The sequence below is a fragment of the Hymenobacter sp. M1-2 genome (assembly GCF_057808495.1).
The window spans coordinates 57,672-115,342 of sequence record NZ_JBTYZO010000019.1 but is presented as its reverse complement, the minus strand read 5'-3'; the positions used below and the strand labels follow the sequence as shown (position 1 = coordinate 115,342).

46 protein-coding genes and 3 pseudogenes (2 of these 49 cut by a window edge) are annotated in these 57,671 nt (G+C 58.7%); 25 read left to right on the top strand and 24 right to left on the bottom strand.

The window, feature by feature from the left end; all coding sequences use genetic code 11:
• The 4 genes and pseudogenes from ACYSMN_RS18175 to ACYSMN_RS18160 all read right to left on the bottom strand — a co-directional run.
• Nucleotides 1–703, bottom strand: partial view of a hypothetical protein gene (locus ACYSMN_RS18175; protein WP_488925343.1) — the 5' portion only. The gene continues 116 nt to the left of window position 1, outside the view; only the first 703 of its 819 coding nucleotides appear in the window; the start codon lies at nt 701–703; its stop codon lies off the left edge, out of view.
• A gap of 129 nt (nt 704–832) precedes the next feature.
• A pseudogene (locus tag ACYSMN_RS18170) lies at nt 833–997 on the bottom strand (PAAR domain-containing protein); the annotation flags it as partial.
• Nucleotides 998–1,008: 11 nt separating this feature from the next.
• Nucleotides 1,009–2,862: a type VI secretion system Vgr family protein gene (locus ACYSMN_RS18165; RefSeq protein WP_488925337.1), complete on the bottom strand. Its 1,854-nt coding sequence runs from the start codon at nt 2,860–2,862 to the stop codon at nt 1,009–1,011.
• A 164-nt stretch (nt 2,863–3,026) separates the two neighbouring features.
• Nucleotides 3,027–3,209 (bottom strand): hypothetical protein, encoded by a 183-nt coding sequence (locus ACYSMN_RS18160; RefSeq protein WP_488925336.1) that lies wholly within the window; start codon nt 3,207–3,209, stop codon nt 3,027–3,029.
• Between the two features lie 71 nt (nt 3,210–3,280).
• Between ACYSMN_RS18160 and ACYSMN_RS18155 the strand changes: the two genes are divergently transcribed.
• Nucleotides 3,281–3,922, top strand: a complete 642-nt coding sequence (locus tag ACYSMN_RS18155; RefSeq protein ID WP_488925335.1) for an alpha/beta hydrolase — start codon at nt 3,281–3,283, stop codon at nt 3,920–3,922.
• Nucleotides 3,923–4,308: 386 nt separating this feature from the next.
• Here ACYSMN_RS18155 and ACYSMN_RS18150 read toward each other — a convergent pair whose 3' ends face one another.
• A complete protein-coding gene (locus ACYSMN_RS18150; protein WP_488925334.1) occupies nt 4,309–5,301 on the bottom strand; it encodes an NAD-dependent epimerase/dehydratase family protein in 993 nt (330 codons plus the stop codon).
• Between the two features lie 284 nt (nt 5,302–5,585).
• Here ACYSMN_RS18150 and ACYSMN_RS18145 point away from each other — a divergent pair, with 284 nt between their 5' ends.
• Both ACYSMN_RS18145 and ACYSMN_RS18140 read left to right on the top strand, forming a co-directional pair.
• A complete protein-coding gene (locus ACYSMN_RS18145; RefSeq protein WP_488925333.1) occupies nt 5,586–6,731 on the top strand; it encodes a patatin-like phospholipase family protein in 1,146 nt (381 codons plus the stop codon).
• A 334-nt stretch (nt 6,732–7,065) separates the two neighbouring features.
• Nucleotides 7,066–7,305: a hypothetical protein gene (locus ACYSMN_RS18140; RefSeq protein WP_488925332.1), complete on the top strand. Its 240-nt coding sequence runs from the start codon at nt 7,066–7,068 to the stop codon at nt 7,303–7,305.
• Between the two features lie 56 nt (nt 7,306–7,361).
• Here the strand turns inward: ACYSMN_RS18140 and ACYSMN_RS18135 are convergent, their stop codons facing one another.
• Both ACYSMN_RS18135 and ACYSMN_RS18130 read right to left on the bottom strand, forming a co-directional pair.
• A complete protein-coding gene (locus tag ACYSMN_RS18135) occupies nt 7,362–8,219 on the bottom strand; it encodes a DNA/RNA non-specific endonuclease (protein ID WP_488925331.1) in 858 nt (285 codons plus the stop codon).
• Between the two features lie 632 nt (nt 8,220–8,851).
• Nucleotides 8,852–10,297 (bottom strand): amidohydrolase family protein, encoded by a 1,446-nt coding sequence (locus tag ACYSMN_RS18130; protein ID WP_488925330.1) that lies wholly within the window; start codon nt 10,295–10,297, stop codon nt 8,852–8,854.
• Between the two features lie 261 nt (nt 10,298–10,558).
• Here ACYSMN_RS18130 and kbl point away from each other — a divergent pair, with 261 nt between their 5' ends.
• Entirely contained in the window at nt 10,559–11,806 is a 1,248-nt protein-coding gene (gene kbl / locus ACYSMN_RS18125; RefSeq protein WP_488925329.1) for a glycine C-acetyltransferase, read from the top strand.
• A gap of 302 nt (nt 11,807–12,108) precedes the next feature.
• Nucleotides 12,109–12,807 (top strand): hypothetical protein, encoded by a 699-nt coding sequence (locus ACYSMN_RS18120; protein ID WP_488925328.1) that lies wholly within the window; start codon nt 12,109–12,111, stop codon nt 12,805–12,807.
• 290 nt (nt 12,808–13,097) lie between these two features.
• On the opposite strand, the gene ACYSMN_RS18115 is transcribed toward ACYSMN_RS18120, so the two are convergent.
• Entirely contained in the window at nt 13,098–13,241 is a 144-nt protein-coding gene (locus tag ACYSMN_RS18115) for an element excision factor XisI family protein (RefSeq protein WP_488925342.1), read from the bottom strand.
• 127 nt (nt 13,242–13,368) lie between these two features.
• Between ACYSMN_RS18115 and ACYSMN_RS18110 the strand changes: the two genes are divergently transcribed.
• Both ACYSMN_RS18110 and ACYSMN_RS18105 read left to right on the top strand, forming a co-directional pair.
• Nucleotides 13,369–13,941, top strand: a complete 573-nt coding sequence (locus ACYSMN_RS18110; RefSeq protein ID WP_488925327.1) for a Crp/Fnr family transcriptional regulator — start codon at nt 13,369–13,371, stop codon at nt 13,939–13,941.
• An 86-nt stretch (nt 13,942–14,027) separates the two neighbouring features.
• Nucleotides 14,028–14,939 (top strand): NAD-dependent epimerase/dehydratase family protein, encoded by a 912-nt coding sequence (locus ACYSMN_RS18105; RefSeq protein ID WP_488925326.1) that lies wholly within the window; start codon nt 14,028–14,030, stop codon nt 14,937–14,939.
• 149 nt (nt 14,940–15,088) lie between these two features.
• On the opposite strand, the gene ACYSMN_RS18100 is transcribed toward ACYSMN_RS18105, so the two are convergent.
• On the bottom strand, nt 15,089–15,451 hold the full coding sequence (locus ACYSMN_RS18100) for a hypothetical protein (RefSeq protein ID WP_488925325.1): 363 nt from the start codon (nt 15,449–15,451) through the stop codon (nt 15,089–15,091).
• Between the two features lie 339 nt (nt 15,452–15,790).
• Here ACYSMN_RS18100 and ACYSMN_RS18095 point away from each other — a divergent pair.
• Nucleotides 15,791–16,012: pseudogene (locus ACYSMN_RS18095) on the top strand (ATP-binding protein); the annotation flags it as partial.
• A 100-nt stretch (nt 16,013–16,112) separates the two neighbouring features.
• A complete protein-coding gene (locus ACYSMN_RS18090) occupies nt 16,113–16,844 on the top strand; it encodes a response regulator transcription factor (RefSeq protein ID WP_488925324.1) in 732 nt (243 codons plus the stop codon).
• A 183-nt stretch (nt 16,845–17,027) separates the two neighbouring features.
• Here the strand turns inward: ACYSMN_RS18090 and ACYSMN_RS18085 are convergent, their stop codons facing one another.
• The 5 genes from ACYSMN_RS18085 to folP form a co-directional block, all read right to left on the bottom strand.
• Nucleotides 17,028–21,476 carry a cache domain-containing protein gene (locus tag ACYSMN_RS18085; RefSeq protein WP_488925323.1) on the bottom strand — a complete coding sequence of 1,483 codons (4,449 nt, stop codon included), beginning with the start codon at nt 21,474–21,476 and terminating at the stop codon, nt 17,028–17,030.
• A 28-nt stretch (nt 21,477–21,504) separates the two neighbouring features.
• Complete coding sequence (locus ACYSMN_RS18080) at nt 21,505–22,962, bottom strand: patatin-like phospholipase family protein (RefSeq protein WP_488925322.1); 1,458 nt, start codon at nt 22,960–22,962, stop codon at nt 21,505–21,507.
• A 99-nt stretch (nt 22,963–23,061) separates the two neighbouring features.
• Nucleotides 23,062–23,295, bottom strand: a complete 234-nt coding sequence (locus ACYSMN_RS18075; RefSeq protein WP_488925321.1) for a hypothetical protein — start codon at nt 23,293–23,295, stop codon at nt 23,062–23,064.
• A 375-nt stretch (nt 23,296–23,670) separates the two neighbouring features.
• Nucleotides 23,671–24,510, bottom strand: coding sequence for a diadenylate cyclase CdaA (cdaA, locus tag ACYSMN_RS18070; protein WP_488925320.1), 840 nt, complete (start codon nt 24,508–24,510; stop codon nt 23,671–23,673).
• Nucleotides 24,507–25,379, bottom strand: coding sequence for a dihydropteroate synthase (gene folP / locus ACYSMN_RS18065; RefSeq protein ID WP_488925319.1), 873 nt, complete (start codon nt 25,377–25,379; stop codon nt 24,507–24,509). The genes cdaA and folP overlap by 4 nt, the downstream gene beginning before the upstream one ends.
• A 195-nt stretch (nt 25,380–25,574) precedes the next feature.
• Here folP and ACYSMN_RS18060 point away from each other — a divergent pair, with 195 nt between their 5' ends.
• From ACYSMN_RS18060 to ACYSMN_RS18040, 5 genes are all read left to right on the top strand, one after another.
• On the top strand, nt 25,575–26,129 hold the full coding sequence (locus ACYSMN_RS18060) for a DUF1599 domain-containing protein (protein ID WP_488925318.1): 555 nt from the start codon (nt 25,575–25,577) through the stop codon (nt 26,127–26,129).
• A 138-nt stretch (nt 26,130–26,267) separates the two neighbouring features.
• The gene (locus ACYSMN_RS18055; RefSeq protein WP_488925317.1) at nt 26,268–27,374 is read left to right on the top strand and encodes a BT_3928 family protein; all 1,107 of its coding nucleotides are present in this window, start codon (nt 26,268–26,270) and stop codon (nt 27,372–27,374) included.
• 214 nt (nt 27,375–27,588) lie between these two features.
• Nucleotides 27,589–28,647 carry an ABC transporter permease gene (locus ACYSMN_RS18050; RefSeq protein ID WP_488925316.1) on the top strand — a complete coding sequence of 353 codons (1,059 nt, stop codon included), beginning with the start codon at nt 27,589–27,591 and terminating at the stop codon, nt 28,645–28,647.
• Between the two features lie 375 nt (nt 28,648–29,022).
• Nucleotides 29,023–29,544, top strand: coding sequence for a shikimate kinase (locus ACYSMN_RS18045; protein WP_488925315.1), 522 nt, complete (start codon nt 29,023–29,025; stop codon nt 29,542–29,544).
• A gap of 67 nt (nt 29,545–29,611) precedes the next feature.
• A complete protein-coding gene (locus tag ACYSMN_RS18040; protein WP_488925314.1) occupies nt 29,612–30,289 on the top strand; it encodes a sterol desaturase family protein in 678 nt (225 codons plus the stop codon).
• A 139-nt stretch (nt 30,290–30,428) separates the two neighbouring features.
• Here the strand turns inward: ACYSMN_RS18040 and ACYSMN_RS18035 are convergent, their stop codons facing one another.
• Complete coding sequence (locus ACYSMN_RS18035) at nt 30,429–30,599, bottom strand: hypothetical protein (RefSeq protein ID WP_488925313.1); 171 nt, start codon at nt 30,597–30,599, stop codon at nt 30,429–30,431.
• A 257-nt stretch (nt 30,600–30,856) separates the two neighbouring features.
• On the opposite strand from ACYSMN_RS18035, the gene ACYSMN_RS18030 reads away from it, so the two are divergent.
• From ACYSMN_RS18030 to ACYSMN_RS18010, 5 genes are all read left to right on the top strand, one after another.
• The gene (locus ACYSMN_RS18030) at nt 30,857–32,836 is read left to right on the top strand and encodes a fasciclin domain-containing protein (RefSeq protein WP_488925312.1); all 1,980 of its coding nucleotides are present in this window, start codon (nt 30,857–30,859) and stop codon (nt 32,834–32,836) included.
• Between the two features lie 228 nt (nt 32,837–33,064).
• The gene (locus ACYSMN_RS18025; RefSeq protein ID WP_488925311.1) at nt 33,065–34,096 is read left to right on the top strand and encodes a sensor histidine kinase; all 1,032 of its coding nucleotides are present in this window, start codon (nt 33,065–33,067) and stop codon (nt 34,094–34,096) included.
• Nucleotides 34,096–34,863, top strand: coding sequence for a LytR/AlgR family response regulator transcription factor (locus ACYSMN_RS18020; RefSeq protein WP_488925310.1), 768 nt, complete (start codon nt 34,096–34,098; stop codon nt 34,861–34,863). Before ACYSMN_RS18025 ends, ACYSMN_RS18020 begins: the two co-directional genes overlap by 1 nt.
• A gap of 75 nt (nt 34,864–34,938) precedes the next feature.
• Nucleotides 34,939–35,664 carry a hypothetical protein gene (locus tag ACYSMN_RS18015; RefSeq protein ID WP_488925309.1) on the top strand — a complete coding sequence of 242 codons (726 nt, stop codon included), beginning with the start codon at nt 34,939–34,941 and terminating at the stop codon, nt 35,662–35,664.
• A 297-nt stretch (nt 35,665–35,961) separates the two neighbouring features.
• The gene (locus ACYSMN_RS18010) at nt 35,962–38,277 is read left to right on the top strand and encodes a heavy metal translocating P-type ATPase (protein WP_488925308.1); all 2,316 of its coding nucleotides are present in this window, start codon (nt 35,962–35,964) and stop codon (nt 38,275–38,277) included.
• A 328-nt stretch (nt 38,278–38,605) separates the two neighbouring features.
• Here ACYSMN_RS18010 and ACYSMN_RS18005 read toward each other — a convergent pair whose 3' ends face one another.
• From ACYSMN_RS18005 to ACYSMN_RS17985, 5 genes are all read right to left on the bottom strand, one after another.
• The gene (locus tag ACYSMN_RS18005) at nt 38,606–39,751 is read right to left on the bottom strand and encodes an efflux RND transporter periplasmic adaptor subunit (protein ID WP_488925307.1); all 1,146 of its coding nucleotides are present in this window, start codon (nt 39,749–39,751) and stop codon (nt 38,606–38,608) included.
• A gap of 55 nt (nt 39,752–39,806) precedes the next feature.
• The gene (locus ACYSMN_RS18000) at nt 39,807–44,381 is read right to left on the bottom strand and encodes a CusA/CzcA family heavy metal efflux RND transporter (protein WP_488925306.1); all 4,575 of its coding nucleotides are present in this window, start codon (nt 44,379–44,381) and stop codon (nt 39,807–39,809) included.
• 261 nt (nt 44,382–44,642) lie between these two features.
• Entirely contained in the window at nt 44,643–45,476 is an 834-nt protein-coding gene (locus tag ACYSMN_RS17995) for an oxidoreductase (protein WP_488925305.1), read from the bottom strand.
• Between the two features lie 15 nt (nt 45,477–45,491).
• Nucleotides 45,492–46,118, bottom strand: a complete 627-nt coding sequence (locus ACYSMN_RS17990; protein WP_488925304.1) for an FMN-dependent NADH-azoreductase — start codon at nt 46,116–46,118, stop codon at nt 45,492–45,494.
• A gap of 87 nt (nt 46,119–46,205) precedes the next feature.
• Nucleotides 46,206–47,075: an AraC family transcriptional regulator gene (locus ACYSMN_RS17985; RefSeq protein WP_488925303.1), complete on the bottom strand. Its 870-nt coding sequence runs from the start codon at nt 47,073–47,075 to the stop codon at nt 46,206–46,208.
• Between the two features lie 251 nt (nt 47,076–47,326).
• Here ACYSMN_RS17985 and ACYSMN_RS17980 point away from each other — a divergent pair, with 251 nt between their 5' ends.
• Both ACYSMN_RS17980 and ACYSMN_RS17975 read left to right on the top strand, forming a co-directional pair.
• Nucleotides 47,327–47,914, top strand: coding sequence for a hypothetical protein (locus ACYSMN_RS17980; RefSeq protein ID WP_488925302.1), 588 nt, complete (start codon nt 47,327–47,329; stop codon nt 47,912–47,914).
• Nucleotides 47,915–48,158: 244 nt separating this feature from the next.
• The gene (locus tag ACYSMN_RS17975) at nt 48,159–50,081 is read left to right on the top strand and encodes an FYVE zinc finger domain-containing protein (protein WP_488925301.1); all 1,923 of its coding nucleotides are present in this window, start codon (nt 48,159–48,161) and stop codon (nt 50,079–50,081) included.
• Nucleotides 50,082–50,161: 80 nt separating this feature from the next.
• Here ACYSMN_RS17975 and ACYSMN_RS17970 read toward each other — a convergent pair.
• The 3 genes and pseudogenes from ACYSMN_RS17970 to ACYSMN_RS17960 form a co-directional block, all read right to left on the bottom strand.
• Nucleotides 50,162–50,929, bottom strand: a pseudogene (locus ACYSMN_RS17970) (SDR family NAD(P)-dependent oxidoreductase).
• Between the two features lie 98 nt (nt 50,930–51,027).
• Nucleotides 51,028–51,858: an SDR family oxidoreductase gene (locus tag ACYSMN_RS17965; RefSeq protein WP_488925300.1), complete on the bottom strand. Its 831-nt coding sequence runs from the start codon at nt 51,856–51,858 to the stop codon at nt 51,028–51,030.
• Between the two features lie 119 nt (nt 51,859–51,977).
• Nucleotides 51,978–52,556, bottom strand: coding sequence for a TetR/AcrR family transcriptional regulator (locus tag ACYSMN_RS17960; RefSeq protein ID WP_488925299.1), 579 nt, complete (start codon nt 52,554–52,556; stop codon nt 51,978–51,980).
• 181 nt (nt 52,557–52,737) lie between these two features.
• Here ACYSMN_RS17960 and ACYSMN_RS17955 point away from each other — a divergent pair, with 181 nt between their 5' ends.
• Nucleotides 52,738–53,451: a carbonic anhydrase gene (locus ACYSMN_RS17955; RefSeq protein ID WP_488925298.1), complete on the top strand. Its 714-nt coding sequence runs from the start codon at nt 52,738–52,740 to the stop codon at nt 53,449–53,451.
• Between the two features lie 24 nt (nt 53,452–53,475).
• On the opposite strand, the gene ACYSMN_RS17950 is transcribed toward ACYSMN_RS17955, so the two are convergent.
• The gene (locus ACYSMN_RS17950; protein ID WP_488925297.1) at nt 53,476–53,880 is read right to left on the bottom strand and encodes a DoxX family protein; all 405 of its coding nucleotides are present in this window, start codon (nt 53,878–53,880) and stop codon (nt 53,476–53,478) included.
• Between the two features lie 101 nt (nt 53,881–53,981).
• Between ACYSMN_RS17950 and ACYSMN_RS17945 the strand changes: the two genes are divergently transcribed.
• From ACYSMN_RS17945 to ACYSMN_RS17935, 3 genes are all read left to right on the top strand, one after another.
• Complete coding sequence (locus ACYSMN_RS17945) at nt 53,982–54,323, top strand: winged helix-turn-helix transcriptional regulator (RefSeq protein WP_488925296.1); 342 nt, start codon at nt 53,982–53,984, stop codon at nt 54,321–54,323.
• A gap of 166 nt (nt 54,324–54,489) precedes the next feature.
• Nucleotides 54,490–55,821, top strand: coding sequence for an NAD(P)/FAD-dependent oxidoreductase (locus tag ACYSMN_RS17940; protein ID WP_488925295.1), 1,332 nt, complete (start codon nt 54,490–54,492; stop codon nt 55,819–55,821).
• Between the two features lie 656 nt (nt 55,822–56,477).
• On the top strand, nt 56,478–57,671 hold the beginning of the coding sequence (locus ACYSMN_RS17935; protein ID WP_488925294.1) for a peptidoglycan DD-metalloendopeptidase family protein. 1,308 nt of this gene lie beyond the right edge of the window; 1,194 of the gene's 2,502 nt are visible here — the first part of the coding sequence; its start codon is at nt 56,478–56,480; its stop codon lies beyond the right edge, outside the window.

Below are 57,671 nucleotides of genomic sequence, written 5' to 3'. Positions count from 1 at the left end.
CAGCTTTAAATTCTTCGCCAATAGAAACTTCATATTCAGCTTTAATCCCAAAAAGCAAAGCTATTTCGCCTTTGATACCAGCGTATATCCTACTTGTTTTTCTGTCTAAATAGCACCAAAGACCTGCACCACCGCCTGGTGAAGCTAGGAAGCTTCCTCCACTTTTGCGCGTGCCTTGAATATTGTACCCATTGATAGAAGGAGTTGTTCCTACCGTTGCAAATTCATAAGAGGCAACTTCTGCTCCTGCTTCACCTTTTACAGAGAACCCTTTGCGAACACCATCGTCACCAGCGAGGAGGTCTCCATCGGCTTTTGCGTGGAACCCATTAGCTTCAACGGCGACGCCACTTCCGTTCCGGCCTTCTGCACCTTCTGGTGCTGCCATAATAGAGCCTCCCCATTTAACCATCCCCGCCTCAGCTCCAGCGCTAATGCTTCCGCCTCTGTCGGTCATAGGGGCAGAATATTTTCCGTTTACATAAAGTATATCAGCGCTGTGCGTGCCATACAGTTCTGCCCCGTTTGCCTTTGCTAAAGTGCCACTGTTGCGTACACGAAGGACTTCAGCAGCCCCGTCCATACTATCATAAGAACCATCCTGATTAGCGTCAGTAATGTGTCCTTCTGCGTGCATGGATGTAACACCGTTCTTCTCCTTATCATTTTGCTCGTGGAATTGCCCATTTTTTTGGGGGTCCATGCTTACAGCTCCTTCAACTGGTGGAGCGCCGAGTGTAGGTGGAACACTAAAAGTTGCTAAACTAGGTGCCATGCACCCCGTCACATCGCCCATACGGGCGGCGGGCATCCCGTTGATGAAGACCGTGGCCGAACCTTGCGTGATGACCCCCGTGCCGTGCATAGAGCACATGATGGAGTCGCCCTGGCGGGCGGCGGGCTTGCCGCCGATGAAGACGTTGGTGGAGCCGATAGCGACGGAGCCGCCGTGACCGGCGCCGTCGAACACTCCCGCGGCTGGTTTTCCTTGTCCCATGAGGCGGCAATTTAGGAATTGATGTTAACGATGAGGCCCTTGATGTCGGTTGTACCCTGCGAGACCATATCAACGGCGGTGGGGCTTTCCACGATGGTTTTTTGCGTGCCCGCTAGCTTAGCTGTTTCCGCGGCCTCTACGGTAGCGGTTTTGTTGGCATTCACCTTGAAATCTTCGGTGGTAACATTCACCTGATTCCTGGATGTAAGCTCAATCTTTTCATCGGCGTCCAATCGGATTTCGCGGGCGCTGAGCTGAATGATGTCGTCCGCGCTGAGTTGGATGCTGCCCGAGGTGCGCAACGTGATACCGCCGTTGTCGGCGAAATATATCTCCAGGGCCGTTTCTTTGGATTTGCCGCTTTTGCCGTTGCTGATGACAATTTTCTCGGCGCCGCGCTGGTCGTGGAAGGTGATCTTGTTACCGCCGGCCGTTTGCAAGCCTTTCACACCATTACCGGCGGGCGAGTAGCTGGCTTTCTGCTTGTTGTTGCCATGAAACATATTGCCCAGCACGAAAGGCTGCTCGGCTAGGTTGCCGTGGTAGCCAATGAGCACCTGCGAACCTACCTCGGGCTTGAACAGCTGTCCCTTGCCATTGCCGGAGTAGGGGGTGAGCAGCCGTAGCCAAGTGGATTCGGCGTCCTTTTTATTCTTTACGTGCCAATGGTAGCGCACTTTCAGGCGGCCCAGCTTATCGGGGTCTTTATCGCTAATGACCTCTGCCAGCTCAGGTGTGCCATGAGGGGCAGCATAATACGGGTTCACGGGCGGCACGTCGAGCAGGTGCGGAATGGCCGTGAACGAGTTGCGGTAGTTGCCCAGGGCATCAACGTGATGCGTGATTTCGATGATACGGTACGTGCCGAAGCTTTCCTCGTCGAGGTTGCGGGTGCCAAATCCTTGCCCACGAATGGCCAGTAAAGCGCCGAGCGAGAGGGCCGGATAGTCGCTAAAGCCCTGCACTTTCACCAGGTCGGCGGCACGGTTGGCTTTAAGTACGCGGGCTTCATCGGCGAGCTGCGAAGGCGATGCGCCCGGCACTTCGGCTGCTACGTGCGTTGGCTGCTTAAACAGCTCTTCGGCCTGCGCCAATACCTGCTTGCCATAGCGGTGCTGCTGCAAGCCGGCTACCTGCTGCGTGGTGGTGTCGCCGGTAGTATGGAGGTGGCGCTTGTAGTCGTATTCGTAGAGCGTGGTGCGGGTGGGCTGCAACTCCAGGCCAAAGTGAAATCCGTTACGTTCGCCATCGGCTTCAAAGTCGATAGCCTTAGTCGTATCAGGCGCACCCAAGCGTAAGGTTTGGCCATCGTAGTAGAGCCATTCGCCGTACTCGGCAGCCAGCCGGCTCAGAAAAGCATAGTTGGTTTCCTCGTACTGCACCACATAAGGCAAGGGTGCCTGATGCACGGGCTTAATGACGCGCGGCAGCAGGTTGGTTTCGTAAGGCGCGAGTACCTGGTTGAAAATGGCCGTCAGTGTTTGCTTAACGAAGGTGCGCTTTTGCAGGCCGTCGCTCAGCCGGAAGCAGGGGCTATGCCCTTGCACCCGGATGCTGGTGGTGTAGTCCGAATCCTGGCCCGTGCTGAGTCCGCCTATCAGGCCCTTAAAGCGTAGCTCCTGGGGCGTATTGAAGTGAAAGTCCTGGTCGGCCTGGATGAGCACTTCCAGCGGCTGGCCGAGCAGCTGCCCCGGCGCCTTAGTAAGAAACGGCGTGAGTGGCCCTTCCACGTGGTCGAACGGCACGTCAATGGTTAGCGCGTGCGGGGCAAACAGGCTTTGCGTGAGGACTAAGGAGTGAAAATGGAGGCCAGGAGCCAAGGTTCGGCCAGCGCAGCGCACGTCGAGGGTAATTTGTCGAGCCATATAAAGCAGAAAAAGTTGGTAGCAATGAAGCGAAGCCGTGCAGGGGTTGCGAGCAGAATATAAGGCACGGCTAAAGAATCGAGAAGACCAAAGGTAGAAGGATTTTACTAAGATTATATGGTTTCTGATAAAGACAGTGGTTTTTGTGTAGGTTTGTTTTCTAACTATCCCTCGTTGTATGATGAGCCTATTTGATTCACCTCCCGGCCGCCCAAGCGGCCGAGCCGCTGGCCTGCACCAGAGCCGCCCGCATCAGTCCGCGTCGAAGCCAACAGGCCGCGCCGCAGCCGCACACCAAGGCCGGCCTGCGCCGGTGCCACAGCCACAGGGACGCGTTGCAGCAACACGCAACGCTATAGTAGCCCAAAAAACTCGGATTTATTTCGTCGCCGGTGCTGGACTAGATACTGACGGCTGGATGTATACTCGCCGTTGGGCAACAGCTTTTCAACAGGCTGGCGCCCGAGAATTTATTCCTATCACGAATATTTCGCATGATATTCCTGGTAAGGGGCTCCCATCTTTGAATGACATCTTGTTTACGACTGAGTTTCGACTTTTTACACATGAACCGGTGCCTACCAAATATGACACGCGTGGTATTCCGCAGGCTTGGGGCCAACGCATTAAAACAGATATGATGGTGAACAAGGCTGTTGACCGGATACTGAATGATTGGCGTGAAAGCCCTTTAGGTAAAGAGGGTAAATTAGTCTTGATTGGTTATAGCTATGGAAGTGTAGTTCAATCGCATGTAGCTCTTAAGTTGCACCGTATGGGGTATAAAGTGGTTACTGTAGTCTTGGTGGGCAGCCCCGTGCCAAGCAGCTCCCAGCTATATCAAGCCCTAACGAAAATAACGCACGTAGAACGGATAGATATACCGGGAGATAAGCTCAGTAATCCAACCAGTTTACGGCAATATTTTGAAGGGGCTCAACAAAATTCAAACGATAATGGCCCGCATTTCGACTTGGCTCGTCCAGACGCAACGACCGATCGTAGAATACAAACTACAGCTCGAGAAATCCTGAAAAAAGTAGAACGCCATGCACGCTAGCTTCCCACTACGCACTGTTTTGTGGTCTACGGTTATCTATTGGCCTCTCGTTTTATTCAGCGTGCTATATCAGCACGCCGCTGCATGGAGCAAGCCATCTGGTTTTGCCGCAAAGACGTTGCTTTACATCTTAAAGCTGTTAACTCCACTGCCATATGGATTGGTAGCTAACTGGTTGTTTGCTATGTTGTGCATTCTGGCCGTGACGTGGTTGTACAAGCGAGTTTTTGGGAAATAGACTAATGCAGGATTTGGTTTGTGGCATTAACGGCACCTAGCTCTACCGCTGAGACTGTATTGATTTTAGTCAGGTTTATAGACTACACAGAAAAGCCCCACCGATAGGGCGAGGCTTTCATAACTGGCGGCGCAAGCCGAAGCGTAGGCTATAGCACGGGCTCGGCTATTGGCTGGCGCAGGTGCAGCAGCATGTCGTCGGTCATTTTATCGAGGTTGAATTCTGGCTGCCAGCCCCAGTCCTGGCGGGCGGCGGTGTCGGCTATGCTGGCGGGCCAGGAGTCGGCTATTTGCTGGCGCGAGTCGGGCTGGTAGGTTACCTGGAACTCGGGGTGGTGGCGCTGGATGCTGGCCGTGATTTCCTGCGGCGAAAAGCTCATGGCCCCGAGATTATAGCTGGAACGCACCTTGATCTGCTCAGTTGGCGTGTGCATGAGGTCCAGTGTGGCCTTCAGCGCGTCGGGCATGTACATCATGGGCAGGTACGTGTCGGGCCGCAGGAAACACTCGTAGGGCTGGCCCGCTACGGCTTTATGGTAGATGTCGACGGCGTAGTCGGTGGTGCCGCCGCCGGGCAGGCTCTTGTAGCCAATGAGGCCAGGATAGCGCAGGCTGCGCACGTCGAGGCCATGCTTGCGGAAGTACCACTCGCACCATTGCTCCCCGGCTAGCTTGCTGATGCCGTACACCGTGTTGGGGTTCATAACAGTTAGCTGGGGCGTGTTGTGGCGAGGCGTATCGGGACCGAATACGGCAATGGACGAGGGCCAGTACACCTGCCGCACGCCCAGGTCCACGGCTGCGTCGAGCACGTGAAACAGGCCGTCCATATTCAGTTGCCAGCCAAACTTGGGGTTCTTCTCGGCGGTGGCCGAGAGCAGCGCGGCCAAGTGGTACACCTGCTTGGGCTTGTACTGGCGCATCACTTCTTCCAGCCGGTTTTTGTCCAGCACATCCAGCAACTCAAACGGCCCGGCTCCTTGTACGTCGGCATTTTTAGGGGCGCGCACGTCGGCTGCTACCACGTTGGAAGCCCCGTAACGCTGGCGCAACTCGTGAGTCAGCTCCAGGCCAAGCTGGCCGCCGGCGCCGATAACAAGAATGGTGTCGCCGGGAGTGGTGGCGGAACTGGACGTTTGCATAGGGAGTGAGGAGGTGGAAAAGGTGGGAAACAGGGGCGTAAAGATACCGGGCGGGGCGGTTCCCACACCAAGTGAACCTCCCAGCTCTTCGGTACGAAATGCAGGCCCGACGCGTTTGGCTGCCCCGACAATGCAACGTACCAGCCGTTTTTTCACTCAGAGGGGCAGCAGACAATCCTTCATTTTCCTAAGTCGAGTGCTAAAAGGCTCGCCCGACAACCGCAGTAGTGCCGAAATATATTACTTCACTCACCACTCGTGTAGTTCAAAATTCTACTTCCCTGATGCGTAGTCTATTCCTGCTTCTTGCCTTGCTGGCTGGTTTTTATTCGGTGAAAGCGCAACCAAGCCAGCCAGTTTACCGCAACCTAGTAATGGAAGGCGGCGGCATTCGGGGCATTGCGTACGGTGGCGCTTTGGAAGAACTGGAGAAGCAGGGCGTGCTGGCTGGTATTCGGCGAATGGGCGGCACCTCGGCTGGTGCCATTCAGGCGGCGCTGCTGGCCGTGGGTTATTCGCCACAGGAAATTGTTGCGGTTCTCAACAATACCCCCGTGCAACGGCTCAACGACGGCCGACTCATGTTTTTCGGTGGCACCACCCGGCTTCTCAAACAGTACGGCTGGTATCGCGGTGACCAGTTCACGAAATATCTGAGCGAGTTAGTCGCCCGCAAAACGCAGCAACCCGATCTAACGCTGGGCCAGCTCCACGCACTCCGCCTACGCGACTCCACCACGTACCGAGACCTGTACACCACGGGCACCAACCTCACCACGCAGCGTTTGCAAGTGTTTAGTTACGAAACGCACCCCTCTATGCGCGTCGCCGATGCCGTGCGCATCAGCATGAGTATTCCGCTCTATTTTCGCGCCGTTCTGCTCGACACGCTGGGCCACGTGGTGCAACGGCCAGCTAAGGGACAGCCTGTGGAAGTGTTGGTTGATGGAGGCTTGCTTGCCAACTATCCCATCGATTTGTTTGATGATCCGCGCTATTTGTCGGATGCGGCCAAGAGAGCAGTACTTTCGCCCAAAGCAAATGAAGTTGACTCATCACTTCTTGTAACAATTTCTCTTGTAGCAAATAAAATTGTTACACGAAGAGTTGGAGCCGCTACGCCGCGCGTTTTCAATCCCGAGACCCTAGGCCTGCGCCTCGACCGCGCCGAGCAGATAGCCTACGACCTACAACCCGGCGGCCGGCAGCAGTTGGCGCCCTACAGAGTGCACGATTTTGGCTCCTACGTTGGGGCCCTTTACACGGTGGCCATCGAAAACCTAAACCCTGCGCTTCCAGAAGATTGGACGCGCACTATCAGCATCAGCACGCTAGGCTTCAACCCGAAAATTAAACGAGTTTCCGACGCGCAGAAGCAGCAGCTCATGGATAGCGGCCGGGAAGGTGTGCGGTCCTTCTTCCGGCGTTAACACAACGATAACAGCCTTCAACTAACCATCGGTGGCCTTTACGCGCAAACTATTTGCTACTCTTTCATCGGATTCTTGAAGCTGCCGAAACGTGCTGGATCTGCTGCATTGTGGAAAGCCAGTCGTTTCTACTAGGCAAAATCAGGTCGGTGTACTGCCCCAGTTGGGTCCTTACTAACGCTCCCACACTCGGCCCAAATTCCCTTTTTAACAGCGAAGCTTTTGTATTTGAAAAAGCCTCTATGAAATTCTGACACAACTACTAGCTTTGGGCTATCGGCAGCAGCTGATATCAATAGGTTCTAAGCTCTCAATCCAAGTCAATCTCTCTTACATGAAAGGGTTTATTGAAGTCTCACAAGGGGAAGATAAGCACCTGCTGGCGGTGCATTCCATTGCGCACATCAGCGTCTACAACAGCGAAACGTATATTCTACTACTCACGCAACGGCTGCAAAACGGCCAAGGCAAACCCTACTCGCTGGTAGTTGATGAGGATTATCCGACCGTTAAGCGCCTCATCGAAGAGGCGCAACGGGAAGCCACACCAAGCAGCTTCTCGACCCAGCGCTGAGGCATAGACGCTACGCCGCTACCTAGGCCCTCCTTCCTGCCAGACCTATAGCCCGGCTAATTCGTTGGGCCGTTATCGGTACGGGCTTCAATAACTTGCTGTACGGCAACTGGCACGGCTGAAAGCAGGTCTAGGCCGGTAGCTGCTTCTATAGCGTCGATGCTGGTGCGGTACTGGCCCCAGTTGGCGCTGATGGAATTGTTGTTGGGTGTGTCAATGGCGATGACGCGGGTGCTGCTTGTGACGCGACTGGCATCGTCGGGGCCGGTTGGTAGCACTACCACGACTTTCCAGCACCGGGCCGGTACCGTTACGCGGCCCTGGTCGAGCGTTTGGGTGAGGCTGCCGTTCGACCCAGTGCCACCTTTGCCGTAGGAGCCGCAGATGATGTAGACCTCGTTGCCCGTGCCGAGGAAAGTGCGGCAGTAGTCTTCCAAATCGGCCCAGGTCTGTTGGTTGCTGCGCGGTGCCTGGGGCATCATATTGGTCATCAGAAAGGTGGCCGAATTGTCGGCTACGGTGCTGGTGCGGTCGGCGGAAGGGCAGTTGTGGCCCCGGTCGAAGCCCGAGCCGGAGTAGCTGTTGGCTTGTACCTGGTACCAACCCCCAGGCAGGCTGGCATCGGGGCGAAAGTCGTCTTGGCGTGTGGCGAAGCCGCGCCAGCTCGCATCGAGGTGCCAGCTTACCCAGTTGGGAATTCCCCGGTCACGATGATACGACAGGGCGTATTGGGGCTTGCTAAGCAGGTAGTTAGTAGGTTGCCCTACGTCGGCAGTAGCGCCGCTAGGATTGCCGAGGGTAAGATGCTCGGGAAGGGTCGGGACGTTGGGTGTCGCCTCCTTATCATCGGAGCAAGCAAAAAAAGGCACGCCAGCGGCCAGCAAGAGGACGTAACGAAAAGAAGAAAAACGCATGCAACAACGGGAAATTCGTGGGCAGCCAGTCTGCCGTTGCCACGAATTTACGGCTGTTTGCGCTGCTCTAGGTAGGCATCTTGCACATTCGCCAGTTGGTAGCTCTGGCTGACCTCAGTCGTGGTGCCGCAGTTGATAGATGCGCGCAGGTAGAGCGACCACGCAACTGCCTATAGTGTGGGAACAGCAGGCAATTGCGTGGTTAATAGCTTTTTATCTAAGAAGACCGTATTAGCAGTTGGCTATCCGCGTTGCAGCGCGACACTAGCAATACTCAAAATCATGAGGACGAACATAATTGTCCACAGCAGTAGTACCCACCGCTCACGGCGGCGGTGCTTGTTTCGTTTGCGTTTCATAAGTGAGAAGTAGAGAGGGGGAAGGAAGTATACGCATAAACCGACAGAAAACGATATTAAATCCTTAATGTCGAGTAGATTGAGCTGATCTGTGAGGCGGCATACTCTACCAGCAAGAGAGCCAATTATGCTTCAAGTAGTGGGCATAAGGAAGTTGATTCAGCCTTCAAAACGTAGGGGCAGCACCGCAGTGCCACCCCCTAGTTAGGTACTCGTACTATCTGGACCAGCCAAGGCCCCAGGTGTCGCACCAAGTGAGGTCTGCGCGACAGATTAGTGCAAGCCAACCTTCCCCTTCACCGACTCGAAAATTTTTCCTGAATCGAAGCCCACGCCACGCTTGAACACGATTTCCATGCGTCGCATCTGCTGAATATCTTTTTCGGGGTCACCGTCGATGAGCACTAAGTCGGCTTGCTTACCGGGCTCAATGGTGCCTATTTCCTTCTCGCGGCCAAGGTAGATGGCGCCGTTCAGGGAACTGATTTTGATGGCCTGTACGGGCGTGAAGCCAGCTTCCACTAGCAACTCTACTTGCCGACGGTTGGAGTAGCCCGCAATGGTGCGGCCCGCGCCCGTTGGGTCGGTGCCCGACACGAGCAGGCCGCCCGCGTCGTGGAATTGTTTTTCCCAGCCCATTTCCTTCTTGAATAACGCCGTGCTGGCCGAATCTTTCTGCTGGTTCTGCTGCCAGGTGTTGGTTTCGCGCTCTTGCAGCTGCGGAATCAGTGCGTCCATACCGCCGCCTAGCACCACTTCGCGGCCGGTATAGGGCTCGAACACTGGCAGGGTAGAGGTGAGGGCCACCTTCTTGCTCACCAAAAAGCGGATGAGGTTCTGCATCTCGGGGCTGTTGGCGGGTAGGTTCAGCAGGCCTTTGCGGGCGGCTGGGTAGTCGCAGTTGTCGGCGCCTTTGCCGGGGGCGAAATCGGAGCTAGCCATGAAGCCATGCTCCAGGTTGTCGATACCTAGCTCCGCGGCTTCGCGGTAGGTGATAGCGCATAGGTGGCCCGTGACTTTGAGTCTGCGCTGGTGTGCCTCGCGCACCACGGCGGACAAATCGGCGCGGGTGGCGTGCATGTACATTTTGAAGGACGTGCAACCCTTATCGGCCCAGAAACGGGCGGAGTTGGTGGCGTCCTCGGGGCCATTGATGGTGTTGAGGGCCGGAATGTCCATGCCCGGTTCTTCCATGTAGGGCGCCGTCACGTCGATGTCGGGCCCGATGAGCTTGCCTTCCCCGATCAGGCGCTTGATGGCCAAATCTGTCTGCGGCTCGATGCTACCAGCGGTGCGGATGGTCGTAGCCCCGCCCGCCAGATACAGGCGCGGGAAGGAGTAGGGCATCTGGGCAATATTGAAGAAGCTGCCCGCTGGCATGGTGTAGTACAGGTGCTCGTGCAGCATCACGAGGCCCGGAATCAGGGTCTTGCCCGCGCAATTAATTACCTGCGCCTCCTTAGGCACCTTCACCTTTTTCACCGGCCCTACCTGTTCGATGCGGCTGCCCCGCAGCAGCACCGTTTGGTGCAGCTGCGCCGGCCGCCCCGTGCCGTCAATGACTTTAGCATCCGTGAGGGCAATTAGCGGCGCGTCCGTCCGAATGAATTCACGCACTTGCGGGGTGAAAGGCTGCGTTGGCGCCTGGGCCGCGGCGACACCGGGCAAGAGCAGAGAAAAGGCGAAACCGAGCAGGCGGCTGGCTGAGGGGAAGCGCATGGGCGAAGACGTAGGGTAGGATGCAAGTATACGAGGTGTCTCGCTCCAACTCTTTTCAAGAGGAAAGGTGCTCAGGCAGTTTTGTTGCTGACCTTGTCTTCTTTCGCATTGTTATTGATAACAGCCTTGCTTCCGCCAGCAGTAAACAGTAGTTCTGCAACAGTACCAAGCGACGCCGCAGGCTTATCTTTGCTTAAGCCACATGCGCGGCGTGTCACCTGTCGCGTATAACCTGTCACCTCATTTTCAGTCACCCACCCGATGTATACCACCCTCCAGCCCGACCTCGAAAAGCAGCTTCAGGAAATCAAGGACAACGGCCTCTACAAGAAGGAGCGCATCATTACCTCGCCGCAAGGCGCCGAAATCGAAACGCAGGAAGCGGGGGAAGTACTGAACTTCTGCGCCAATAATTACCTCGGCCTATCGTCGCACCCGGAGGTGGTGAAGGCGGCCAAAGAGGCTATCGACACGCACGGTTACGGTATGTCGTCGGTGCGCTTTATCTGCGGCACGCAGGACATTCATAAGGAGCTAGAGCGCCGGCTGGCCGAGTTTCTGGGCACTGAAGACACCATTCTCTATGCCGCCGCCTTCGACGCCAACGGCGGTGTGTTCGAGCCCTTGTTCAACGAGCAGGACGCCATCATCAGCGACGCGCTCAACCATGCTTCCATCATCGATGGCGTGCGGCTGTGCAAGGCCCAGCGCTACCGCTACACCCACAACGACATGGCCGACCTGGAAAAGCAGCTCCAGGACGCGCAGGCCAAAGGCACCCGCCACCGCATCATCGTCACGGATGGCTCGTTTTCGATGGACGGCACCATCGCCCAACTCGATAAGATTTGCGACCTGGCCGACAAATACGAGGCGCTGGTGATGATAGACGAGTGCCACTCAATGGGCTTCCTAGGCAAAACCGGCCGCGGCACCCACGAATACCGCAACGTGCTGGGCCGCGTCGACATCATCACGGGTACGCTGGGCAAGGCGCTTGGCGGGGCAATGGGGGGCTTTACGTCGGGCCGCAAGGAAATCATCGACATGCTGCGCCAGCGCAGCCGGCCCTATCTGTTTTCCAACACGCTGGCGCCGGCCATCGTGGGTGCCAGCCTGCGCGTGCTCGACCTGCTCACGGAAAGCACCGAGCTGCGCGACCGGCTGGAAGAAAACACCACGTACTTCCGCGAGAAAATGACGGGGGCCGGCTTCGACATCAAGCCCGGTGAGCACCCCATCGTGCCGGTCATGCTCTACGACGCCAAACTGGCCCAGGAATTTGCCGCCCGCATGCTCGACAAAGGCATCTACGTGGTAGGTTTCTACTACCCCGTGGTGCCGCAGGGCCAGGCCCGCATCCGGGTGCAGCTCTCCGCCGCCCACACCCGCGAGCATCTCGACAAAGCCATCAACGCTTTCATCGAAGTAGGCCGCGAGCTAGGCACGCTCAAGGACCGTTCTGCCGCCCAGCCCGAAGCCGGCCAAGTGGTGACGAACACGCCCTAGGGAAGGTAGCGTAAACACTGGCCGTCGGCTAGCCTTATTACTCCCACTTCCGGGCCTTGCCTGGCAGTGGGAGTTTTTGTTTGTGGATATGGATAAGACACTACCTGCGGCGCGGGAATTCTGTTCCCAACTCACTACGCCTCTTGGTGGCCGGCCGCAACGCGCACCATCCTACCCAGGCGATATGCCTCACAAAAAGAAGCCTGAGCTGCCGAGCTTATCGCCGTTTCCTTTATATTCAGCCCGTGCAGTATTGCCCGGTAGGGGCCGGTGTTCTCTCATCTTTTTTCTCTGTTGTAAGCATGGCATCACCTTTCAAAAATCGGTTCAAGAATTTCTTCCTGAGCAAAAGCATCAGCCGGGAAAACATGAAGCAAATAGCTGGCGAACATCTTGCCGCGCTAGAGGCTCCCAACCAACCGGCCAAAGCTCCCAATACCGCTGCTATGGCCGCCGCGCTCCGCCCACTCTATGCGCAGTTTGGCGTGGGGCTCGGCTCAGGAGCGGCTGCCGTGGCGCAGCGCCAAGGCGAAACGGGCACCGTGGTAGACGCCTTCACGGCCCTGAAAGCCTATCCAGCGGAAGCGGCACGCAAGTTCATTTTGCCTGTTTTCGACGAAGACTCAAGCGTCTACAAGGAGTTTTTTCCGCAGGGCCGGTCTGCCTTCTCCGGTGCTTCCCAGACCAGCATTGGCACCGACATACGCGCCTTTATCCTGACGGCGCAGAAGTACGCCGAAAAGATAGGCCCCACCGTGGCTGCCCGCGCACAGGAGCTGCTCACCGCCTTCGAGCAAGCCGATACGGCCCAGGCCCAAGCCGCCAAAAAAACCAAAGACGGCAGCCAGACCATCAAGGCCGACCAGCGCGCGTTGGCCGTACTATTGTTCGCGCATTATGGCTCCCTGTTGGCGGCCTTCGCGGAAGATCCAACGCAGGCCGAAAGCTATTTCGACTTTACTATGCTGCCCGGCACCAGCAAGAAAGAACAACCCCAATAAGTTGCGGCCTCCTAATTTGTAACACAAGGCCCCGCCGGTAAACCGGCGGGGCCTTGTTGTGCGGGAGCAGAAGTAGCTACCAGAGCTTGTTCCAACATTTGGAAGGCAGGAAAACACAGGCTGTAGTGCATTCCACATATCGGAACGCAGGAAAACAGCTGTTGTAGGCCGTTCCAAAATACGGAACGTGCGGAAGCGAGCGTCGGGGAGCATTGCAATATTCGGAATGCGTAAAAAAACGTGTCCGGTGTCGTTCCAAAATCCGAAACGCGGCGAAATGCTACAAACGACTACGCCCGATCTTCAGGCGAAAGAGTCGCCCATACAATGTCTTCCCGCGCGACGCCTTCCAGCGCCAATTCCTCTTCCAGGTAGTGCTCCGTGTTATTGACGTGAATCCAGACTTGCCCGTTGGTGATTTCGACGTGCTGAATGATGCCGTAATAAGGTAATCTTCAATGAAGTTCTACCTTGCACGAGTTGATTGTGAGGGAGGCTGCTTCGTGCTTTTTGCCTTAATTGGCCGCTGACGCGTCCGCCTACAGCTACTACTACCCCGCTATGAGCCTGTCGGTCTTTTCGGCTTTCGTGCGCACCTTCTGCCCCGTGCCCGATGACGCGGCAGCAGCCCTATTTGCCCTGTTTCGGCCGTTGATGGCAGACCGTCGGCAACGCATTCAGCAAGAAGGCAACGTGATAGAGGACGTGTTCTTTCTGGAAAGCGGCATTCTGCGCGGCTACTACCTGCGCCCCAATGGCGAAGACATTACGTCGAGCTTTTATTTTGGCCCCACGCTGGCCGGCGACATAGTGGCCCTGCGCGAACACACGCCCACGCGGCTCAACATCGAAGTGCTCAAGGCTAGCGTCATCTGGCGGGCGCGCCTGACCGACATTGAGGCGTTGGCGCTACGCTACCCCATTATTGATAAGCTGTTCTGGGCGTTTTTCGAGCATATCTACACGTTCTATCACAAGCGGCAGCTGTCCTTTATTTACGACTCGCCCACGGAGCGCTACCTCAACCTACTGCGGGAACGGCCCAAGGTCATTGAGCATGTGCCGCAGCACTACATCGCCTCCTATCTGGGCATCAAGCCAGAAAGCCTGAGCCGTATTCGCAAACGGCTGTAGCCACTCGTTTTCCTAACCAAAGTCAATAGAGAAGGCGGCCGGCACCGGCACCTTTGCATGGTAGTCTTTCATCAAAATCTATTGTCATGCAAACCATTCTTGGGGCCAATGGCACCATCGCCCGCGAATTAGCCCGGCAACTTCCTGCCCTCACCGCCGAGCCCCTACGACTCGTGAGCCGCCAGCCCCGGGCAGTAAACCCAACCGATGAGCTGTGGCCGGCCGACCTCACCAACCCCGCCGAAACTGCGCGCGCCGTAGCCGGTTCGTCGGTGGCTTATCTGGTGGCGGGGCTACCGTACAACACCAAAGCCTGGCAGCGCGACTGGCCCCTGGTGATGACGAACGTGCTGAACGCCTGCGCCACCCACGGCGTAAAGTTGGTCTTCTTCGATAACGTATATATGTACGGCGCGGTGGAAGGCCCCATGACGGAGAATACCCCGTTCAACCCGGTGAGCAAGAAAGGGGAAGTGCGCGCCCGCATTGCCCGGCAGCTGCTCGACGCCATGCAGAGCGGCCAGGTGCAGGCCCTGATTGCCCGCTCGGCCGATTTCTACGGCCCGGCCATCGCCAACTCTGTGCCCAACATGCTGGTTTTCGATAACCTGAAAAAGGGCAAGGCCGCCCAGTGGCCGAGCAGCCCCGACCATCCCCATTCGCTTACGTTCACGCCCGATGCCGGCCGGGCCACGGCGGTGCTCGGCACCACCACGGCCGCCTACGGCCAAACCTGGCACCTGCCCACTGCCGCGCCAGCTCTCACCATGCGGCAACTAACCGAACACGCGGCGGCGGCTTATGGTGTGCGCCCCAAAATCAGCCCACTGTCCAAGCTCATGATGCGGGCCGTGGGCTTATTCGTGGAGCCGGTGCGAGAGTCGGTGGAAATGCTGTACCAAAACGACCGGCCGTATCTGTTCGACAGCTCGAAGTTTGAGCGGCATTTTTTCGCGCCCACGCCCTACGCCGAAGGTATCCGGCAGTCGGCAGTATGACAGCAAGCGTGCTGAAACAACTGGTGTAGCGCGACTGATGCCCGCGTTTGCCGAGCCACGCTATGTGGCCCGGCAAACGCGGGCATCAGTCGCCGTCTATCCTAACGCACCTGGCTGGCGAATACCTGCCAGTGCGAAATACGTGGCTGCTACGCCGCCCGGAAGCCGGTGGCTTGCCGGATGTTGCGTTCGTTGCCGGTGGCAGGGTCGGCGTAGGAATGGTCGCCTACTTCCACGGAGAGGCGCTTGCCGATGAGCTGCTTGGTGTCGAGGCTTTTGCCTTCTTCGGGCTTGATGCCTACGGCCGAGTACAGTTGCAGGATGATGGGCCGGCCAGCATCGGAGTTGTAGAAGCGCTGCGTCACGAACCCGTCTTCGCTTTCCATGCGGGCGGCGAAAAACGGCACGCTCTGGTGCTCGCTCACGCCTTCTTCAATGTCGGTGATTTCGACCGTGTGGCGGCCATCGGGCAGAAAGCCTTTGTCTTGGCCTTTTTCAACGGGAATTTTCATATGGCTCAAATTTTTAGTTTGCGGAGACTAATAATATTGGCTAATAACGAAGGCGAGCAGGCAAGGTTACAGTCGGCTGCCTTTCTCACTACGCAACCCCACGCCAAAAGGGCCGCTCTTCGCAGGGCGGCCCTTTTATCGGCTGGCATAGACAGTAGCGCGAAGCTCCGGCTTCGCGCATCGTTGAACGACAATCGTTGACACAACTCAGACATCAGCAACGACGCGCGAAGCGGGAGCTTCGCGCTACACGCCGGACGGCAACCGCAAACGCGCTCTAATTAGCAGCTACCACGGTGCCTTGCAGCTTGAGCACCTGAAGACGTACTTCATTTCACCGACCACGGCCCCGGCATCGCGCCCGCGCATCAGCGGCGGGTGTTCGACAAGTTCTTTCGGGTGCCGGCCGGCAATACGGCCGTCGTGCCGGGTTTTGGGCTGGGTTTGTACTACGTGCGAAACGTGGTGGCCGCCCACGGTTGGAAGATGGCACTACATAGCGTTGTCGGTCAGGGCTGCACCTTCACGCTCACGCTGCCGCTGCTGAGAGGAGAGCTGTAACCTATACGCTTAGAGTTGTAAGCTTTGTGTTTAATAGGCCGATGAATAACCAGCATCCAAGGTCTCACCTCTCACTCCTATGGTCTCAGGTCTTACTACTATGCCACTTGCCCGTACGCAGCCCCACATTCTGTATGTCGAGGATGATGTTAATTTGAGCTTCGTCACCCTCGACAATCTGGCGCTGCGCGGCTACCGCGTGACGCACTACTCCGATGGCGCCGCGGCCATAGCTGCCTTCAGCAACGAGCCCACCACCTTTGATTTGTGCTTGCTTGATGTGATGCTGCCCCAGGTAGATGGCTTCGGCCTGGCGCGGCACATTCGGGCGCGTAACCCGCAGGTACCCATTCTCTTTCTGAGCGCCAAATCTCTGAACGAAGACCGAATCATCGGTTTTCAAACCGGCGCCGATGACTATATCGCCAAGCCTTTCAGCATGGAAGAACTGGTGTTGCGCATGGAAGTGTTTTTGCGCCGCCGGGCCGTAGAAACGCCGGCCCGGCCTGTGCATCACCTCGGTAGCTACCAGTTTTACCCCCACGATTTCCGCCTGCTCGGGCCTGGCGGCGAAGCCCGGCTCACTCAGAAAGAAGGCCAACTACTAGCCTTTTTCGCGCAGCATCTCAACCAAGTGCTGCGGCGCGAAGACATCCTACAGGCCCTCTGGGGCGACGACGATTATTTCCTGGGCCGCAGCCTGGACGTATTTGTGTCGCGGCTGCGCAAGTTCCTCCGTCACGACCCGGCCTTGCATCTGCAAACCATTCATCGGGTGGGGTTTGTGCTGCGCACAGAAGCGGAACCAGAGATGCAGAAGATGGTGCAGTAGAGCAGCAGGAAGAACCCCAAAATACTATCTGCTCAGAGCGAAGAATGAACAGTTAGCGCCTCGTGCTTGCCTGCTTCAGGGAGTAGTTGGTAGTAAGTAGCGAGATAAACAGTAGGTGACTCTAGCAGGATTGGCTCTTTGTCTAATAGCCAACTATCTACTAGTTACTACTTGAAGGTTCTATCACTTGGCCGAGTCGGCTGGTTTAACTGAAAAGCTGATGAAGCGGTATGCTAGGGGGGCGATGCTCAGGACGGCGGTCAGGAAAGACTGAATCTCGTTCAGAGCGCTGCGCTGAGTGACGAATATAAACAGCCCGGCGGCGGAGAGCAGCAAGAAAACCGGGAAGCTGCGCTGGCTCCAGGCGCTGTCGCTTTGGGCTTCCTGCTGGGCTTCGCGCTCAATGCGAAGCGCCTGTTCCTGGGGCAAACCCACCAGGATGAAGCTGCGGAAGGTTTCATTGACAATGCGCAGGCCCCGGTGGTCGTACAGGAGCAGGCCACGTTGGAGCAGGTCGTTGATGATTAGGGAGTCTCGGCCATTGACCAAGCCATCCTGTGCCAGGTCGTAGAGCAGATATCGTTCGGTAGGGCTCAGCGTTTCCCAGAGTTGGCGCAGCTGGAACTGGGTCCGGCGCTGAGTGGCCAGAATGATATCTTCCTCCGTGGGCACGTGACTCCTGTAGGCGCTGTCGAGCAGAAAAAACTCTAGCTCTTCCTCCAGCGGCCATAAAACGGGAAGCGCGCGACACTCCACTTTCACAAACCAGCGCAAGGCCACATAAGGCTGCATTTCCTTTTCTAGGGAGGTGTCGGAAACTCCTGGTTGCCAAAGAATACGCCGCATTTCACCCCGGAAATTCTGTTCTTCGGTGGCCAGCTCCTGTGCCAACTCCAGCTTGTCGGGTGGGGCTTGCCAGGGGCGGTCGGGGCACAGAGGAGGTTGCGACTGAGGCGATTCGTAGGCGAATGTGAAGTCGGCCAACGCATCGAGCAGACGGTCGCCTAGCGCCCACACCTGTTGGTGCTGCTCTTTGTTGGGGCACTGCTCGCGGCTGTGCCCGCAGTCGGCAAACAGAGCCGGATGCACCTTCGACACGACCACCACGCGGAAAGCGGGCGGTAGGGTTGACAACTGCTCCAGTACTTCGGTTTTGGCGCGGGTAAACTCCGAATCCTGAGGACGGTAGTCGAAGTGCTCTAGCGCAATGATACGCGGCGCCGGCTTCTGCACGTCGAGCAGAAATTTTTTCGCTTTTTTCAGGAAAGAGCTGGTCGGCGATTGGGATACTAGCTGGCGACAATCGAGGCGCAGCACGCTCGAATGGTCAAAATTCCTCTGAGAGAAAGTGCTGTCGAAGGGGTCAATCAAGTACTGACGAGCGGCCGGTAAAGGCGGGGCCTGATGCACCAATTCTTTCAAACTGAGCAGGTGCAGATTGAACACCCGCCGCGTCAGGACGCGCAGTAGCGCATATAGCACAATGCCCAGTAGCAACGACAAACCCATTTGGCGCAGCCAGCGCACCACGTAACGCGCTGTTGCCTCGTTCCGCACAATGGGTTGGGGCAAATACCAGTGCCGGCCCCAGGCTAAGTCGCTGACGTGGGCCGTAAACCGGGCGTAGGTACCATTGGGACGAGGAATATATGCTTGTAGACGATTATGCTCTCCCCCTTCCCGCGCCGTATGCTCGGTGACCAACAGCGGCGCACGATTTCCCAGAGGTAGGGTGCTTTGGGGAGCTTGAGCCAGGGTGTCGAAGGAAGGATGTAGCCACCGTACCAGCTTGCGCAAATTCTTGGTGGAACGGCTGGGTTGCGCAATGGGCGCAGTAGGTACTACGTTGTAGTAGGTGCCAAAGAAGAAGGGTAGATAGGCCTTGCGGTGCCCTTGTTCCTGGCCGCTTAGCCGCTCCGCGGCGGCCAGGGGCGTTTGCAACTGCTGGTCCAGGCGCAGGTAGGCATAATGCAGCTGTAACTCCCGCTCGACGCGGTAAGCCAGGTGGTAGCAGTAAATAGGAGGCAGAATACTGACCACTACCACCCAGCCGAGCATCATCAGTGCGTAAGCCCGCTGAAACCAGTAAGTAGGATTTCGAGTCTGAAACCACTTGATGGGCCGTGCTTGCGCCACCGCGCCGCGCCGCAGCCATGCGGCAATCCGGGGAAATCTGTGTTGAAACAAGGGGGCGAATGACGTCCGTTGCTCTCTTGCCAGGAAAGACAACCCGAGAAACAGCATCAGCAAGGCCACCTGAAACAGAAGAATGTAGCCACTAGGACCCGCCCAATAAAGCGCCAGCAAGTTGTAGGCTATCACTTCCGCCAGCACCAGGACACTCACCCTGGCTAGGGCTTGGCTTTTTCTGTCGGAAGGCAGTTGCAACTGCCAGAAGCCGAACCCAAAAGTGTAGATGGGCAACAACAGCAGCAGAAATGGCTGTTCGGAGGGCGGCGTACGGTCTGCAAACAGCATGAGCAGGGCCGCCCCACCCGCCAAGGCCACCACAATGCGCCAGTAGGCTGCTTCCCGTTCGGGCCGGGGCCAAAGCCGGCGAAGGCTGTAGCGCAGATTCAGGAGCCGATGGTGGCGCGGCAGCACCAGCACGTAAAGGCCGAGGAACAGCAGGTGCCCCAGACCAATAGCGCCTAGCAGCGTGGCCGCTAGGCTGAGCGTTTGCATCTGACGGGCCTGGATTGCCCGCAGGTCGGCCATGGTCATTAGGTACAGCGGCCAGGTGCCTAGCCGCCGGATGCATACGCGCTGATAATGCCCTTGGTACTGAACAACGCCCTGCGTCATTTCTTGGGTGAGTAGGGCAGTGCGCAGTAACGCAACCGGCTCGGTGTCCTGAAATAGGTTTTCGCTCAGACTCAGGCGGTCATCGGAATGAAACTGAACTTCACCTTGCTCATCCAGCACGCAGAAACTGTAGCCGGGCGGCAGCAGCGGAGCCGAGAGCGAACGAAGCTGGGTGGTGTAGATGCTCAGCACCGATTGTACGCTGCTGTCGGTTTTCGCCAGGCGGCGCGCCCCTCCTTCTTGGGAGAAAGACTGGCGGCTCGGCCGTGCAAATACCGCCGCCTTTTCGCCCTTGCGGCCGTAACGGACCACCGAGGCCAGTCGGAAAAGCGTGTCGCTCAAGTTCGTACTGTCAGGGGAGGAATCTGCCGGAAACCGCCACAGGTCGCCTTTGAGTGCTTGCTGCATGTACTCCCGGTCTTGCAGGCTAGGGTTGAATCTAGTGGAGAGCTTATCTACGAACACCAATCCTTCCCCTTGGCGGTCCAGCCACTGTATTCGGTCGATGGGGGCTTGCCAGACGCGGGGGTCATTGTTCAAGCCCACAGCGGCCGGGAGAAGCTTGCTGGCGGGCAGGTAGTTTTCTGTCGGCGCGGTGGTCTTGTCTAGATACAGCTTGCGGAGCTTCGCTTGGCTTTTTTCCTGTTGGCTTAGCTGCTTCTGGGCTTCGGCGCGGCGCAGGCCGGCCTCCGCCGCGCGCAACGTGGCCCGTATATCGCGCAGCTCCTGGGTCAGTGCCGTTTCCACGGTCCCCGAGAGCTGCCGAAGCTGGGCATCCAACAGATCGGGCTCCAAGTCATACTTGGCAACCGGCGAGAGCGAGAGCAGCATCAGAAAAGTGGTACCGAACACCAACGACAGCCCGCACTGCACCACGTCGTTTCGGCTGAGTCGCTCGCGGGCATTCATGAATACTATCTTCATGTACGGCAGCGCCAGCAGCCCGAGCAGGATAACCGCCAAAGCCACTTCCAGCACACTGTCGGGTAGGGCTAGCTGCTTGTTCCGAAACTCCGCGGTAGGGACGGCCCCCGCCAGCAGCCAGGTGGTGGTGCCGCTCACTCGTATTGGTTCCACAAACAGCTGGTACGACTGCCCATTGATAGCCAGTTCCACCTGGCGCGGGGCCAGAATGCCGGTGGTGTCCCGGAGCCAGCGCGGCGCCTTGCTGGTGGCCCCGCCGGAAAACTGCACGGTGGCGGGAGCCGGAAAGGTGCTGTAGTACACCTGATTGAGCTGCGGCACGGTGCCCCCAGACTCCTCGGGGCCAATAACGAGAAAGTCCCGGAACGCGTCGGGCCGCAGCAGGTTGTGCACAAAATCAGCCATGGAAGTGGAACTGACCACGTTTTGCCGGGCATCGAACACGTGCTCAAACTGAACTTGCTGGCGGGCGGGCAGCCAGCGGATTCCCACCAGCTCGCCCACGCTGCGAGGATCATCGGGGTTGGCCGATGGCTTCAGCGCCTCAAAAACGGGCGTGTTCAACCGTTGGCGCTGCCACTCTCGCCGCAATGAATCCGCTACTTTCTTGTACAGTGCCAGCTCGTTACCATTGCTTGGGACCTGGCCGCAACGGGAAAGCTGCCGCTGGCAGACGCCGTGCTGAATTTCGCGCCGCATGGCGTCCACCCGCTTGCCATACGCTTGGCCTTTGTTCTGGAGGTTCTCGCCAATGCGGCTCATCACCCGGAAATAGCGCGCCCGCAAGTAGGCTTCCCGCGCGGGCAAGTAGCCCAGAGTGTAATAGGCCACGCCCAGCCCCAGCAGCAGACTCAGGCTAATCGTGACGGCGTGGCGCCGCAGAGATTCCGTGACAAAGTTCATAGCTCGTCCGCTCATGCCCGCTAGGCCACTAGTCTTCCTGCAAGTAAGCTGGCATCAGGCCACCGGGCCATTCCAACTCGATAAGCTGCTGGCGGCGTTTCCGAACCATGTGCCGGGAGCGGGCCACTACTTCCACCTTGGCAGCTCGCAACGCCTTGTACGCCTCCCAGTCGAAGTTCTTCAGAAAGGCCACCGCACCGCGCACGCCCACGGCGAAGAGCTTACGTTTTTCCTCGGCCGGCATGTCGAAGGCCAGCCAGTTGAAGCCTTCCACGTTCAGGCAGTGCACCAAATGGCGATAGTCGGAATTGCGGCGGATGAAGTCGGCGTCGTACTGCGAGCGGGCCGCGTCGAAAATGGCGCCCAGGTATTGCAGCACCGAGTCGGTGGGGCGCAGGCTGGCCCGCTCCGTGCCCAGCTTCACGCCGAAGGTGGGCGCGGCCGGCACCTGGGTGTTGTCGTGGAAGACGTTGATGGGGAAGTTGGAGATGATGCCGCCGTCCACGAACAGCGCCTCTTGCGGAATGGGACCGAGGTACCCCAGCGCGTCCCAAGCCTGGCGGTAGCTGACGTGAGCGGCGCTGCTAGGGTCGCGGCCCGGCAGGTTGGTGCAGCGGTAGGGTTGGAAAAACATCGGCACCGACATGGAGGCTCGCACCAGCTGCGCCGGGCTGGTTTTTCGCCAGTCTTCCCAATAAAGCGGGGCCATTTCGGGGAAGATGACTTTGGTTTGGGTGCTGATGTCGGCCGTGATAATGGCTAGTCGGCTCAGCATCTCGGGCTGGTAAGCCACCTCAGTGGCGATGTTGCTGATGGGCGAGGGCCGACGGCGCAACCCACCGGGCGGCACCTCTGCCCGGCGTGCCAGCAAGGCTTCGATGCTGTTCGCCCCTTTCTCGTGCAGCAGCCGTTCCAGCCAGCGCGTGAAGTTGTCGCCCGGGTGCAGGCCATAGTCCTGGCTGATGTCTTTGCGCACCGACCAGGCTGAGTGGATGTCCTCCACCTTATCGACCTTGCGTTTCAACCAGCCCATCACGCCTGTATCCGTGATGTCGGGCTCTAGCAGCTCCCTGGTGAAGCCGGTAGCATTTTCGTTGCCATCCACGAAGTCGTAGAAATTCTGGTTGGCCAGCTGCTCAATAATCCAGTTGGTGGAGGTTTCGTGGCGCGGACCGGCGGCGGCCATCAGCAGCGCGTTGATGGAGCCGGCCGAGGTGCCACCGAGTTGCAAAAACCGGATGCCCACCTGCTCCATTGCGTAGACGTAGCCCACCAAAGCAATGCCGAGCATACCGCCGCCCTCCATCACGAGGTCCACGTACTGGTGGCGGTAGCCGCGCGCGTCGGGCGGCAGCGTGTCCGTAATGTCCGAAACCGACCAGTCCGGCCGGTCGGCCAGGTAGTTGTGCAGCTCGTACATGTCAGCATGGACGTGGCTTATGAAGTCCTGGGGCGTGAGGGGAGGAATAGTAGTGGAGGAAGCCATAGCAGCTGGAAGAAACAGGAAGAGATACAGTGGAGAAGGCAAGCCCCGCCAGACGCCGGCGGGCAGGTAGTGGCTAAGCATCAATAGCTCCTCGTGCGTCTAGCGTCTAGAGCAGCCAACCGAACCCGCCCGACTACTGGTGAAGTCGATTTGCCGAAACTTGGTGAGCTGAGCCACGAAGCTGAGAGCCTTGTCGAGTAGCGTCGGCCGGTCGTGGTGCCAAACGCAGCTCTTCGTTTTGGGCTGCTGGTTTTGCTGCTGGTTGTCGGTCTTGAAGCTGTGCCCAAACGGCTTCATACTGGGGTGGCAATGCAGGTCGATAACAAGGTCCATAACGCAACGATGAGGTAACGCCCGGCCGGAATGGTCCCGGGCAAGAAAACACGCAGCAATGCCTAGACTGCTTTTGGCAGCCTAGCCCAACGGTGGTAGGGTAGGACGAGGAACGGGGAGTCTGGCGCGGGTGTGCACGAAACCAGGAGAGGAGGCAGCAGCCCTCGGGCTGCCGGGCACAGGAAATAATATCTTCCGAAAGGCTGCCGGGCTAAAGCCAGAAACCTGCTTCGGGGTATAGCATGAGGAAAAAGTAGTACAGTTTATCTACAATCACAACCTGGGCGCCATAAAATTGAGCACGGTGCGTAAAATAGACCAGCATACGGATGCTTTGCACTCAACTGGCTAGAAATGAAGCAAAAGTCCTTGCGGCTACGCGGCCACCTCAGCGGCCGTGCCGGCCGAAGCAGCGGCGGGCCGGGCAGGTGCGTCGAAGAGCATTTCGTTGAGGCGGGCGCGCAGGTCGGCCGGGGCCAGGTTGCGGAATACTTCACCGCCGCGCACCAGCGAAATCTGGCTGGTTTCCTCGCTCACTACCAGCACCACGGCATCCGTTACCTCGGTCAGCCCAATGGCGGCGCGGTGGCGCAGACCTAGCGCGGCGGGCACGTCGGGGTTTTCGCTCACCGGCAAAATGCAGCGCGCCGCCTTGATGCGGCCCCCGCTAATGATGACGGCGCCGTCGTGCAAGGGGCTGGTTTTGTTGAAGATGCTCAGTAGCAAACGTTTGCTGACCACGGCATCGATAAGGTCGCCAGTGTCGCCGAAGGGTTTGAGGTCGGAAGCCAGGCTGAACGCAATGAGGGCGCCGGTTTGCTTGCTGGCCAGGCTTTTGGCCGCTTCCACGAAGGGCGTCACCGTAATACGGTCGGCTTCGGTATCGCGGCGCCAAGGGAACACGCGCACCCGCTCGAAGGCCGTTACCTTGCCAATGTTGAGCAGGAACCGCCGGATTTCCTGCTGAAACAAGATGATGCCGGCCAACACGCCCACGCTCATAAACTGCCCCAGAATGCTGGTCAGCAGCTCCATGTCGGCGGCTTTCACTACCAGATAAAACAGGTAGATGGACATGAAGCCCAGGAAAATCTTCAGCGCCACGCTTCCCGTCAGCAGCTTGTAGAGCTGATAAAACAACAACGTGACCAGTAGCACGTCCACGACGTCTATCCAGCCAATGCGCAGGAAGCCGATGGAGAAAGAGCCAATCACGGGGAGAGCACGGGGTAAGTGGTGGAAACGAGCTGCACGGTTTGCATGGCCTCGGCTACGTCGTGTACGCGCAGCAGCCGGGCCCCGTTGAGCAGCGCCAACGTATTGACGGCAATAGTACCGGTGAGGGCTGCATCGGGCGAGAGACCAAGCGGTTTATACACGAGTGTTTTGCGGGAAAGCCCCGCCAAAATTGGTAGGCCGAGCACGCGCAGTTCCGGCAGCCGGCGCAGCAGTTCGTGGCTCTGAGCGGGAGTCTTGGCGAAGCCAAAGCCAGGGTCCAGGATGATATCCGTAACACCGGCGGCGCGCAGCTGGGTCAGCTTGTCGCGGAAGTAGCGCACCAGCTCCAGCACAATGTCGCCTTCGTAGTGGGTGTGCTGGGTCATGGTTTGGGGCGTGCCGCGCATGTGCATCAGCACGTAGGGCACGCCGAGGCGGCCGGCCGTGGGCAGCATGTCGGCATCCAACTCGCCGCCGCTGATGTCGTTGAGGATGTCGGCGCCGGCGGCTACGGCCTCGGCGGCCACACCGGCCCGGAATGTATCGACGGACAGGAAAGCTTCTGGGAAGGCGCGGCGCACGGCGGCCACGGCGGGCAGCAGGCGGCGCTTCTCTTCGTCTTCGGGGATGTGCTCGGCGCCCGGCCGGGAAGAATATCCGCCCAGATCAAGCACGGCGGCTCCGGCGCGCAGCATGGTTTCAGCGCGGCGCAGCAGCTCATCTTCGGCTCCTACCCGGCTGCCTTCGAAAAAGGAGTCGGGCGTGAGGTTGAGGATGCCCATTACCTGGGGCCGGCGCAGGTCGAGGACGCGCCCGCCGGGGCAGCGAAGCGTGTGCGCAGCGGGAAAACACGTCGTATCTTGCACGGCCTGGAAGTGGGGGCGCGGTTGCCCACGCCCGTTTGAGTAAGAGTGAAAGTGCGTCGCACGCCTATTCAGTACAACAAACGTGGCAGGCGGGAGCCGCGGAGCTAAAACACAGCCCGCTCCGCCTTCATGGGCGCGTGCGACACGCCCTACGCCGATTGCCGACGCCTACGACAACAAAATAGCCTCAAAAACTTGGAGAATCAAACCCAGCTCGATTACGACCGAATTATAACGCAGTGCCGCGCGTTGTTTCTGGCTAAAACTCACGACTACGGCACCGCCTGGCGCATCATGCGCCTGCCTAGCATCACCGACCAGATTTACATCAAAGCCCAACGCATCCGCAGCATTCAGGAAAAAGGCACCCAGCTAGTAGCCGACGATGTGGACTCCGAGTTCGTGGCCATCATCAACTACTGTGTGATTGCGCTGATGCAGCTCCGGCTGACCGCCGACGCCCCGCTGGACCTGACGCCCGAAGAAGTAGCCGCGGCCTACGATCAGGAAACGGCGGAAAACCGTCACTTACTGTTCGCCAAAAACCACGACTACGGCGAAGCTTGGCGCCAGATGCGTATTGAAAGCATCACCGACATTATTCTGATGAAGCTGCACCGCACCAAGCAGATCGAGGACCTGGCCGGCCACACCCGCGTATCGGAAGGAGTGGAGGCTAATTATCGCGACATGCTGAACTACGCGGTGTTTGTGCTCATCAAGAAGAGGCTGGCCGGCCCCAATGCCTAGGGTCTTGCATGGGCGCGTATCTTGCGGCGCCTTAGCGCGGCGGCATCTGCCAACCTGGTTTCGCGTATGTAGCTAGTGGCTAACGGGTACTCAACTGAAGGTTTCAAGACCGGAGCTTCCAAGTCCTCAACAACCTATATGAAACTATTCACCAAAGTCTGCTGGCTGTTGCTGGGGGCGCTGTTTATTTTCTCCGGCCTGATCAAGCTGAACGACCCCGTGGGTACGGCCCTCAAGCTGGAAGAATACTTCGACGTGTTTGCCGAAGATTTCGGCAGCTTCTTTCTGATTTTCAAGGGTGTTTCGCGCACCATGAGCATCTTCCTCAGCTCGCTGGAAGTAGTGCTGGGCGTGGCGCTGCTGCTGCGTTGGATGCTGCGCCAAACCATGTGGGTGCTGCTGGCGCTGCTGCTCTTCTTCGCCTTCCTCACGTTCTACTCGGCTGCCTTCAACAAAGTCACGGACTGCGGCTGCTTCGGCGACTTTATCAAGCTCACGCCCTGGCAGTCGTTCAGCAAAGACGTGGTGCTGATTGGGTTGTGGCTGGTAGTGTTCTTCAACCAACGCTACCTGCGCTACAGCTTCGCCAAGGGTCAGCTGGGCGTGATGTACATTACGCTGGCCTGGGCCGTTGCCATCGGGATTGGGGTGCGGGCCTTGGGCCATTTGCCCTATTTTGATTTCCTGCCTTACAAAGTCGGCAACAACATCGGGCAGCTGATGAAGCCGCGCGAACAAGCCCGCTACCAGTACGTGATGGAGCGGAACGGCGAAACCAAAACCTTCGACCAGTATCCCACCGACTCCACCTGGAAATACAAGAGTATGGTGTCGTTGAACCCCGAGGCCTCGAAGCCGCTCATCACCGATTTTGAGGTATCGGACGTGGATGGAAACTCGTACACGCAGGAACTGCTGAAGGGCAACAAGCTGGTACTCATCGTACAAAACACCAACAAGACCGACCGGGAGCGGTTCCAGCAGCTCAACAAACTGCTCGAAGAGGCGGCTACCTCGCGCCGCAAGTTGCAGGCCATCACCATCACCAGCACCAGCCCCGATAAGTTCGATTCCTTCCGCCACGACGTGAATCTGGCCACGCCCTACTACTTTGCCGACGCCACCGTGCTCAAGTCCATGATTCGCTCCAACCCCGGCCTAATGGTGCTGAAAGACGGCACCGTGCTAGCCAAATATCACTACCACGACATCCCCGCGCTGTTTGAGGTAGAGAAGCTGTTTTGAGTTTAGGTGATTAGGTGAGTAAGTAATTGGGTGAGTAGGTTGTAGGGCCGGTAGCGCGAAGCTCCGGCTTCGCGGCTCGTTGAACGACTCGCGGCCGCGCCGTAACAACGATTATCGTTCAACTTCAGCAACGATGCGCGAAGCGGGAGCTTTGCGCTACAGGCCTATTACTTCCTCACCTAATCACCCAATTACCTACTCACTTAATCACCACATGCTCTCCTTTCTACTGCGCCGGCTGGGGCAGGGCCTGCTGATTCTGGCGGGCGTGGCTCTCACCGTATTTTTCCTGTTTCAGGTGCTGCCCGGCGACCCGGTGGCGCTGCTGGCCGGCCAACGTAGCGACGCCGCCACCCGCGCCGCCATAGCCGCCGACCTGGGCCTCGACCAGCCCATGCCCGCGCAACTGATCGGCTACCTGAATGATGTGTCGCCGGTGGGCGTGCACCCGCGCGACTCGGTGGGCGTGGCGAAGTACGGGGGCTGGACGTTGTTGCCGCTGGGCAAGCAGGCCGTAGTGCTGAAGACGCCTTATTTGCGCCGCTCTTTCCAAAGCAACAAAGAGGTGCTGAGCATCCTGCTCGACCATTTTACGGGTACGCTGTGGCTGGCTTTGGCCGCCATGCTGCTGGCGGCCGTGCTGGGCATTGCGTTTGGCGTGGTAGCCGCGCTCCGCCCGCACTCCTGGCTCGACCGGGCCCTCATCACGACGTCCGTGCTGGGTATTTCGGTGCCGTCATTTGTGGCTGGGATTCTGATTGCCATCACGTTTGGCTTCTACTGGAGCCACTGGACGGGCCTCAACCTGACGGGGCAGCTCTTCGAGACGGACGCCTTCACGGGCCGCCACTTGGTGTTGCGCAACCTGCTGCTGCCGGCATTCGCGCTGGGTATTCGGCCGCTGGCCGTTATCACGCAACTCACCCGCTCCTCCATGCTCGACGTGCTGGGCCAGGACTACATTCGTACGGCGCGGGCCAAGGGGCTTTCCGGCTACCGCACCGTGTTGGGGCACGCTCTGAAAAACGCGCTGAACCCCGTGGTTACGGCGGTGTCGGGCTGGCTGGCCTCGCTTATGGCGGGGGCGTTTTTCATCGAGTACATCTTCAACTGGAAAGGCCTCGGTACAGTCACGCTACGTGCCGTCGAAAACCTGGACTTTCCGGTGGTAATGGGTGCTACTATCTTTATTGCGGCGCTATTCGTGCTCGTCAATATCGCCGTTGATGTGCTGTACGCCGTGCTGGACCCGCGGGTAAGATTGGGTTCGTAGGCAACTTAAGTCGCGTCAGTGGTGGAACCCCATCGGGGCAGCACTCGGCAATGTGCGTGTCGCCCTGATGGGGCTTTCCCAACGTTGTGCTCGTTGTCTCTACCGATATGCCGCCCCGCCGGGGCTTGACTTTTCGTAACTTCCGTTAGCTGCTCTCTTCAAGGCTTTTGAGCTGGTAACTTCGCGGTGCCCGAATAGTCTTACCGGCTGCCGTTGCTGAGTTTAGTTACCAATGAGTGGGTAGTTGGCAGGTCAAGCTTCTATTGTACAGTTGAAGTGATGATATTATCAGATATTATATCAGCCGTTGCGCCACATCCACCAGCTTGCTTTAAGCGCAGCGACAATTCGCAACCACTAACTCACAATTTTCTGATGAGGCTTTCTTTAATTGGCATGCCGGGCGCCGGAAAGTCCACGCTGGGCCATGCCTTAGCGGTGGCTTACGAGGTGCCTTTTCTAGACCTTGACCGGGAAATAACCCGCCGGGAAGGCCGAAGCATTGCGGCCATTTTTGAGGCGGAAGGCGAAGGCTATTTTCGGGAGCGCGAGGCGGCTGTGTTGCGGGAAGTAGTAGCAGCGCCGGGGAATTTCGTGCTGGCGACGGGCGGCGGCACGCCGTGCTTCCACCAAAACATGGAAGTGCTACTCGAAACCGGCCCCGTGCTGTACCTAGACGCGCCCGTGGAAGCGTTGGTTGAGCGCATGCACCGCTCGGCCACTGTGCGCCCGCTGCTAGCTGGCGCCCCGGATGCCGAGGCGCTGGAGCGTCGTTTGCGTGAAACCTTGGAAGCCAGAAAGCAGTTCTACGACCGCGCACCACTGCGCTGCACACCGCCCGCCTGCACCATAGTCGGTGTCCGCCGGCTGCTCGACCACTACACTTCTACTGCGTGATGGCCGGTCGTTTGCGCTGTGGTTTGTACTTTTGTCCCCCGAAATCAGACCTTTCCCTGATATGTCTATGCAACCTGCCGCTCCCGAAACCGAACTGCGCATGGCCGTGAAAACGCCCGACGTGGTGAAGCCCAAACACAAAGGCTCGGCACAGCTCTTCCAGAACCCGGTGCTGGAGCGTCTCTCGCACACGCATATTGCGTTGCCGGTATCCATTTTCGTGCTTACGGCGGCTATCAGCCTCTACTACGGACTCACGCGTGGCTTCATCTCGGGCTTGTCGGCTTTTGGGTTGTTTCTGGTGGGCTGGTTTATGTTCACGTTCGTGGAGTACGTGATGCACCGCTACCTGTACCACATTCCGGCTACTACGCCCAAACGAGCCAAGTTTCAGTACACCATGCACGGCGTGCATCACGAATATCCGAAGGATAAGACCCGCTTGGCTATGCCGCCCATCATCACGGTATTTGTGACCTCGCTGCTATTTTTCCTCTTTCGGTTTGCGTTTGGCAGCGCGGCGTTTGGCATTCTGGCGGGCTTCGTGTTTGGCTACGCGCTGTATCTGTTTGTGCACTACGCCATTCACGTGTACGCTCCCCCCAAAAACTTCCTGAAAGTATGGTGGCACCACCATGCTCAGCACCACTACCGGCAAGACGAAATTGCTTTCGGCGTAAGCACTACGCTCTGGGACCACATCATCGGTACCATGCCTGACCGGAAAATGGAAGCTGGGAAGTGAGTATGGGGAAGTTAGGCATGAGAAGTTGAATGGCTGTTTGTGCAGCGAGCTTGCTTCCCTCAGCCAACAGAAAGTATTCGACGCAAAAAGGCAGCCCGTGGGCTGCCTTTTTTTATGGGGTTCTATTTTGGGCAGGGCTTTAGCGCCGGATTCGCCTCACGACGAACCACAGGAGCAACACCACCAAGAATACCCCGATGAGGCCAGTCCAGGCACCGGCTTTGAAGATGGAGCCGATGGCATCACAGCTGCTTGCAGTGAAGGCTAGAAGTACAAAAAGCAGGGCCAGTAGCGGACGGTAGGAGTTCATAGCAGAGGAAGGCTAAGGAGAGACACCTGCCCCAGCATGGAGCATTAGCCTTAGGTACTGAGTTGAGAAGGAAAAAGTTAAGTTCTGCTTGCCGGCGGTAGGTGGGTTGCGGGCTGTGAGGCTGTGCAGTTCACTCCGCTGTTGTTGCGGTTCGCTCCCTTCATATGGACCTTGGCTCCAGGGGGCGTATCCGAGGATATGGGCGTCGAGTTTGAGGAACAAAAAACTTCCATTCCTCACCCTAAACCGTTGCAATCATGCACAGCGTCACTACTTCTCTCAGTACCTTTTTCCGGCGAGCCTTCACGGTGCTGGCTCTGGGTTCTGCTCTGTTCACCACCGCCTGCGACGATGACGACGATGACAATGTTACGCCCCCGCCATCCGGCAGCAGCAACATTGTGCAGGTAGCATCGGCCAACCCCGATTTCTCCACCCTGGTAGCCGCCGTAACCAAGGCTGACTTAGCCACCACGCTCAGCGGCACGACGCAGCTGACCGTGCTGGCCCCCACTAACGCGGCCTTCGCCAAGCTGGCCGGCACTCCACTTGATGCCTTCAGCACGGCCGCGAAAATCAACGCCGTAACCGATCCTGCTCAGGTTGCTGCTTTGCGCTCGGTACTGCTCTACCACGTGCTGGCCGGCAAGAAAGCCGCCGCCGATTTCCCCAGTGGCTCCAGCGCCCAAGTGACGCAGAAGCCGGCTTCGTCGGGCATCAATGATAATAGCGTTTATCTATCCAAGAATGGCAGTAACATCTTTATCAACGGTGGTACAAAGGTGGTAACGGCTGATGTAGGAGCTTCCAACGGCGTTATTCACGCCATTGATAATGTGCTGCAACCGCCCACGCAAACCATTGCTGGCCTTGTATCAGCTAGCGCTGGAGCCACCCCGCCGCAATTTACCCAGCTGCTCCGGGCTCTGCAGCGGCCTGCCGCATCTGCTTTACTCACGGCCGCCACTACTGCTGGTTCTAACCTAACGGTGTTTGCTCCGACCGATGCCGCTTTCCAGGCCCTGCTCACGACCCTGAACCTAACGAACATCGACCAGGTGCCTGACGCTACCTTGGTGAGTGTGCTACAGCTGCACATCGTGAACAACGCCCGCGCTTTCTCGTCTGACCTAAGCGACAACCAGAGTGTTACTACCCTCGGCGGCAACGTAACAATAGGCGTAAATGGCGCGGCCGTAACGGTACGCGGCGCGGGCAATGTCATGACGGCCGCCAACGTAGCTACAGCTAACGTACTGGCCACAAACGGCGTGGTACACGTTATTGACCGGGTATTGCTGCCCGCCATGGCAGCTGGTCCCGGCAACATTGTGCAGGTAGCAACTAGCAACTCGGACTTCTCCATCTTAGTGGCCGCCGTAGCAAAAGCCGACTTAGTTGCTACGCTCAGCAGCACCACCCAACTTACGGTGCTGGCCCCCACCAACGCGGCCTTTGCCAAGCTGGCCGGCACTCCTCTTGATGCCTTCAGCACGGCCGCGAAAATCAACGCCGTAACCAATCCTGCTCAGATTGCTGCCTTGCGCTCGGTACTGCTCTACCACGTGCTGGCTGGCCGCAAAACCGCTGCTGATTTCCCGAACGGTTCTAGCGCCCAGGTGACGCAGAAGCCGACTTCGGCGGGCGTTAACGACAACACGGTATATGTGTCGAAGAACAGCAATGGCGTCTTCTTCAACGGTGGTACGAAGGTGGTAACGGCCGATGTCGCTGCTTCTAACGGCATCATTCACGCCATCGACAACGTACTGCTGCCGCCCTCCCAAACGCTTGCCGGTTTCGTAGCTGCTAGCGCCACGGCCGCTCAGCCGCAGTTCGTACAGCTGCTCCGCGCTCTGCAACGGCCCGCTGCCTCAGCTCTGCTTGCCGCCGCTACGGCTCCTGGCTCCAACCTGACGGTGTTTGCTCCGACCGATGCCGCTTTCCAGGCTCTGCTCACGACCCTGAACCTGAACAACCTCGACCAAGTGCCCGATGCTACGCTGGTGAGCGTGCTACAGTTGCACATCGTGAATAACGCCCGCGCTTTTTCTTCTGACCTGACAAACAACCAAGTCATTGCCACCCTTGGCGGCAACGTGACGGTAGGTGTCAACGGCGCAAACGTAACGGTACGTGGCCAAGGCAACGGTAATACGCCGGCTAACGTGGCTATTGCCAACGTGCTGGCTACCAACGGCGTGGCCCACGCCATCGACCGGGTGCTGCTGCCCTAATCCCCAACGACCTGCATAAGTCGCATCGCGCCGCCGCAGTTGACTGTGGCGGCGCGTATGCGTTGCGGACTCAGGCCATCCGGCTAGTACCGTGGCCGTTTGCTTGCCCATCTATTCGGGAGTGGACTTCGTAGGTAGCGCATTGTTGCGGAGCGAGGGTAGGCACGAGTTTGATTTTTTGCACTAGCTTCCCTGCCGCTCCTCTGGTCAGACCCTTTACTGCGCCATATGTTTTCCGTCCGCTACCGCTACGCTCTTATTCTGCTGTTGGCGGTGTACACCTACACCAACGTGCTCTTCATGGAAGTGATGCGTTACTACGGCCTGTCGGTGCCCACGGGCTGGGTGCTGGCGCTGTTTGTGGTGGTGGTGGCCCTGATTTGGGAAGGCAACCATTTGGTGGAGCGCTATTTGCCGGAACTGGGCCGCTTGCTTGGCGGCAAGGTGCACCCGCTCATTATTACGTTCGGGCTGAGTTTGGTTGTGACACTTATAGGTGTGGCGGTGCCGTCGTTTGTGCTGGGGCGCTACATCTATCCGGTACCCGATACGCAACTGCAGTTGGGCTTGAAGCTGGTGCTGGTGCTGGGTTTTCGGATCAACCTGTTTCTGAACACGCTCAACGCTATTTTCTACTTTCTGCGAGAACTGCGCCACAGCCAGGTAGAAGCCGCTGAGCTGAAGAAAACGAGCTTGCAGGCCCAGTTTCAGTCGCTCAAAGACCAGGTAAATCCGCACTTCCTGTTCAATAACCTGAACGTGTTGTCGTCGCTGGTGCACAAGGATGCCGACCAGGCCACGGAGTTTATTCAGCAACTGGCCAAGGTATACCGTTACGTGCTGCAAAACCAGGAAAAAGAACTCGTGGAAGTGGGTTCCGAACTGGAGTTTATGGAAGCTTACGTGTATTTGCTGCGCACCCGCTTCCACGAAAACCTCGACATCAGCATTGATGTGCCAACGCACCTGCTGCAACGCTACACCGTGCCGGTGGCTTTGCAAATGGTGGTGGAAAATGCCCTCAAACACAACATCAGCTCCAAAAACAAGCCTTTGCGCATCGAAGTGTACGCCGAGGCCGACCAGCAGTTGGTGGTGCGCAACAACTTGCAACCCCGGCCGGTGGTGGAGGCTTCCACCAACTTGGGCCTCAAGAACATCATGCGCCGCTACGGCTTCGTGAGTGAGCGGCCGGTGGAAGTGGTGCGCGACGATGCCTCGTTTAGTGTGAAACTGCCGTTGCTGCAAGGAGCCTTCTGATGGATATTCTCATTGTTGAAGACGAGCAGCTAGCCGCCGAGCGCCTGGCTTCCCTGCTCACGACCTACGACCCCGCGTTCCGGGTGCTGGACTGCCTCGATACCGTGGAAGACACGGTGCAGTGGTTCAAGAGCCGGCCCGTGCCGCAGTTGCTCATGCTCGACATTCACTTAGCCGACGGGCTGGGCTTCGATATTTTCCAGCAGGTGGACGTGCGCTGCCCCATCATTTTCACCACCGCCTACGACCAGTACGCCATTCAGGCCTTTAAGGTCAACAGCATCGACTACCTGCTCAAACCCATTGCTTTCCCCGATCTGGCCCGCGCCATCGACAAGCTCCGGCTTCTGAGCGCCGAGCCCACTGAAGCACCTTCGACCACCGATTTCCGGCAGGTAGCGGCGGCCGTGCGCGAGTTGCGCAAAACCTACAAAACGCGCTTCATCGTGCGTTTTCACGACCGTATCCTGTTCAAGACGACCGATGAAATTGCCTACTTCTGCGCCGATGGCAAAGTGCTCTACCTCACCACGCTCGACCAGCGCCGCTACATTGTGGATTACACCTTGGAACAGCTAGAGGAACTGCTCGATCCGGCCGACTTTTACCGGCTCAACCGCAAGTTCATGGTTCGGCTGGCGGCTATCAAGGACATTCGTACCTACCTTGGGGGCCGCCTGAAATTGCTTTTGCAGCCACCCACCGATGCGGAAGTTATTGTGAGCCGGGAGCGAGTAGCCGACTTCAAAAGCTGGCTGGATAAGTAAATAAGGCGTAGGATGCGTCGTTTTTTGCCAACTTGCCGCCACAAGCCCCTGCTTTTGACTGCCAGTATTCTGCTTATGGCTCGCCTTCTTTTTCTCAGCCTGCTCGTGCTCTGCGGCTTTTCCAGCCAGGCGCAACGGCCCACCGAGGATGTGCTGTACCTGAAAAACGGCTGGGTGCTGCGCGGCCGGCTCTTGTCGGCACCCGATGCCCCCACCGTAAGGCTACAAACCACCGACCGGAACGTCTTCGTGTTTACGCGCCCAGAAGTGGACTCGCTGCGCCAGGAGGCAACACCGCCCAATACGCTGCAGAATTATAAGCGGCGGGGTTTTGCTCATTTCACGGAGCTAGGTGCCTTAGCGGGCCGCAACACTAGCAGCTCCACCAATACGTCGGCCTTTTCCTTCCAGACCGTCAACGGCTTCAAGTTCAACCAGTGGCTGTACACGGGCCTCGGCGTGGGCGTCGATTTGTACGCCACGCAAAGCCTGCTGCCCCTTTTCGGCAGCGTCCGGGGCGACTTGCTGAGCCGCGGCACCCTCATTCCTTTCTACTTCGTCGATGCTGGCTACGGCATCAACATCACCGGCGAGGACGATACGCTCGTACAACCCATAACGTACTCGGGCGGCGGGCTGTTTGCTTCGGGAGTAGGCCTAAAGGTGCTGTTCAACAACAGCACCAGCTTCCTCATCAGCGTCGGCTACCGGTCCCAACGCACCACGCTCAGTCGCCCCAACACCCCCGATGAGCCCGTGACTTTCCAGCGTATAGCAGTGCGGGCTGGCTTTGCTTTTTGATAAGCTAAGCTGATGGCAGAGTTGCGGGTTGAGCTACGGCACCCCTAGCTACTCCAGATTACGGCCGACAACAGCTAGAAAGCTATAAGCTAGTTCCCCTCCTTAAAAGATGAGGGGAACTAGCTTATAGCTCTAATCCACAACTTCGGATATAGTACTACGGCACCCGTTCGCCGCGCCGAATGTTGTAGGGTCCGAATGCAAATCCTGCACATCCGGCAGCCGACGTTGCCGGTTTTATTTGTGGCGGCAGTTCCGGGCTGGGTTTGGTCTGGTTGAGCAGCCGCGCCTCTTACCATGAATCATCTCCAGAATTCCGCGCCTAGTATCCCGGACGTTGCGCCGGCTCCGGCTGCCGCTGATACCGAAACCACCATCCTCAACATCGAGGGCATGACCTGCGCTTCCTGCTCCAATTTCGTGGAGCGGACACTGAGCCGCACGCCCGGCGTGCAACGGGCCACCGTGAATTTGGCCAGCGAAAAAGCCACCGTGGAGTATGTACCCGCTCAAATAAACCGCGCCGGGCTGAAAGCCGCCGTGGAGCAAGCTGGCTACGGTGTGCACGAACCCGCCGCGCCAGTTGCAGGGATATTAACGGCCGATGATGAACTGGCCCAGCGCAAAGCCACCGCTTACGGCCAATTGCTGCGCCGGTTCCAGGTGGCCGTGGTGCTGGCGGCCATCATTATGCCCCTGAGCATGTTGATGCTGTGGCCCGCCCTTATGGAGCGCGTATCGATGCCCGTGCTCAACTACGTGCAGCTGCTTCTGACGCTGCCCGTGCTACTCTACAGTGGCCGGGAGTTTTACGTGGCGGCCTGGAACGGCCTGCGGCACCGTACTGCCAGCATGGATACGCTTATTGCCGTGGGCACCGGCGCGGCGTTTTTGTATAGCCTTGCCGCCACGCTCGTGCCGCACTGGTTCATGCGCCAAGGCCTTATGCCGGAAGTTTATTACGATACTACGGCCACCATCATTGCCCTCATTCTGCTCGGAAAAGTACTCGAAAGCCGGGCCAAGCAACGCACCTCGGCCGCCATTCGGGCCCTGATGGGACTGCAAGCCAAAACGGCCCGCGTAGTGCGCCACGGCCAGGAAGCAGATATTCCGCTGGAAGAAGTACGGCTCGGCGATGTAGTAATAGTGCGCCCCGGCGAAAAAGTGCCCACCGACGGTGTGGTACTCGACGGCCGTTCCGCCGTGGACGAATCCATGCTCACCGGGGAGAGCCTGCCCGTCGAAAAGGAGGAGGGCAACGCCGTGTTTGGGGCCACACTCAACAAGACCGGCTCGTTCCGCTTTCGCGTGACGAAAGTGGGTCAGGAAACCATGCTGGCCCAGATTGTGAAGCTTGTAGAAGAAGCCCAGGGCAGCCGCGCGCCCATTCAGCGCCTCGCCGACCAGGTAAGTGCCGTGTTTGTGCCGGTGGTGGTACTGATTGCCGTGCTCACGTTTGCTGTATGGTTTGTGGCCTCGCCCGAAGCCACGCGGCTGCCGCTGGCTTTGGTCAATTTCGTGGCGGTGCTCATCATTGCTTGCCCGTGCGCGCTAGGGTTAGCTACGCCCACGGCCATCATGGTGGGTACCGGTAAAGGGGCGGAGCTGGGCGTGCTCATCCGCAATGCCGAGGCCTTGGAGAAAGCCTACAAGGTCGATACCGTGCTACTCGACAAAACCGGCACCATCACCCAAGGTCAGCCGGCCGTAACAGATTTCGTGCCCGTGGCTGATGCGCCAATTAACTTGCTGGCCGTGTTAGGCGCTCTGGAGCGCTACTCCGAGCATCCGCTGGCCGAAGCCGTGGTGCGCTACGCGGAAGGGCAGAATGTTGAAGTGCTGGCCGCCACGGATTTTCAGGCTTTCGAAGGCCAAGGTGCGGCGGCAACTGTTCTGGGGCAGACCGTCCTCATCGGCAACCGGCGCCTGCTCAACGAAAACAACATCAGCCTGCCCGCCCAGCTTAGCCAGGCCGCTGAGCAGCTACTAGCCGAGGCAAAAACGGTGCTATATGCCGCCGTAGCCGGGCAAGCCGCCGCAGTGGTAGCTGTAGCCGACACCGTGCGAGCTACCAGCGCGGAGGCCATCCGGGAATTGCAACGCCAGGGCCTGGAAGTGGTGATGATGACGGGTGACAATCCGCAAACCGCGGCCAAAGTGGCCCAGCAAGTTGGTATTACGCGCTACTTCGCGGAAGTGCTGCCCCAGGACAAAGCCAGCAAAGTAAAAGAGCTACAAGCCGAAGGCCGCACCGTGGCCATGGTCGGCGACGGTATCAACGACGCTCCGGCGCTAGCCCAGGCCGACTTGAGCCTGGCGATGGGCGGCGGTACCGACGTGGCGATGGAAGCCGCTGGCATCACCCTTATGCGCTCCGACTTACGCGGTGTAGTGACGGCGCTACGTCTGTCCCGCCAAACCATGCGCACCATCCGGCAGAACCTGTTTTTCGCCTTCCTCTACAACACGCTGGGCATTCCCATTGCCGCCGGGCTATTGTATCCCTTCACGGGCTGGCTGCTTTCGCCCATGCTCGCTGCCGGCGCCATGGCTCTAAGCTCAGTTTCGGTACTGACAAATTCGCTACGGTTGCGCTCGGCGAAGGTGTAGCCAGGGGCAACCGCACCGCGGAAAGCTATTCTGCCACGAGCCGCAGGATAGCTCTCATGCGGCAGCACTTCATAGCACAGCAGAAACTCGCTTCGCACGTGCGCTAACCCACGTTGCGGAGTAGCCGCGTAGCGGCAACAGGTTTGTAACCCCAAATCGTTTTGCGGGATAGCGCCGCGTAGCGGTGCCAGATCGGCGGGCGTCTCTGGCACCGCTACGCGGCGCGGGGATGGTTCAGGTCTGGTTTTCTACAAACCTTCAGCCGCTACGCGGCTACTCCGCAACGTGGGTTAGCGCACGTGCTGTTCGGAAATGGGCGCACCTAGCCTTATTCTTCTGGCGCGTTCTTGAGCTTGCCTAACAGCGAGTAGGCGCCATCGGTGACGAAAGTGGTGGTAGCAGGCAGGCTAGGAGGGAGCCTTACTTCAGTGTAGCCATCTTCCTGACGGCCGGTGGTGAAAGGGACCATGCGGTAACGGCCCGGCGCTTCTACCAGGAAGCCGTAAGTCTGGCCTTCGAAACGAACTATGGCCGAATTCGGTAGCGTAGGAGTTTCAGTGCGGCCAGTTTCTATGGTGGCGCGCACGTAGAGGCCCGGCAGCAGGGCGGGGTCGTTTTCCTGGTCGAGGTGGCCGTGGACGCGCACGGTCCGGTCTTCGCCGATGGCCCGCCCGACGAGGTGGACCCGAGCCGTCCGCTCCCGGTTGGTGCCGGTGGAGTCGCTGGCCAGGGTGAAGCGGATGAGCTGGCCTTTGCGCACCCGCGCCACGTCGCGCTCAAACACGGTGAGCTCAACGTGCAGGTGTTCGGGGTCGACTATTTCAAACAGAGCATCGGTAGGCGTCACACTTTGCCCTACCGTCACATTCACGGCCCGCACGAAGCCTGCTCGTGGTGCCCGCACGGCGGCCGTCGTTACGATGGGCCCGCCCACGGGCAGGCCTGCTAACCGCAAGCGGGCAGCTTGGGCGTTGGTTTGTACCCGCAAGGCATCGTATTCGGCTTGGGCCCGCTGGTAGTTTTTTTGGGGTGCTACTTCCTGCTCGTACAGTTCCCGCTGCCGCGCCAACTCGGCTTGGGCGTAGGTGAGGCGGCTGCGCGTTTCCAGGTAGTTTTGTTGCAGGGTCACGAATTCGGGGTTGCGAATTATGGCCAGAATTTCGCCTTTGCGGACCCGTGTGCCTTGGAGCAGCTGGGTGTTATCAACGAAGCCGCCTAGGGGCGCGGTGATGGAAACGGCGCTTTCCGGCGGCACATCGAGGGTGCCATTTACGGCCAAGCCTGTTCCTATGGGCCGGGTTTCAACGTGCCCAGTGCGCAATCCAGCTGCTTGTTGCTCGGCGGCGGAAAGAGTTACGAGGTCTGTTGCTGCTTCGGCGGCTTCTGTGCCAGATACCGCGGACCTTTCGGCTGCCTTATCAGCCTCAGCGGCCGTGTCGGACTTGCCCCCGCAGTTGGCTAAAACCAGACTCAAGATCAGCAGAGAAGATACTATTCTGGGCATGTTGTGAGGCAAAGAAAGGGCAGCACTACTGCGCGGCACCGAGCAAATAATCCAGCTCGATTATATTTTGGTTGTGTTCGAGCAGCGTCTGAAGATGGGCCGTGCGCAGGCCCAGTGCCCGGTCCAGGTTGAGCAGGTGTTCAGCGTAGCCAATCTCGCCGGCTCGGAAAGCTCGGGTACTCAGCCGCACGATAACCGTGGCTTGGGGCAAACCAGTTTGTTGGTAGAAAGCCAGGCGCTGCTGCTGCTCCGTGAGGCGCGCGCGTAGCTCATCGAGCCGGGCAGCCAATTCGGCTTGCTGGCGCGCGTACGTGGCGGCCGCTGCTTGCTCCTGCAACACAGCACCGCGCACCCGCGCCCGTTGCGGCCCCAGCCACAGCGGCATCGCCACACCCGCTTGCACACCCTGAAACCGGTTGCCCGCTCCGTAGTACCGCTCCGGGCCGCCCACCCCACCAATGGTCTGTGGCCCAATCAACGACTGGTTGAAATAGCTCAACGACAAAGTAGGCAGGCCCTGGGCCTTCTCGGTGCGGGTGGCGGCCCGCCGCTCCGCAAGTTGTTGGCGTAGTACGCGGGCTTCCGGGTTTTGGGTAAACAGCGTAGTGTCGATAGTGATTGTAAGGGGCAGAGCCGGTACCAGTGGCCGCAGTGCGCTGTCAGCTATGGCTATCGGCTGAGGCGACTGTAGTAAGGCTTGCAGTTGCCGACGCGCCACCTCGTAGTTGGTGCGGGCCTGGCGGAGCAGGATGGCGGTTTCGCCTTGTTGCACCAGCGCCGTGGCCGGTTCTAAGCGGGCTACTTCGCCGGTTTTGAACCGCAGCTCGGCGGCCCGCAGAAACGCCGTATACAAGCTGTCTTGCCCGCGCAGTACCCGCAGCCGGTGCCGAGCGTGTAAAGCCTGCTCATACGTGAGCCGCACTTGCCGCCGCAGTTCCGCCTTGGCCCGCGCCAGTTCCTGCTGCCGCCCGGCAATCTGGGCATCCACCAGCCGCACCTGGCTGCGGTACACCCCCGGCAGCGCCAGCGACTGGCTGAGAGTGAAGTTGTTGTCGTTGCGGTAGGAGTTGTACTGCCCGTAACTCACGCTTACCGCCGTGCGCCCCACATCATACGCCGCCCGCCGTACGGCCTGCTGGGCTTCCAAGGCTCGTTGCGCCGCCAGCACCGTGCCATTGGCCTGCAACGCCTGGCTCACCGCCTGGGCGGAAGTCAATGGGCTGTTGAGCTGCACATCCTGGGCTTGGGTGAGGGTGGGGAAGAAAAGGAGTAGAAGGAGGGCCTCACCCCGTAGTCCCCTCTCCCGTGGAGAAGAAGAATTAGTTGTAGTTGCCTCATCCCCCCGGCCCCCTTCTCCCGTGGAGAAGGGGGAGCCAGACGAGTTTTTAGCTTTAGAGCTAGAAGCACCACTAACTTCTTTTAGAACTAATTCCCTCGCTCCCCTAGGAGAGGGGGCTAGGGGGTGAGGCTCCGACAGCGCGTACAGCACCGGTAGCACGAGCAGCGTGAGCAATGTGGCGGTGAGCAGGCCGCCGATTACTACGGTGGCGAGAGGACGCTGTACTTCCGCACCCGCGGAGGTGGACAGCGCCATGGGCAGAAAGCCCAAGGACGCTACCGTGGCCGTCATCAAAACCGGGCGCAAGCGTACTTGAGTGCCCTGCCAGATGCGCGTGTACAAGTCGGTGATGCCCTCGGCTTTGAGTTGGTTGAAGTAGCCGATGAGCACGATGCCGTTGAGCACGGCCACGCCGAACAAGGCAATGAAGCCCACGCCCGCCGAGATGCTGAATGGCATTTCGCGCAGCCACAACGCCAATACGCCGCCAATAGCCGATAAGGGAATGGCCGTGAAAATGAGCAGCGCTTGCTTCACGGAGCGAAACGTGAAATACAGCAGCACGAAAATCAATCCTAATGCCACAGGTACCGCAACACTCAGGCGCTGAGTAGCCTGGCGCAAATTCTCGAACTGCCCGCCGTAGGTGGTAGTATAGCCCGGCGCGAACCGAATGTGTCGGTCGATGAGGGCTTGGAGCTCCTGCACCACGCTTTCCACGTCGCGGCCACGCACGTTGAACGCCACCGTGATGCGGCGCTTGGCATCGTCGCGCTGAATTTGGTTGGGGCCTTCTACCAGCGCCACGGTGGCTACTTGTTCCAGCGGCACCTGCTGGCCGGTGGGCGTGGCCAGGAGCAGCTGGCTCACTTGGCCAATGTCTTGGCGTAGCTCGGGGCGCAGGCGCAGTACCACGTCGAAGCGGCGCTCCTGCTCGAAAAGCTGGCCAGCCGTTTGGCCAGCGAAGGCCGTTTGCACGGTGCGGTTCACGTCGGCTACGTTCAGGCCAAAGCGGGCCAGCCGGGCGCGGTCTAGCTGCACCACTATTTGCGGCAGGCCGGTTACTTGCTCCACGTACACGTCTTCGGCCCCAGCCACTTGGCGCACGAGGCGGGCCGCCTGCCGGGCGTAGCGGCTCAATTGGCTGAGGTCTTCGCCGTAGATTTTCAGCACCACGTCTTGCTTGGCGCCGCTGCTCAGCTCGTTGAAGCGCATCTGAATGGGCTGCTGAAAGCTGAAGGTCATGCCCGGAATAACGCCCACGGCGGCAGCCATCTTCTCCGTCAGCTCTTCCCGGCTGCGGGTGGTGGTCCATTCGGTCTGGGGTTTGAGCACCACCATCAGGTCGGCGGCGTCTACGGGCATAGGGTCGGTGGGAATTTCCGCGGCGCCTATTTTGCCAATTACAGCTTTTACTTCATCTGGAAACTGCCGCCGCAAAATGCCCGCTGCTTGCTGCGACTTCGCCACCGTGTAGCGCAACGACGAGCCCGTGAGCGTGCGGACTTCCACCGCGAAGTCGCCTTCCCAGAGTTGCGGAATAAACTCCCCGCCCAAGGTTCGGAACAGCAGCCCCGCGCCCACTAGCAAGCCCACCGACGACACCAGCACCACCGTTTTTCGCCGCAGCGCCCACGCCAGCAGCGGCCGGTAGCGCACCGTCAGCCAGTCCATCATTCGGTCGGAAATGGTGCGGCGGGGGGCGGGGTTGCGGCTCAGGGCCAGCGCCGACATCATGGGCACGTAGGTGAGGCTCAGCAGAAAAGCGCCCAGAATGGCAAAAGCCACGGTCTGGGCCATGGGCCGGAACATCTTGCCTTCCACCCCCACCAAAGCCAGCAGCGGCAGATACACAATCAGGATGATGATTTCGCCGAAAGCCGCCGAGGAGCGAATCTGCGAGGCGGCCCCGTAAGCTTCCTCGTTCATTTCCTCTGCCGTGAACATACGGCTAGGAACCGCCGCGTCTGTGGCCAAGCCCGCGCGCAAAGTGCCGGCGTGCAGGCGGTGCACAATGGCTTCCACGATAATCACGGCCCCGTCCACAATCAGCCCGAAATCGATGGCGCCCAGACTCATCAGGTTACCCGACACGCCAAACAGCCGCATCAGGCTAATGGCAAACAGCATAGCCAGCGGAATAACTGAGGCCACCACTAGCCCCGCGCGCCAATTGCCCAGGAACAGCACCAACACGAACACCACAATCAGGGCCCCTTCAATGAGGTTTTTGCTGACGGTGTGAATGGCGCGGCCCACCAGGTCGGAGCGGTCCAGGTACACTTCTATCTCCACGCCTTCGGGCAGGGACTTGCGCACGGTTTCCATGCGCGCCTTCACGGCTTTGATGACTTCGTTGGCATTGGCGCCTTTGAGCATGAGCACGAGGCCGCCGGCCACTTCGCCCTCGTCGTTGCGAGTCATGGCGCCGTAGCGCACGGCCGCGCCTAGCCGCACATCGGCCACGTCGCGCACCAGCACGGGCAGCCCGGCGGCCGTGCTGCGCACCACAATGTTGCCGAGGTCATCGGTGTTTTCGGCTAGGCCTTCGGTGCGAATAAAGTAGGCGGCGGTTTGTTGGTCGAGGTAGGCGCCGCCGGCATTTTGGTTGTTGGCGGCCACGGCCTGGTACACTTGGTCCACGGTCACGGTGAGGGCGCGCAGGCGGGCCGGGTCGAGGGCTATTTCGTACTGCTTGAGCAAGCCGCCGAAGCTGCTCACGTCGGCCACGCCGGGTGTGCCCAGCAGCTGCCGGCGCACCAGCCAGTCCTGAATGGTGCGCAGCTCGCGGGCGTCGTAGCGCTGCTCGTAGCCCGGTTTGGCCCGCACGATGTATTGGTAAATTTCGCCCAGGCCGGTGCTTACGGGCGCCATTTCGGGCCGGCCCACGCCCGCCGGAATCTGGCTTTCGGCCTCACGCAGCCGCTCACTGATTTGCTGCCGCGCCCAGTAGATGTCCACTTCATCCTTGAAGACTATGGTAACCACCGAGAGCCCGAAGCGCGAAAAGGAGCGCACTTCCTCGCGGCCCGGAATGGTAGCCACACTCTGCTCCACCGGAAACGACACCAGCCGCTCAATGTCGCCGGCCGCCAACGCGGGCGCCACGGTGTACACCACCACTTGGTTGTTGGTGATGTCGGGCACGGCATCGATGGGGAGCCGCAGGAGCGAGTAGCTACCCCAGACCACCAAGGCCAGCGTCAGCAGCCCGATGATGAGCTTGTTGTGAATGGAAAAATAGATGAGCCGGTCAAGCATCTACTGAGGAGTGAAAGCCAACGTGCCTTACGTATTTGCCACGGGCAAGTCGGCCGCTCGTCCGCGGCCATGCTTGGCGCAGGGCAAAGTAAACAGCCGGCGCGAGGTCCAAATCTACTCACTAGCCGAGCCACCGCCGCCGAAAACACCAAAACGGCGGCACGAGTAATCGTGCCGCCGTTTTGCTGGGGCTGTACCAAAAAGTATCTGGGCTCACAAAGTCAGGTCAGCGCCCTTGCATCAGACCGCAAAGGTGGAAGGCTACTGAAAAACGGCACTTTCCGCTACTTCCCGGTAGGCATCCAGATCTTGCTGCACGCTGGCGAGTTTGGCGGTGAGCGTGGCCACGGCCGTTTTGCCCAAGGGCAGCCGTAGCGGCGGGTTCTCGGACCGCACCACTGCCAGAATAGCCTGCGCGGCTTTTTGCGGGTCGCCTTCCTGCTTGCCATCTACGCCTTTGATTCGCTCCCGAAACACACCCGCCGTGTCATTGTAATCGTCGATGCGTTGCTTGGCGAGTTGAAAGCCAGAGCTAGCGAAGCGCGTACGAAACGGCCCCGGTTCCACAATGGTCAGCTTGATGCCCAACGGCGCCACTTCGGCGGCCAGCGCCTCACTGAATCCTTCGAGGGCAAACTTGCTGGCGCTGTAGATTCCGAAACCCGGCGCCGCCTTAAACCCGCTGTGCGACGACAGCTGCACGATGTGGCCGCTCCGTTGTGTCCGCAGCAGCGGCAGCACGGCTTGCGTAAGATGCAGCGTGCCGAAGAAGTTGGCTTCAAACACCGCCCGTACTTCAGTTAGACTGGTTTCTTCCACGGCCCCGGCAATACCGAAACCAGCATTGTTCACCAGCACGTCGAGCCGCCCAAACCGCTGCTCAATGGTCCGCACGGCCTGAGTAACGGCTTCATAATTAGTGATGTCGAGCTGAAGAGCCAGGGCTTCGTCTTTGTGGCGGTTGTTGAATACATCCACCTGCACCGGGTCGCGGAAGGTGCCGATTACAAAGTCGCCGCTGTCGAGCACGGCTTCGGCCAGCGCCTGCCCTATACCACTGGAAATGCCCGTGATAAACCAAATTTTCTTGTCCATAAGGTGTGCTGTGGGTTAAGCGGCGTGATTGACGGCCGCGCGGTCTATTTTACGCAGCGCCTCTTCGCGGGTGCGCACATGCGTGGCTTCGTCGGTGCTGGTGCCTTCGATGTTCAGAAACTCCACCGACGTAATGCCCAGGAAGCCCAACAGGGCCCGCAGGTAAGGCTCCACAAAATTCAGGTGAGCGATGGGGCTATGCTGGTACACGGCCCCGGCCGCCACCGCAACGTAGGCCGGCCGGTCGGGCACGAGGCCGTGCAGCCCCGTTTCGTCGGCGGAAAACGTGAACCCAACCCGTACAATCTGGTCGATATAGGCTTTCAGGGCCGATGGCAGGGAGAAGTTGTAGATGGGCGTGCTGATGAGCAGGATATCGGCGGCCAGAAACTCGGCAATCAACTCATCCGATAGCGCCGTGGCGGCGGCTAGCTCCGGCGTGTGCTGCTCCTGCGGCGTGTAGTAGCCCGCAATGGTGGTATCGGTGATGTGGCCGATGGGAAACTGCGCCAGGTCCCGCACGCGCACCGTGGCGCCGGGGTTGGCCTGGAGCCAACGCGTTTGAAATTCATCGGCAAGGGCGCGGGAGTGCGAATTGGTCAGGCGGGCGCTGGCATCGATGCGCAATAAGGTCTTGTTCATGAGTCGTTTTCTGGGGGTGTTGGAACGACTCAAAGGTCCGGCCTCCGCCTACCGATGGGCTAGCAGGAAACCGACCTTCTTCGGTAGTTATCGGAGATGCTGCGCCCGAAAAGCCAGCGGCGACAAGCTAGTTTCGGCTTTGAAGAGCTTGGCGAAATACGACGAGTCGAACACGCCCAGCTGGGCCGCAATTTCAGCCACGCTCTGGTCGGTAAAGGAGAGTAGGCGCTTGGCTTCCAGCACGAGGCGAGCCCGCAGTATCTCGCTGGCCGTGCGGCCCGTCACGAGCTTTACCACATGATTAAGATGGTGCTGCGTGATGTGAAGCCGGGTGGCGTAGTCACCGGCCGTGAGCGGCTCCGTGAAATGGGCGTCTACGAGCTGCTTGAACTGCTTATAGAGCACGAGGTATTTCTTGGCCACCGGCTCGGGTGCTTCGGCATCTACGCACCGCTGAATCTGGGCCAGCAGCACGTGCAGCAGCGCCTGCGCAATGCGCGGCGCGTAATCGGGCCGTTGGCGCTCCGTGAGCAGTAGGTTGATGGTTTGCTGGATTTGCTGGTAGCTGGCCGCATCGGGCTGCACGAACGGCCGGCCGTAGAAATTATCCAGGAAGCTCAGCTCGAAGAGCGTGTCCTGGTTTTGTTGATGGAGCAGAAAGAAGTCTTCCGTGAAGAAGATGCTGCCACCCGTCACGTGCTGCCATTCTTCGAACTGGTGCAGCTGGCCCGGCGAAATAAAGAACAGGCTCTGGGGCGCTATCGTGTACTGCTGGTAGTCGATAACCTGCTTGCTGACGCCGGTTTCGGTCCAGATGATTTCGTAGAAGGTATGCTTGTGCAGGTCTTCCACCTCAGGCTCGACTAAATCCTCGAACCGAACGATTTCAAACGCGGTAGGATTGGCCGGCTCGTTGATAAAGTGCCCGATGGAGTAATAAGGAAACAGCTCTTTCACGCTACGAATAACCAACTTCGCCGCCAAATGGCTGGACTGCCCGAGAAGAGCCGTTGCACCAGACCAGCAGAAGGTGTGTTAGCCGGTGGCTTGCGCTTTTAAGAGCGGCTGCGTTCCATCGTGTTGCGGGCCTCAAGGTCTAGCTTGGCACTCATTATTATCTCATCTTTACGACCTGGTTCCGGGGCCTTATGCATGAGCATCCCAGACCGTTTTATCTTGTTGCTTGAAATTCACTTTTCTCTGTTTGTATGACCAACGAATTTTCCCTGCTAGAGCGTAACATTCTCAAAGCGAAAGGCCTGCTGGAAGAGCAGCTCACTGCCCTCGGCGAAATGGGGGTGCGCAGCCGCGCCGACTTCGTCGAAATTGGCAATGTGGTAACGCTCCTCGAACTGCTGCCCGACCTGCACCCCGACGTGGCGGCCCGCGTGCTGGAATGGGCACTGCCCACCACCCCGGCCGCTGCGCCCACCGCCGCCGAGGCTCCTACGGTGCTGAGTGGCCCGGCCCAACCCATCCTCGTCGATTCTTCCGATGTGGTGTACTGCGCCAATTGCCACCACAAGCAGCCCAAAGATTATACACCCGGCGACTTGTGCGTGAACTGCGGCCGCCAAGCCGAGCCTATCGAACAGTGTTTCTGGTGTGGTTCCAGCGGCCCTGGCCGCTTCTGCCGCAGCTGTGGCGCCACGTTCGTACGCACCGCCGACCTGCCGTTGGCCCTGCTCCTGCGCCGGGATGGCCTGTCCAAGGACGACATTCCGCGTCGTTTGGCCGAGTCTTCAGTTGAGGAGAAAGAGCAACTGTGGGGTCGTGTACGCCGGGCGCGTATTTAGGCCCAGGCGCTGTCTTATGCTTTGCTGACCAGCTGAAAAGCAGCGGAGAGGCTGTTGCCGGACTCCTGCTTTTTCGCGCCCCAAGCCGCTTGGTTAAGCCGCTTGGTTAGGTTGAGGCGAAGCAATTCGGTGTGCTTTGGCATCGGCCACGGCCAGCACTATTGTACCATTCCTGTTCATCCCATTCCACCAATAGTTTATTCTCAATTTTCTGATGCGCGCTATTTGCGAAACTTGCGGCCATATGCAGCCGCCCGACTGGAAACCTGGCGACCTGTGCGGCCATTGCGGCACCGTAGTGCGGCGCGAAAAACGCTGCCATTGGTGCGTACAGCTCACCCCCGACGGTAAATTTTGCCGCCACTGCGGGGCCGGGTTGGTGCCCGACACGCAGTTTGGGGCCGCCCGCTGGCTAAAGCACCTCGGTTCCGACCAATTCGCGATTCCCACCCGGCTCGCCGACATGGACCCGGAGCAGGTGGAACACTTTACGCGCCTCTACCAGCGGCACGCCATCGTGGTCGAGCGGCACGTCGATGATCTGGCTTTCGTGGAAGGATTTACCCGGCAGCGCGGCTGGGCCCGCAACCTGGAGGCGGAGCTCCTGCCTCGCTTGCCCCTGCCCGATGAGGAACTGCGTGCGCTCAGCCTGCCACCCTTACGCGGCATTACCGATGCCGAAAAGCTACTCGAAATTCGGGAAGCCACGCCCTTCCTAACCACACACTACTTGGCCGCGCTGGCCCATTTACGCCAATGGCAAACCAGTGAAGAAGAATTTAACACCAACCATAACTCCAGCATGGACCTGGCGTGGCAGGCTCTACGAACTGCCGACGCGAACCTGCGCGAAGAGGCTGCTTTGGTGCTAAGCCATTGGCGTCTTGTCATAAGTCGGCCCCAGGAGGGCATACTAGTAGATGCATTGCGTGCGAGTTCAGCTGCCTCGGTAGAAGCGGCCGTTAATCTGGCGCTGATTGAAGCCCAGCAGCGCAATGAAGGGCAGCCCGTGCCCGCCGTAGCACTAGGCTCCGAAAACGCCGATCTGGCTTTTGCGGCCGCGCTGGCAGGCCGTCATCCTGATCCTCTGTTGGCTAGCTTGCGGGTGCCCGTGCGTTCTTTTGCCGCCGCCTACACCCTCACGGCCATGAACGCCGACTTCGCGCTGGCTCCGCTGCTGCCTAATTTCACGCCGAATGAGCTTGAAGACCTGCTCAATATACTAACCCGGACGAAGCGCCCCCGCCCCGACTTACGGCCGTTTCTGATGGCAGTGGCGGCGGGCCAGCACCAGTTCCAGCGCCACGACCGGGCCAAGGCCCGTGAGTTGCTGCTGCTCGATTTGCGGCCGGATGATGCCGTACGCTTAGTGCGGGAAGAGCCCGACCGGTTTTTCATTACGAAGGTATTGCAGGCGCCCACGCTGCCCCCAACGGAAGTAGTCGATGTATGCCGTGAGTTGGTGGCGCTCAACTTGTTTTACCCCTCGCAGCTTTCCATTCTCACTGAGCTTATTAATCGGGACGTGCTGCCCCTGAGTTTTGTACCGGACACATTTCGCACGTCACCGAATACTTCGCTCTACGGGTTAGCTACGCTGGCCCGCCACCAGCTAGAGACGCACGACAGCCGCCAAATAGCGGCCTTGCACGCGTTTCTACGGGGCATGATGTGGGACCATGCCGCGCCGCTTGAGTTGCGGCGCCAGGCTGGCAACTTGCTCATGAGCTGGTACAAAGGCAGTGCGCAACGGCCAGCCCTGGGGTTCACGGAGGAAGCCGCCACGGTGTACTTCAACTCCTTCAAGGAGTACGTAGAGCAATTTCTCCATGGCCTCGAACACCCAGCCGCACTAACAGAAATTGATGCGTACTACGATTTCCTGCACCCTCTGGAAACGGCTGCCAGGCCAGATGATGCTGCGGTGATGACGGCCGCATTTGTCGCCTTGCCTCCGGCCTTGGTTTTGCGCTTTCGGGCGGCGCTCGTGGCCCTAGTTTGTGATGAAGAGGGCTCTTGGAACCTGCGCAAGGCGGCCATTCAGGTGCTAGGCCATTTGCAGCGCTACTCGCCATGGCGCGAGGCTATACGCGCTGAGCTGGCGGGTCTTCGTGGGGTGGAGCTGGATTTTATGGTAGATGAGGTGCTAGCCGACGAAAGCAGCTAGTCGGCCTTGCCTTCGGGGCCACGATCAGAATATAGCGCCGTCCTACAGTGGCGCACTATGTGGGACTGAATGATAATGGGTTAGCGAGTAGGAACCTGCGCCCGCATCATCCGGTCCCACATGCCATCTGAGGGTAGGCGCCGGATCTTAGGCATCACCTTGGCCAACATCCCCACCCGATAACGACTACGCGGGTTGCTGCTCGTGGCCGCTTCCACAATAACGGCGGCCACCTGCTCGGGCGTGAGGATGCCGTACGAATTGCCCGGCTCAAACATACGCGTGGTCATTGCCCGGAAGTTTTTACGGAACGTGTGGTACGGGTCATCGGCAATGGGCGCCGGATAGCCGGCCCCGGCCACCCCTATGACATTGGTGTAAACGCCACCCGGTTTGATAAGCGACACGTGGACCCCAAAATCCCGCACTTCAAAGCGCAAGGCATCCGCAAACGATTCCAGCGCATACTTGGTGGCGTGGTAGGCGCTGGCTCCCGGCGCAGTGAAGTCGCCACCCGTGGAACCGACGATGACGATGCGGCCCGTACCCACGCGCCGCATGCCGGGTAGCACGAGTTGGCACATTCGTATCAGGCCAAACACGTTGGTCTCGAACTGTTGGCGCAGGGCTGCTAATGGCAATTCTTCCAAGACTCCGTTTTGCCCATAGCCAGCATTATTGACGAGGACATCAACGCGGCCGGCTTCGTTTCTACGTGCCGCACGGCCGCCACCATCGAGTCTTCATCCGTTACGTCGAGGGGCTACGGCGCGGGCGCCTAGCGCTACCAATTCGTGCAGAGCGGCGGGCTTACGGGCGGTGGCGTACGTCACGAAACCGCGGGCCAGAAACAGTTTGGCGGCCGCAAACCCGATGCCCGGCGAAGCACCGGTAATGAGAACGGTCTGAGCTTGAGACGTGGCTTTTTACTGCTTAGAAGAAGCTGTTACATCAGATTGTAAGTGCGCTTGATGAAGTCGTAGTATGCTTCCTGGCTCATCTGCGGCCGATTCGCCAGTAACTGCTGCTCGGCGGCGGAGGCTACCACGTAGCGGAGCTGCCGGCGGCCGTCAGTGGCGGCTTCGTAGATGACTGCTGCTACTTCTGCCGGGTCGCCCATTTCGCTGGCCGCTTGAACCGCTGCCGCCAGATAAGCCGCTTGATAATCTTCATAAGCCGTAATTCCCGGCTGGGGCGGATAGCTCATAGCCGTTGCGAACAGGTTGGTGTCGTAGCCGCCTGGTTCGATTATTTTCACGATGATTTGCAACGGCTCCAACTCGAACTGCAAGCTCTCAGAAAAGCCTTCCAAGGCAAATTTGGAAGCATGATAGGCGCTGAACAAGGGAAATGTGATGCGCCCTCCCATTGAGCTAACGTTGATAATCAGGCCCGTCCCTTGGCGGCGAAAATAAGGTAGAACTGCGCGCGTCACGTTCATTGGCCCAAACACGTTGGTCTCGAAGATCGAGCGGATGGTGGCCTCTTGCGAAGCCTCGAAAGCTCCCAACGCGGCCACCCCTGCGTTGTTGAGTATGGCATCTAACCCGCCGAATGTGTGCAGGGTGTCGCTGAATGCAGCCTCGATGCTAGCGAGGTCCGTTACATCCAGCGGCAGCACTACCACGTTTGGCAATTGATTCAGCTCGATTTCTTGAGCAGGACGACGCATAGTAGCGGCTACGTTCCAGCCTTGTTCGGCGAAGTGGCGGGCTGTGGCTCGGCCGATGCCTGTGGAAGCACCCGTAATCAGGATGGTTTTCTTAGCGTTTTTCATGCGGTTTGGTGGTTTAGAAGTGAAAAGAGTGAGAAGCAGATGAAGCTTTGGAGTAAGGTGTAAGTGGAATGACGGGCTAGTTTAAAATGAATAAATATTCATGCTATGAAGAAAAAAAATTATGCTTTGATACCGTTCCAACACAACTCGAAGGACGTGTCTAGCAACTGCTGCTGAGCGCTGCCGCGCGTGTTTTGCAGCCGAATCATACTCGCTAAATCTCGCAATGGCCCGAGCAAGTGAATAGCCAATAGCGTGTTATCGACATCTTGTAGCAATAGGCCCTTCTTGCCCCGGTCAAACAATCGGAACAGGGGTTCCATCGAATCCAGAGACATCTGAATTTCCTCGGCCTGCATGTAGGGCGAAGTATAAAACTGCTCCTGAAAAACATTCTCCTCGTAGTTTTCCAGGCGGGTTTCGAGGTAATTAAACCAGATTTTGCGCAACGCCAGACGTAACGGCTCCGTCTCGTTGAAGTCCTGAAACAGCCGCGCTGTGAGTTTCTTCTTGACGTGGCGGTAGAGGGCGTGCAGCAGTTCTTCCTTGTTTTTGAAGTAATTATAGAGCGTACCCGTGGCTAGGCCAGCCTCTTTGGCAATAGTAGCCATAGTGAGACCGGCAATACCAACCTGCCCCGCTAGCCGGCAGGTAGCCTGGAAAATCAACTCGACTTTATTTTCGTCCCGCAGTTTCACGAGGCAAACATAAATGAATTTTTATTCACAGTCAACAGGTGGTTTCATTCTCCTATAGATCCTACTAAAAGGCGGCGCGCCGCAATTAAAATCTAAGGCTCTTGTAAGGAAGAGTGGCAGAGTGCGTCCATCGACAGGCGTCTGAAGAACCAGTACTACACTCTCGCTTTCACTACACCTTATGCCATACCACTCAAGTGATTCTCGCCGTGCTTTTTTGTGGCGCGCTGGCGTAGGCTTATTGGCTAGTGCCCTGCCCGCTACACTGGCGCAGAGCCAAAACACTCGGCCAACAGAATCTGCGGTTCCGCCCACGGCCGATGATGCCCTGCGGCAATTGAGAGAAGGCAACTTACGCTTTCAAAAAGGGCAGCTGCAACATCCCAACGAGACCTTGCAACGCCGCCGCGACGTGGCGCAGAAACAGACACCAATTGCCGCTGTGCTAGCCTGCTCCGATTCGCGCGATGCCCCCGAACTGCTCTTCGACCGGGGGCTAGGCGACTTATTCGTGGCCCGCACCGCCGGTCACGTGCTCGACGACGCGGTAATTGGAACCTTGGAATACGCGGTGGTGGAGTTGAAAGTGCCTTTACTCGTGGTGATGGGCCATCAGCGTTGCGGCGCCGTAAAGGCAACCGTCGAAGCCATGAACACGGCTACGCTTGCGCCGGGCCAGTTGGAAGTGCTAGTCGATGCCATTCGGCCGGCTTTGCTTTTGGCGAAGGGCGAGGGTGATGCGCGGTTTGCCAGCATCGTGCGAGCCAACGTGAGCGTGACCATGCAGCGCCTGCTAAATTCCAAGCTCCTCACGCAAGCCGTGGCCGATAAAAAAGTGTGCATCGTAGGCGCTTATTACCAGCTCGATACGGGCACGGTGGAATTTATGGCTTAAGCTCAGCCATTGATGCTGCCCGGTTTATGCCGCCACAGAACGGGCCACGGTAGGAGCAGCCGTAATCGATGCAGCGCTTCGCTTGCGGAAAGAGACGTACGAGGTCAGCAGCACGGCCAGCCAAACCAGCGCCAACAGCGCGTGGTCGTATTGCCCCGCCGCCACGTGCGACCAGACCGCGCCTATCAGGTTGATAGTGAAGCCAGCATAAGCCCATTCTTTTAGCCGAGGCCAGCCGGGCACCAGCAGCGCCGCAATACCGAGCAGCTTTGCCACGCCCAGAATCGACATGAGGTAGAGGGGATAGCCCAGCTCCCGCGTAGCTTCTACGAAGTGCGGCACCCGCAGCAGGTAAGAAACGGCGGAGATGCCCATAATCAGGACGATGAGCACGGTGCTAATCCAGTAAACAAGCTTGAGAGTTTTCATGTTGGGGAGTTCATAAGTACTGCTACAAACCTAGCTGCCCGCCCCATCCGAAATACGCTGGTTTACCAGAGGATAGTAGTTTCATTCAGTTTTTCGCCGCCATGCAACCTGCCGTCCGCTCTTGTTCCAAGACGTTATTGCCCATTCAGGACGCGCTGGAAGTGCTTAGCGGCAAGTGGCGAATCCTCATTATTGCGGCGCTAGTAGATGGCACGAAGCGGTTCACCACCTTGCAACAGGATTTACCGGGTATCACGGCCAAAACGTTGTCCAAGGAGCTGAAAGCCTTGATGCAACACGAGCTGGTAGTCCGCCTTTCCTCGGAAGACTCGCTGGTGGCCGTGGAATACGCCCTCACGGAGTATAGCCGGCAGTTGGAACCTGTGGTAGCTGGTTTATATGACTGGGGAGTGCAGCACCGTCAGCGGATTATGGTGGCGTAATGCCCCGGCTCTCGTATAGCACATTTTCTTCTACTGGTTAGGCCGCCGAAAGCCTTCTCGTGCAGCCGTGTATTCTTCGGGAGGTTTATGCGAAGTCTGAAAGGCTACCTTTGCTCCTGTGTAGTGTATAATTTCCTGCTGCTCTGTTACCTAAAGTGTTCCGCGTATGGAAAGCCTGACTAAGATTGAGGACCTGGGCCAGCCACGGGTGGTGATTGTGGGTGGGGGCTTCGGCGGGCTGGAGCTGGCCCGCGCCCTCCGCCACGCGCCGGTGCAGGTGGTGCTCATCGACAAGCAGAATTACCACGCCTTCCAGCCCTTGCTCTACCAAGTGGCCACGGCCGGCCTCGCCGCCGATTCAGTGGTGTCGCCGTTTCGCAAAATCCTCGACGGCCAGGACAATTTCTACTTCCGGCTGGCCGAGGTACAGGCTGTAGACACCACCCAGCAGCAGCTCGAAACCAGCATCGGCCGGCTGCGCTACGATTATCTGGTGCTGGCCACCGGCGCTACCAGCAACTTTTTCGGCGATGCGCAGATGCAGCAGCACGCCGTTACGCTCAAGAGTGTGGCCGATGCCATTGAGCTGCGCAACACCGTGCTTTCCAACTTCGAGCGTGCCTTACAGCTCGGCGACATCGAGCAAATCAATAGCCTGCTCGACTTCGTGATTGTGGGAGGCGGCCCAACCGGCGTCGAAATTGCCGGGGCCCTGAGTGAGTTGCGCGCCCACGTATTCCCGCGCGATTACCGGGAGCTTGATTTCAAGCAAATGGACATTCACCTGGTTCAAAGCGGCCCAATGCTGCTGAAGGGAATGTCGGCGGAAGCCTCGCAAAAATCGTTGGAGTACCTGGAGCAGTTTGGGGTGCAAGTCTGGCTGGATCGGCGAGTGAAATCGTACGACGGCTACACCGTGACGCTCAACACCGGCGAGCAGCTCGTGACGCGCACCCTCATCTGGGCCGCCGGCGTTACGGGCAGCCCCATCAGCGGCCTGCGCCCCGACTGCCTGCTGCCCGGCAACCGTTACCAAGTGAATGAGTACAACCAAATAGCCGGCTACGACAACGTGTTTGCCATCGGCGACATTGCCGCTATGCGCAGCCCCGAGTACCCCGACGGCCACCCCATGGTAGCGCAGCCCGCGCTGCAACAAGGCCGTTTACTCGGTCAGAATTTGGCTCGCCAGCTGGCCAGCCGTGCTCTGCGCCCTTTCCGCTACGCCGATAAGGGCAGCATGGCCACCATCGGCCGCAACCACGCGGTGGCCGACGTCAAACTATTCGGCCAGCAGTTGCGCCTGCAAGGGCTGCTGGCGTGGCTGGCGTGGAGCGTGGTGCACGTTATTTCGCTGGTGAGTTTCCGCAACCGCCTCATCGTGCTGCTGAACTGGAGCTGGAGTTACTTCAGCTACGATAAAGGCTTGCGTTACATCATCGGCGGCAGCCGAGCCCCGCTGCCCACACCCAAACCGGCGGACAAAGCCATTATGTGACGCGCCGCTCAGGAGCAGCTACCGAAAAACATCTTATTAGAAGCTAGGCTTTGCAACGCAAGGCCTGGCTTTTTACTTTTTGAGGGCTGCCTGCCAAGCGCCGTTCACCAGTGATTATTAGGTATTTAGTCAATGATCAGCTCCTCATTTTGGAAACCTTTTGCCGATGTGAGAGTAGCGGTTTGAGAAGTATGAAAAATCAAATCCGATATGACTTTTATCTATTGACCGCCGAGAAGGAGATGCCCATCTTTACCCCACAATAAGCTATTGCGCATATCACCGGCTCGCCGGCTATTTCTACCGCTCCATTTTCCGCTCATCCGCCGGTCGCACCTCCCAGGCGGTAGTACGCGTCGCTCCAGTACTTTCTGACCTATTCCGCAGCTCCCGTATCAGGCGGGTGCCCAGGGCTATTTTGCCTCGCAAGTGACCTGGTATCTGCTGCTTTTCTAGTGGCAGTCAGCTCTCTTTTCCCCGCTGTTGTTTCCCTAGGTGCCTCCTCGCGTGTCATGAGATTACTTTCTCAGGGCCTAGCAGCAGCCGTTGGTTTATCGCCCAGACAGGTTTTCGTAGAGGAAGCTTCTGCTGGCGTAGCCTATCCATTCTTCCGCCTTTCCTTCCGCTCAATCATACCCAACCAAAACCATCCACCAATGAAACAAACTTTTCTCACCGTAGCCATCAGTGCTGCCGTTGCGCTGCCATGGGCGGCCCAGGGCCAAGACGCGCAAGCTGTGTTCTACAAGCAAGACCAACTCTACACTGCCGCCACACGCGGGCCGGTCTTGCTAGGCGAAAAGCTGGCTGCCAAACCCGGCCGGCTGGCTCCGGCCGACCGAATAGCGCTGTATCCCGAGCAAGTAGACGCCCGCGTGAGCGTGCCGACCAGCATGGTTTTCTTCCAGGGCCTGAAGTCGCCGCACCAAGCCGAGTGGATGTATATGGAGCGCGCCGAAATCGGCAACGACTCCAATATGTGGCTGTTCAACGCCAGCACCGGCGCTAAGCAGCTCCTCTTTACGCAGCAGAACAGCCCCGTAGCCGGCCATGCGGTCAAGCCCATTGCCTGGTCGTCGGACCGGCAGGTGGTGTATTTGGAAGCGCTGAAATTCGACACCGATTTCGAGCATGAAGGCGTGTGGGCTTACGACCTGGGCACGCAGCGCGCCACCAAGCTTACGCTGGCCCCGAAGTATTTCTCCACGCCCGTACTCTCGCCCGACCGTACCCGCTTCCTGTACACGGTAAGCACGGCCGCCGAGCGGGACCTGCTCCACGGCTTCGCGGACGAAGTGGCCGTGTATGACTTGAGAAAGGGCAAAGAAAGCGTGCTGATGCAGCAAGCGGGCGTGCCGTATACCGTAGCTGGCTGGGCTAGTACCGCGCTTTCTGCCGCCGATACTGCTCCCGCTGCCGAACCCGCCACGCCCACCACGGCCGCCCGCGTATCGGCCATCGACTACCGCCTGCCCTGGGATGCCAACCGCGAATACTATGTGTCGCGGCACGGCACGCCGGCTCCTTCCGGCCCGCACACGCCTTCGGGCAGCCGCACTACCATTTACGACGGTATCAACCAGCACGGCTACGCGGCCATCGACTTCGACACGCCCGACAACGCCGACCAAAACGTGCGGGCCGCCGCGCCCGGCACCGTAACGGTGGCCAGCGACTGTGGCTGCGGCTACGGCAATCTGGTAGTAGTATCGCACGCCGACGGCACACGTTCCTACTACGGCCACAACAAGAGCTTCAAAGTAGCGGTGGGCCAGACCGTGCAAACCGGCACCATTCTGTCCATTGAAGGCACCACGGGCCAGTCGTCCGGCGACCATATCCACTTCGAA

What these genes read in the sequence shown, in the direction of transcription:
- ACYSMN_RS18165 (WP_488925337.1), bottom strand. Translation starts at nt 2,862, where the DNA reads ATGGCTCGACAAATTACCCTCGACGTGCGCTGCGCTGGCCGAACCTTG.
- ACYSMN_RS18155 (WP_488925335.1), top strand. Translation starts at nt 3,281, where the DNA reads ATGTATACTCGCCGTTGGGCAACAGCTTTTCAACAGGCTGGCGCCCGA.
- ACYSMN_RS18150 (WP_488925334.1), bottom strand. Translation starts at nt 5,301, where the DNA reads ATGCAAACGTCCAGTTCCGCCACCACTCCCGGCGACACCATTCTTGTT.
- ACYSMN_RS18145 (WP_488925333.1), top strand. Translation starts at nt 5,586, where the DNA reads ATGCGTAGTCTATTCCTGCTTCTTGCCTTGCTGGCTGGTTTTTATTCG.
- ACYSMN_RS18140 (WP_488925332.1), top strand. Translation starts at nt 7,066, where the DNA reads ATGAAAGGGTTTATTGAAGTCTCACAAGGGGAAGATAAGCACCTGCTG.
- ACYSMN_RS18135 (WP_488925331.1), bottom strand. Translation starts at nt 8,219, where the DNA reads ATGCGTTTTTCTTCTTTTCGTTACGTCCTCTTGCTGGCCGCTGGCGTG.
- ACYSMN_RS18130 (WP_488925330.1), bottom strand. Translation starts at nt 10,297, where the DNA reads ATGCGCTTCCCCTCAGCCAGCCGCCTGCTCGGTTTCGCCTTTTCTCTG.
- kbl (WP_488925329.1), top strand. Translation starts at nt 10,559, where the DNA reads ATGTATACCACCCTCCAGCCCGACCTCGAAAAGCAGCTTCAGGAAATC.
- ACYSMN_RS18120 (WP_488925328.1), top strand. Translation starts at nt 12,109, where the DNA reads ATGGCATCACCTTTCAAAAATCGGTTCAAGAATTTCTTCCTGAGCAAA.
- ACYSMN_RS18110 (WP_488925327.1), top strand. Translation starts at nt 13,369, where the DNA reads ATGAGCCTGTCGGTCTTTTCGGCTTTCGTGCGCACCTTCTGCCCCGTG.
- ACYSMN_RS18105 (WP_488925326.1), top strand. Translation starts at nt 14,028, where the DNA reads ATGCAAACCATTCTTGGGGCCAATGGCACCATCGCCCGCGAATTAGCC.
- ACYSMN_RS18100 (WP_488925325.1), bottom strand. Translation starts at nt 15,451, where the DNA reads ATGAAAATTCCCGTTGAAAAAGGCCAAGACAAAGGCTTTCTGCCCGAT.
- ACYSMN_RS18090 (WP_488925324.1), top strand. Translation starts at nt 16,113, where the DNA reads ATGCCACTTGCCCGTACGCAGCCCCACATTCTGTATGTCGAGGATGAT.
- ACYSMN_RS18085 (WP_488925323.1), bottom strand. Translation starts at nt 21,476, where the DNA reads ATGAACTTTGTCACGGAATCTCTGCGGCGCCACGCCGTCACGATTAGC.
- ACYSMN_RS18080 (WP_488925322.1), bottom strand. Translation starts at nt 22,962, where the DNA reads ATGGCTTCCTCCACTACTATTCCTCCCCTCACGCCCCAGGACTTCATA.
- ACYSMN_RS18075 (WP_488925321.1), bottom strand. Translation starts at nt 23,295, where the DNA reads ATGGACCTTGTTATCGACCTGCATTGCCACCCCAGTATGAAGCCGTTT.
- ACYSMN_RS18055 (WP_488925317.1), top strand. Translation starts at nt 26,268, where the DNA reads ATGAAACTATTCACCAAAGTCTGCTGGCTGTTGCTGGGGGCGCTGTTT.
- ACYSMN_RS18050 (WP_488925316.1), top strand. Translation starts at nt 27,589, where the DNA reads ATGCTCTCCTTTCTACTGCGCCGGCTGGGGCAGGGCCTGCTGATTCTG.
- ACYSMN_RS18045 (WP_488925315.1), top strand. Translation starts at nt 29,023, where the DNA reads ATGAGGCTTTCTTTAATTGGCATGCCGGGCGCCGGAAAGTCCACGCTG.
- ACYSMN_RS18040 (WP_488925314.1), top strand. Translation starts at nt 29,612, where the DNA reads ATGCAACCTGCCGCTCCCGAAACCGAACTGCGCATGGCCGTGAAAACG.
- ACYSMN_RS18035 (WP_488925313.1), bottom strand. Translation starts at nt 30,599, where the DNA reads ATGAACTCCTACCGTCCGCTACTGGCCCTGCTTTTTGTACTTCTAGCC.
- ACYSMN_RS18030 (WP_488925312.1), top strand. Translation starts at nt 30,857, where the DNA reads ATGCACAGCGTCACTACTTCTCTCAGTACCTTTTTCCGGCGAGCCTTC.
- ACYSMN_RS18025 (WP_488925311.1), top strand. Translation starts at nt 33,065, where the DNA reads ATGTTTTCCGTCCGCTACCGCTACGCTCTTATTCTGCTGTTGGCGGTG.
- ACYSMN_RS18020 (WP_488925310.1), top strand. Translation starts at nt 34,096, where the DNA reads ATGGATATTCTCATTGTTGAAGACGAGCAGCTAGCCGCCGAGCGCCTG.
- ACYSMN_RS18015 (WP_488925309.1), top strand. Translation starts at nt 34,939, where the DNA reads ATGGCTCGCCTTCTTTTTCTCAGCCTGCTCGTGCTCTGCGGCTTTTCC.
- ACYSMN_RS18010 (WP_488925308.1), top strand. Translation starts at nt 35,962, where the DNA reads ATGAATCATCTCCAGAATTCCGCGCCTAGTATCCCGGACGTTGCGCCG.
- ACYSMN_RS18000 (WP_488925306.1), bottom strand. Translation starts at nt 44,381, where the DNA reads ATGCTTGACCGGCTCATCTATTTTTCCATTCACAACAAGCTCATCATC.
- ACYSMN_RS17995 (WP_488925305.1), bottom strand. Translation starts at nt 45,476, where the DNA reads ATGGACAAGAAAATTTGGTTTATCACGGGCATTTCCAGTGGTATAGGG.
- ACYSMN_RS17990 (WP_488925304.1), bottom strand. Translation starts at nt 46,118, where the DNA reads ATGAACAAGACCTTATTGCGCATCGATGCCAGCGCCCGCCTGACCAAT.
- ACYSMN_RS17980 (WP_488925302.1), top strand. Translation starts at nt 47,327, where the DNA reads ATGACCAACGAATTTTCCCTGCTAGAGCGTAACATTCTCAAAGCGAAA.
- ACYSMN_RS17975 (WP_488925301.1), top strand. Translation starts at nt 48,159, where the DNA reads ATGCAGCCGCCCGACTGGAAACCTGGCGACCTGTGCGGCCATTGCGGC.
- ACYSMN_RS17965 (WP_488925300.1), bottom strand. Translation starts at nt 51,858, where the DNA reads ATGAAAAACGCTAAGAAAACCATCCTGATTACGGGTGCTTCCACAGGC.
- ACYSMN_RS17955 (WP_488925298.1), top strand. Translation starts at nt 52,738, where the DNA reads ATGCCATACCACTCAAGTGATTCTCGCCGTGCTTTTTTGTGGCGCGCT.
- ACYSMN_RS17950 (WP_488925297.1), bottom strand. Translation starts at nt 53,880, where the DNA reads ATGAAAACTCTCAAGCTTGTTTACTGGATTAGCACCGTGCTCATCGTC.
- ACYSMN_RS17945 (WP_488925296.1), top strand. Translation starts at nt 53,982, where the DNA reads ATGCAACCTGCCGTCCGCTCTTGTTCCAAGACGTTATTGCCCATTCAG.
- ACYSMN_RS17940 (WP_488925295.1), top strand. Translation starts at nt 54,490, where the DNA reads ATGGAAAGCCTGACTAAGATTGAGGACCTGGGCCAGCCACGGGTGGTG.